Source organism: Sphingobium sp. AP50 (assembly GCF_900109095.1).
In the GTDB taxonomy this organism is placed as follows: domain Bacteria; phylum Pseudomonadota; class Alphaproteobacteria; order Sphingomonadales; family Sphingomonadaceae; genus Sphingobium.
The window spans coordinates 168,498-223,791 of record NZ_FNYZ01000005.1; the positions used below are offsets into that span (position 1 = coordinate 168,498).

61 protein-coding genes, 1 other RNA gene and 1 riboswitch (2 of these 63 only partly in view) are annotated in these 55,294 nt (G+C 63.7%); of the genes, 19 read left to right on the forward strand and 43 right to left on the reverse strand.

The annotated features are described in order from the left end of the window. Both BMY84_RS11450 and BMY84_RS11455 read left to right on the forward strand, forming a co-directional pair. Positions 1–297, forward strand: partial view of an ABC transporter substrate-binding protein gene (locus tag BMY84_RS11450; RefSeq protein WP_093083932.1) — the final stretch only. The gene continues 1,200 nt to the left of window position 1, outside the view; 297 of the gene's 1,497 nt are visible here — the last part of the coding sequence; the start codon falls outside the window, past its left edge; its stop codon occupies positions 295–297. A gap of 42 nt (positions 298–339) precedes the next feature. Next, complete coding sequence (locus BMY84_RS11455; protein ID WP_093083933.1) at positions 340–762, forward strand: DUF4112 domain-containing protein; 423 nt, start codon at positions 340–342, stop codon at positions 760–762. 119 nt (positions 763–881) lie between these two features. Here the strand turns inward: BMY84_RS11455 and BMY84_RS11460 are convergent, their stop codons facing one another. Both BMY84_RS11460 and nadC read right to left on the reverse strand, forming a co-directional pair. After that, the gene (locus BMY84_RS11460) at positions 882–1,700 is read right to left on the reverse strand and encodes a ribonuclease T2 family protein (RefSeq protein WP_093083935.1); all 819 of its coding nucleotides are present in this window, start codon (positions 1,698–1,700) and stop codon (positions 882–884) included. Further along, positions 1,693–2,556 (reverse strand): carboxylating nicotinate-nucleotide diphosphorylase, encoded by an 864-nt coding sequence (gene nadC / locus BMY84_RS11465; RefSeq protein WP_093083936.1) that lies wholly within the window; start codon positions 2,554–2,556, stop codon positions 1,693–1,695. The genes BMY84_RS11460 and nadC overlap by 8 nt, the downstream gene beginning before the upstream one ends. 82 nt (positions 2,557–2,638) lie before the next feature. Between nadC and BMY84_RS11470 the strand changes: the two genes are divergently transcribed. Beyond that, positions 2,639–2,890 (forward strand): type II toxin-antitoxin system Phd/YefM family antitoxin, encoded by a 252-nt coding sequence (locus BMY84_RS11470; RefSeq protein WP_093083938.1) that lies wholly within the window; start codon positions 2,639–2,641, stop codon positions 2,888–2,890. After that, positions 2,887–3,315 (forward strand): type II toxin-antitoxin system VapC family toxin, encoded by a 429-nt coding sequence (locus tag BMY84_RS11475; protein WP_093083940.1) that lies wholly within the window; start codon positions 2,887–2,889, stop codon positions 3,313–3,315. Before BMY84_RS11470 ends, BMY84_RS11475 begins: the two co-directional genes overlap by 4 nt. A 6-nt stretch (positions 3,316–3,321) precedes the next feature. Here BMY84_RS11475 and nadA read toward each other — a convergent pair whose 3' ends face one another. From nadA to BMY84_RS11505, 6 genes are all read right to left on the reverse strand, one after another. After that, positions 3,322–4,299, reverse strand: a complete 978-nt coding sequence (gene nadA / locus BMY84_RS11480; protein ID WP_093083941.1) for a quinolinate synthase NadA — start codon at positions 4,297–4,299, stop codon at positions 3,322–3,324. Positions 4,300–4,383: 84 nt separating this feature from the next. Then, positions 4,384–5,154, reverse strand: a complete 771-nt coding sequence (locus tag BMY84_RS11485; RefSeq protein ID WP_093083943.1) for a hypothetical protein — start codon at positions 5,152–5,154, stop codon at positions 4,384–4,386. Positions 5,155–5,229: 75 nt separating this feature from the next. Next, complete coding sequence (locus tag BMY84_RS11490) at positions 5,230–5,940, reverse strand: DUF4230 domain-containing protein (protein ID WP_093083944.1); 711 nt, start codon at positions 5,938–5,940, stop codon at positions 5,230–5,232. Further along, the gene (locus BMY84_RS11495) at positions 5,925–6,803 is read right to left on the reverse strand and encodes an MBL fold metallo-hydrolase (protein WP_093084078.1); all 879 of its coding nucleotides are present in this window, start codon (positions 6,801–6,803) and stop codon (positions 5,925–5,927) included. The genes BMY84_RS11490 and BMY84_RS11495 overlap by 16 nt, the downstream gene beginning before the upstream one ends. Before the next feature lie 218 nt (positions 6,804–7,021). Next, positions 7,022–7,441, reverse strand: a complete 420-nt coding sequence (locus BMY84_RS11500) for a hypothetical protein (protein ID WP_143075027.1) — start codon at positions 7,439–7,441, stop codon at positions 7,022–7,024. Positions 7,442–7,725: 284 nt separating this feature from the next. Further along, positions 7,726–8,556: a 23S rRNA (adenine(2030)-N(6))-methyltransferase RlmJ gene (locus tag BMY84_RS11505; RefSeq protein WP_093083947.1), complete on the reverse strand. Its 831-nt coding sequence runs from the start codon at positions 8,554–8,556 to the stop codon at positions 7,726–7,728. An 867-nt stretch (positions 8,557–9,423) separates the two neighbouring features. Between BMY84_RS11505 and BMY84_RS11515 the strand changes: the two genes are divergently transcribed. Continuing rightward, positions 9,424–10,314, forward strand: a complete 891-nt coding sequence (locus BMY84_RS11515) for a tyrosine recombinase XerC (protein ID WP_093083951.1) — start codon at positions 9,424–9,426, stop codon at positions 10,312–10,314. 4 nt (positions 10,315–10,318) lie between these two features. Here BMY84_RS11515 and BMY84_RS11520 read toward each other — a convergent pair whose 3' ends face one another. Continuing rightward, complete coding sequence (locus BMY84_RS11520; protein WP_177203988.1) at positions 10,319–10,678, reverse strand: BA14K family protein; 360 nt, start codon at positions 10,676–10,678, stop codon at positions 10,319–10,321. A gap of 66 nt (positions 10,679–10,744) precedes the next feature. Between BMY84_RS11520 and BMY84_RS11525 the strand changes: the two genes are divergently transcribed. Beyond that, entirely contained in the window at positions 10,745–11,131 is a 387-nt protein-coding gene (locus BMY84_RS11525) for a hypothetical protein (protein WP_256215218.1), read from the forward strand. Between the two features lie 7 nt (positions 11,132–11,138). Here BMY84_RS11525 and BMY84_RS11530 read toward each other — a convergent pair whose 3' ends face one another. The 4 genes from BMY84_RS11530 to rsmI form a co-directional block, all read right to left on the reverse strand. Further along, complete coding sequence (locus BMY84_RS11530; RefSeq protein WP_093083954.1) at positions 11,139–11,738, reverse strand: DedA family protein; 600 nt, start codon at positions 11,736–11,738, stop codon at positions 11,139–11,141. Between the two features lie 194 nt (positions 11,739–11,932). After that, entirely contained in the window at positions 11,933–12,907 is a 975-nt protein-coding gene (gene gshB, locus BMY84_RS11535; RefSeq protein WP_093083956.1) for a glutathione synthase, read from the reverse strand. 201 nt (positions 12,908–13,108) lie between these two features. Continuing rightward, complete coding sequence (locus BMY84_RS11540) at positions 13,109–13,462, reverse strand: YraN family protein (RefSeq protein ID WP_093083957.1); 354 nt, start codon at positions 13,460–13,462, stop codon at positions 13,109–13,111. After that, positions 13,459–14,316: a 16S rRNA (cytidine(1402)-2'-O)-methyltransferase gene (gene rsmI, locus BMY84_RS11545; RefSeq protein WP_093083959.1), complete on the reverse strand. Its 858-nt coding sequence runs from the start codon at positions 14,314–14,316 to the stop codon at positions 13,459–13,461. Before rsmI ends, BMY84_RS11540 begins: the two co-directional genes overlap by 4 nt. 11 nt (positions 14,317–14,327) lie before the next feature. Here rsmI and BMY84_RS11550 point away from each other — a divergent pair, with 11 nt between their 5' ends. After that, complete coding sequence (locus tag BMY84_RS11550) at positions 14,328–15,533, forward strand: penicillin-binding protein activator (protein WP_256215219.1); 1,206 nt, start codon at positions 14,328–14,330, stop codon at positions 15,531–15,533. A gap of 97 nt (positions 15,534–15,630) precedes the next feature. On the opposite strand, the gene BMY84_RS11555 is transcribed toward BMY84_RS11550, so the two are convergent. Further along, the gene (locus BMY84_RS11555) at positions 15,631–16,410 is read right to left on the reverse strand and encodes an ABC transporter ATP-binding protein (RefSeq protein WP_093083962.1); all 780 of its coding nucleotides are present in this window, start codon (positions 16,408–16,410) and stop codon (positions 15,631–15,633) included. Then, complete coding sequence (locus BMY84_RS11560; RefSeq protein WP_093083964.1) at positions 16,404–17,402, reverse strand: FecCD family ABC transporter permease; 999 nt, start codon at positions 17,400–17,402, stop codon at positions 16,404–16,406. Before BMY84_RS11560 ends, BMY84_RS11555 begins: the two co-directional genes overlap by 7 nt. Positions 17,403–17,440: 38 nt before the next feature. Here BMY84_RS11560 and BMY84_RS11565 point away from each other — a divergent pair, with 38 nt between their 5' ends. Beyond that, positions 17,441–18,250, forward strand: coding sequence for an ABC transporter substrate-binding protein (locus tag BMY84_RS11565; protein ID WP_093083966.1), 810 nt, complete (start codon positions 17,441–17,443; stop codon positions 18,248–18,250). Between the two features lie 156 nt (positions 18,251–18,406). Here BMY84_RS11565 and BMY84_RS11570 read toward each other — a convergent pair whose 3' ends face one another. The 7 genes from BMY84_RS11570 to BMY84_RS11600 form a co-directional block, all read right to left on the reverse strand. Then, entirely contained in the window at positions 18,407–20,245 is a 1,839-nt protein-coding gene (locus BMY84_RS11570) for a TonB-dependent receptor plug domain-containing protein (RefSeq protein WP_093083967.1), read from the reverse strand. Positions 20,246–20,413: 168 nt separating this feature from the next. Continuing rightward, positions 20,414–20,626, reverse strand: a riboswitch (cobalamin riboswitch). Between the two features lie 69 nt (positions 20,627–20,695). Continuing rightward, positions 20,696–21,493 carry a formate dehydrogenase accessory sulfurtransferase FdhD gene (fdhD, locus tag BMY84_RS11575; protein ID WP_093084081.1) on the reverse strand — a complete coding sequence of 266 codons (798 nt, stop codon included), beginning with the start codon at positions 21,491–21,493 and terminating at the stop codon, positions 20,696–20,698. Between the two features lie 13 nt (positions 21,494–21,506). After that, positions 21,507–21,812, reverse strand: a complete 306-nt coding sequence (locus BMY84_RS11580; protein WP_177203989.1) for a formate dehydrogenase subunit delta — start codon at positions 21,810–21,812, stop codon at positions 21,507–21,509. A gap of 9 nt (positions 21,813–21,821) precedes the next feature. Further along, the gene (fdhF, locus tag BMY84_RS11585) at positions 21,822–24,668 is read right to left on the reverse strand and encodes a formate dehydrogenase subunit alpha (protein WP_093083969.1); all 2,847 of its coding nucleotides are present in this window, start codon (positions 24,666–24,668) and stop codon (positions 21,822–21,824) included. After that, entirely contained in the window at positions 24,665–26,311 is a 1,647-nt protein-coding gene (locus BMY84_RS11590; RefSeq protein WP_093083970.1) for an NADH-ubiquinone oxidoreductase-F iron-sulfur binding region domain-containing protein, read from the reverse strand. Before BMY84_RS11590 ends, fdhF begins: the two co-directional genes overlap by 4 nt. Next, entirely contained in the window at positions 26,308–26,760 is a 453-nt protein-coding gene (locus BMY84_RS11595; RefSeq protein WP_093083972.1) for an NAD(P)H-dependent oxidoreductase subunit E, read from the reverse strand. Before BMY84_RS11595 ends, BMY84_RS11590 begins: the two co-directional genes overlap by 4 nt. Before the next feature lie 109 nt (positions 26,761–26,869). Beyond that, positions 26,870–27,772, reverse strand: a complete 903-nt coding sequence (locus BMY84_RS11600; RefSeq protein WP_093083973.1) for a LysR family transcriptional regulator — start codon at positions 27,770–27,772, stop codon at positions 26,870–26,872. 61 nt (positions 27,773–27,833) lie between these two features. Here BMY84_RS11600 and BMY84_RS11605 point away from each other — a divergent pair, with 61 nt between their 5' ends. Then, the gene (locus tag BMY84_RS11605; RefSeq protein ID WP_093083975.1) at positions 27,834–28,352 is read left to right on the forward strand and encodes a molybdenum cofactor guanylyltransferase; all 519 of its coding nucleotides are present in this window, start codon (positions 27,834–27,836) and stop codon (positions 28,350–28,352) included. On the opposite strand, the gene BMY84_RS11610 is transcribed toward BMY84_RS11605, so the two are convergent. Continuing rightward, positions 28,321–29,436 carry an AI-2E family transporter gene (locus tag BMY84_RS11610; RefSeq protein WP_093084084.1) on the reverse strand — a complete coding sequence of 372 codons (1,116 nt, stop codon included), beginning with the start codon at positions 29,434–29,436 and terminating at the stop codon, positions 28,321–28,323. The two genes, BMY84_RS11605 and BMY84_RS11610, sit on opposite strands and share 32 nt — an antisense overlap. A 129-nt stretch (positions 29,437–29,565) precedes the next feature. On the opposite strand from BMY84_RS11610, the gene BMY84_RS11615 reads away from it, so the two are divergent. Together BMY84_RS11615 and BMY84_RS11620 are read left to right on the forward strand one after the other, a co-directional pair. Next, a complete protein-coding gene (locus tag BMY84_RS11615) occupies positions 29,566–30,363 on the forward strand; it encodes a TrmH family RNA methyltransferase (protein ID WP_093083976.1) in 798 nt (265 codons plus the stop codon). A 63-nt stretch (positions 30,364–30,426) separates the two neighbouring features. Beyond that, the gene (locus tag BMY84_RS11620) at positions 30,427–31,746 is read left to right on the forward strand and encodes an MFS transporter (protein ID WP_177203990.1); all 1,320 of its coding nucleotides are present in this window, start codon (positions 30,427–30,429) and stop codon (positions 31,744–31,746) included. Positions 31,747–31,840: 94 nt separating this feature from the next. On the opposite strand, the gene BMY84_RS11625 is transcribed toward BMY84_RS11620, so the two are convergent. The 11 genes from BMY84_RS11625 to ffh all read right to left on the reverse strand — a co-directional run bounded on the left by BMY84_RS11625 (position 31,841) and on the right by ffh (position 41,432). Further along, positions 31,841–32,359 carry a GNAT family N-acetyltransferase gene (locus tag BMY84_RS11625; RefSeq protein WP_093084085.1) on the reverse strand — a complete coding sequence of 173 codons (519 nt, stop codon included), beginning with the start codon at positions 32,357–32,359 and terminating at the stop codon, positions 31,841–31,843. Between the two features lie 65 nt (positions 32,360–32,424). Further along, positions 32,425–34,848: a TonB-dependent receptor plug domain-containing protein gene (locus tag BMY84_RS11630; RefSeq protein ID WP_256215220.1), complete on the reverse strand. Its 2,424-nt coding sequence runs from the start codon at positions 34,846–34,848 to the stop codon at positions 32,425–32,427. A gap of 377 nt (positions 34,849–35,225) precedes the next feature. Continuing rightward, positions 35,226–35,591: a 50S ribosomal protein L19 gene (rplS, locus tag BMY84_RS11635; protein WP_093013731.1), complete on the reverse strand. Its 366-nt coding sequence runs from the start codon at positions 35,589–35,591 to the stop codon at positions 35,226–35,228. 6 nt (positions 35,592–35,597) lie between these two features. Beyond that, complete coding sequence (gene trmD / locus BMY84_RS11640; RefSeq protein WP_093083981.1) at positions 35,598–36,335, reverse strand: tRNA (guanosine(37)-N1)-methyltransferase TrmD; 738 nt, start codon at positions 36,333–36,335, stop codon at positions 35,598–35,600. Continuing rightward, on the reverse strand, positions 36,332–36,616 hold the full coding sequence (locus tag BMY84_RS11645; protein WP_093083983.1) for a hypothetical protein: 285 nt from the start codon (positions 36,614–36,616) through the stop codon (positions 36,332–36,334). The genes trmD and BMY84_RS11645 overlap by 4 nt, the downstream gene beginning before the upstream one ends. A 95-nt stretch (positions 36,617–36,711) precedes the next feature. Beyond that, a complete protein-coding gene (locus BMY84_RS11650; RefSeq protein WP_093083985.1) occupies positions 36,712–38,211 on the reverse strand; it encodes a serine hydrolase domain-containing protein in 1,500 nt (499 codons plus the stop codon). Next, the gene (locus BMY84_RS11655) at positions 38,208–38,594 is read right to left on the reverse strand and encodes a type II toxin-antitoxin system VapC family toxin (protein ID WP_093083986.1); all 387 of its coding nucleotides are present in this window, start codon (positions 38,592–38,594) and stop codon (positions 38,208–38,210) included. The genes BMY84_RS11650 and BMY84_RS11655 overlap by 4 nt, the downstream gene beginning before the upstream one ends. Continuing rightward, complete coding sequence (locus tag BMY84_RS11660; RefSeq protein WP_093083988.1) at positions 38,587–38,859, reverse strand: AbrB/MazE/SpoVT family DNA-binding domain-containing protein; 273 nt, start codon at positions 38,857–38,859, stop codon at positions 38,587–38,589. The genes BMY84_RS11655 and BMY84_RS11660 overlap by 8 nt, the downstream gene beginning before the upstream one ends. A gap of 32 nt (positions 38,860–38,891) precedes the next feature. Beyond that, complete coding sequence (gene rimM / locus BMY84_RS11665) at positions 38,892–39,386, reverse strand: ribosome maturation factor RimM (RefSeq protein WP_093083990.1); 495 nt, start codon at positions 39,384–39,386, stop codon at positions 38,892–38,894. 5 nt (positions 39,387–39,391) lie between these two features. Beyond that, the gene (gene rpsP, locus BMY84_RS11670; RefSeq protein WP_093083991.1) at positions 39,392–39,829 is read right to left on the reverse strand and encodes a 30S ribosomal protein S16; all 438 of its coding nucleotides are present in this window, start codon (positions 39,827–39,829) and stop codon (positions 39,392–39,394) included. Positions 39,830–39,947: 118 nt separating this feature from the next. Further along, positions 39,948–41,432 (reverse strand): signal recognition particle protein, encoded by a 1,485-nt coding sequence (gene ffh / locus BMY84_RS11675; RefSeq protein ID WP_177203992.1) that lies wholly within the window; start codon positions 41,430–41,432, stop codon positions 39,948–39,950. Between the two features lie 499 nt (positions 41,433–41,931). On the opposite strand from ffh, the gene BMY84_RS11680 reads away from it, so the two are divergent. The 6 genes from BMY84_RS11680 to ispZ are packed head-to-tail and all read left to right on the forward strand — an operon-like array spanning position 41,932 to position 47,645. After that, positions 41,932–43,326, forward strand: coding sequence for an amino acid permease (locus tag BMY84_RS11680; RefSeq protein ID WP_093083993.1), 1,395 nt, complete (start codon positions 41,932–41,934; stop codon positions 43,324–43,326). 29 nt (positions 43,327–43,355) lie between these two features. Beyond that, on the forward strand, positions 43,356–43,967 hold the full coding sequence (locus BMY84_RS11685; RefSeq protein ID WP_143075029.1) for an energy transducer TonB: 612 nt from the start codon (positions 43,356–43,358) through the stop codon (positions 43,965–43,967). Between the two features lie 43 nt (positions 43,968–44,010). Beyond that, a complete protein-coding gene (dapF, locus tag BMY84_RS11690) occupies positions 44,011–44,811 on the forward strand; it encodes a diaminopimelate epimerase (protein WP_093083996.1) in 801 nt (266 codons plus the stop codon). A gap of 5 nt (positions 44,812–44,816) precedes the next feature. Next, positions 44,817–46,061 (forward strand): tRNA (N(6)-L-threonylcarbamoyladenosine(37)-C(2))-methylthiotransferase MtaB, encoded by a 1,245-nt coding sequence (mtaB, locus tag BMY84_RS11695; protein ID WP_093083997.1) that lies wholly within the window; start codon positions 44,817–44,819, stop codon positions 46,059–46,061. Continuing rightward, positions 46,058–46,999 (forward strand): signal recognition particle-docking protein FtsY, encoded by a 942-nt coding sequence (ftsY, locus tag BMY84_RS11700; protein ID WP_093083999.1) that lies wholly within the window; start codon positions 46,058–46,060, stop codon positions 46,997–46,999. Before mtaB ends, ftsY begins: the two co-directional genes overlap by 4 nt. Beyond that, the gene (gene ispZ / locus BMY84_RS11705; RefSeq protein WP_093084001.1) at positions 46,989–47,645 is read left to right on the forward strand and encodes a septation protein IspZ; all 657 of its coding nucleotides are present in this window, start codon (positions 46,989–46,991) and stop codon (positions 47,643–47,645) included. The genes ftsY and ispZ overlap by 11 nt, the downstream gene beginning before the upstream one ends. 6 nt (positions 47,646–47,651) lie before the next feature. Here the strand turns inward: ispZ and rnk are convergent, their stop codons facing one another. Continuing rightward, positions 47,652–48,065, reverse strand: a complete 414-nt coding sequence (rnk, locus tag BMY84_RS11710; RefSeq protein WP_093084002.1) for a nucleoside diphosphate kinase regulator — start codon at positions 48,063–48,065, stop codon at positions 47,652–47,654. Between the two features lie 408 nt (positions 48,066–48,473). On the opposite strand from rnk, the gene BMY84_RS11715 reads away from it, so the two are divergent. Further along, positions 48,474–49,088 (forward strand): superoxide dismutase, encoded by a 615-nt coding sequence (locus BMY84_RS11715; RefSeq protein WP_093084004.1) that lies wholly within the window; start codon positions 48,474–48,476, stop codon positions 49,086–49,088. Positions 49,089–49,194: 106 nt separating this feature from the next. Further along, positions 49,195–49,629, forward strand: coding sequence for a hemerythrin domain-containing protein (locus tag BMY84_RS11720; protein ID WP_093084005.1), 435 nt, complete (start codon positions 49,195–49,197; stop codon positions 49,627–49,629). 3 nt (positions 49,630–49,632) lie between these two features. Here the strand turns inward: BMY84_RS11720 and BMY84_RS11725 are convergent, their stop codons facing one another. The 8 genes from BMY84_RS11725 to BMY84_RS11760 form a co-directional block, all read right to left on the reverse strand. Next, complete coding sequence (locus BMY84_RS11725; RefSeq protein ID WP_256215221.1) at positions 49,633–51,168, reverse strand: methyl-accepting chemotaxis protein; 1,536 nt, start codon at positions 51,166–51,168, stop codon at positions 49,633–49,635. Continuing rightward, positions 51,165–51,476 (reverse strand): hypothetical protein, encoded by a 312-nt coding sequence (locus BMY84_RS11730; RefSeq protein WP_093084007.1) that lies wholly within the window; start codon positions 51,474–51,476, stop codon positions 51,165–51,167. The genes BMY84_RS11725 and BMY84_RS11730 overlap by 4 nt, the downstream gene beginning before the upstream one ends. 34 nt (positions 51,477–51,510) lie before the next feature. After that, positions 51,511–51,846, reverse strand: a complete 336-nt coding sequence (locus BMY84_RS11735) for a hypothetical protein (RefSeq protein ID WP_093084008.1) — start codon at positions 51,844–51,846, stop codon at positions 51,511–51,513. Next, positions 51,819–52,367: a J domain-containing protein gene (locus BMY84_RS11740; protein WP_093084090.1), complete on the reverse strand. Its 549-nt coding sequence runs from the start codon at positions 52,365–52,367 to the stop codon at positions 51,819–51,821. The genes BMY84_RS11735 and BMY84_RS11740 overlap by 28 nt, the downstream gene beginning before the upstream one ends. Before the next feature lie 63 nt (positions 52,368–52,430). Further along, positions 52,431–52,833, reverse strand: an RNA gene (gene rnpB / locus BMY84_RS11745) — RNase P RNA component class A. Positions 52,834–52,863: 30 nt separating this feature from the next. Next, positions 52,864–53,562 carry an N-acetylmuramoyl-L-alanine amidase gene (locus BMY84_RS11750; RefSeq protein ID WP_093084010.1) on the reverse strand — a complete coding sequence of 233 codons (699 nt, stop codon included), beginning with the start codon at positions 53,560–53,562 and terminating at the stop codon, positions 52,864–52,866. 152 nt (positions 53,563–53,714) lie between these two features. Beyond that, the gene (locus BMY84_RS11755) at positions 53,715–54,590 is read right to left on the reverse strand and encodes a CheR family methyltransferase (RefSeq protein WP_093084011.1); all 876 of its coding nucleotides are present in this window, start codon (positions 54,588–54,590) and stop codon (positions 53,715–53,717) included. Beyond that, positions 54,590–55,294: the 3' portion of a chemotaxis protein CheB gene (locus BMY84_RS11760; RefSeq protein WP_093084091.1), read on the reverse strand. Its footprint extends 372 nt past the window's final position; the window shows 705 of its 1,077 coding nt (coding positions 373–1,077); the start codon falls outside the window, past its right edge — the gene reads right to left on this strand; it ends in the stop codon at positions 54,590–54,592. The genes BMY84_RS11755 and BMY84_RS11760 overlap by 1 nt, the downstream gene beginning before the upstream one ends.

Here is a 55,294-nt window from a genome sequence, read left to right on the forward strand (position 1 = left end):
GATGAAGTCGCCGCCTATGACAGCGCGCTCTGGTATCTTGGCCGGGTCGGCTGCGCTCGGAAAATCCATTGCAGCGATCAGGCCGATGCCCAGCTACAGGCGGCCAGCCTCGCCTCCTCGGCGGACGAGCGCGCCGCCCGCATCGCCGCCGCCGAAGCGCTGATGGTCGCCCATAATGGCTATATCGCGCTCGGCGCGCCGGTGCGCTGGTCGTTGGTGTCGAAACGGCTGACCGGCTTCCTCCCCTCGGCCCGTGCGCGTCATCCATTGAATCATCTCTTCCGCAGCACCAACTAAGGCTATGCGCCCGTCGGAAACGGGCTTCAGGAGAAGAGGCAGATGGCCGTTTCGCAGAATCAGTTCGACCGGATCGTCCGGGACATGCCCGGCTTCGGCAATGATCCCGCGTCAGTCCGCCGCCGGATCGAAACGATGGAGGCGTTGCTGGAGGGGCTGTTCGTCATCCCCGGCACCAAGCATCGCGTCGGCCTCGACAGCCTCGTCGGGCTGGTCCCGGTGGTAGGGGATATCGCCACGGCCGCGATGGGCGCGTGGATCGTCTGGGAAGCGCGCAACCTCGGCATGTCGAAATGGCAGATCACCCGCATGGCCGCCAATGTCGGGGTCGACACGCTGGTCGGTGCCATTCCGTTCGCTGGCGATATCTTCGACTTTCTCTACAAGTCGAACACGAAGAATCTGCGCATCATCCGCAAGCATCTCGATCGCCACCATCCCTCGACGGTGACGATCGACGCCTGATGCGGATCATTGGCGTATCATAGAATCTATGTGAATCGTCATTGCGAGCGCAGCGAAGCAATCCACTGGCGCACCCATGGATTGCTTCGCTGCGCTCGCAATGACGAAAGGCATACAGTCTAGCCGGCGCTATTACCCAACGGCTGGGTATTGGGGTCCAGATCCAGGATCAGCCCCGGCCGCTTGGTCGGATTGGCCGGCGGCGGCACCGGGCGGCGCGGGTTCAGGATATTCGGCCCCGGCGCGATCTTCACATAGGCGCTGTCGGCCGCGCCGCCCTGATGCGCGGGGCAGCGGGCGAATTCCAGCTGGCGATCCATGCACAGCCACACTTCGCTCAGCATATTGTCGCGCGTCGTCGTGACGCGCATCATGTTCGCCTTCATCCCCTTGTTCGCCCGCGCAAAAGCCTCGGCAAACTGGCCCGCGGTCAAATTCTTGCGCCGCGACAGCGTCGTCATGTCGGGATAGCGCAGCGATTCATAGAAAGCGCGCGACAGGTTGAAATAGAGTTCCGGCTTGGTCGCCATGCAGGTGCCATGCTTGGCCCATTCATGCTGGATCAGCTGGGCCGATGGCGTAGCGCACATATTCTGGCGGATCACCGCGCGCGGCACGATATCGGTCGCGCGGCAATATTGCGGCCATTCCTTGCCATAACCGTCGGGCCACAGGCCGTGCAGCGTGAAGCCGAACTTGCCGTTGCGGCCGCCGCACTGGACGCTGTTCTTCGGCCCCTTGGCCGTCGCGCAAAATTGCGGCGACCAGCTGATCGCCAGCGTATAGCTGCCGATCGGCAAGGCGCGCTTTGGCTCCTTGTCGCTGGGCAGTTCCGGCTCGGGCCGCGCGGGCTGGCTGGGCGCGCTGCAATAGGCGGCCTGCGCCAGCGCCGTACCGGGCATGGCGGCCAGAAGGAAGGCGAAAATCAGCTTATGCATAGGCAAAATCCAGTCCGATATCGGCGGCAGGGGCGGATTGGGTCAGGCGGCCGACGCTGATATAGGTGACGCCGGTTTCCGCCTTGGCGCGGATCGTCTCCAGCGTGACCCCGCCCGAACTTTCGGTCGGCACCCGCCCGCCGATCAGCGTTACGGCCCCGCGCAACGTGGGCGCATCCATATTGTCCAGCAGCAAATGCGTCGCCCCGGCGGCCAGCGCCGGTTCGATCTGGTCGACCCGGTCGACCTCCACGATGATGCGCTCCACCCCGGCGGCCACGGCGCGGCGCACCGCTTCCTCGACCGATCCGGCGACGGCGACATGATTGTCCTTGATCATCGCCGCATCCCACAGGCCCATGCGATGATTGGTCGCCCCGCCCATGCGCGTGGCATATTTCTCAAGGCAACGCAGGCCGGGGATCGTCTTGCGCGTATCCAGCAGCGTTGCCCCCGTGCCCAGGATCGCATCGACATAAGCGCGCGTCATGGTGGCGATGCCGGTCAGATGCTGCACCGTATTGAGCGCCGATCGCTCCGCCGTCAGCATCGCCCGCGCCTTGCCCCGGATGCGCATGATGTCGGTCCCCGCCGCCACCCGATCGCCATCCTGATGCAGCAATTCGATCTCCACATCGGGATCGAGCGCGCGAAAGAAAGCGACCGCAATCGGCAGCCCCGCCAGCGTCACCGCGTCGCGACTGTCCATCACCCCGTCGAACACCGCATCGGCCGGAATCACCGCCTCGCTGGTAACATCGCGCCCATCAGGGCCAAGATCTTCGGCAAGGGTGGCGGCGACGAAGGCGTCGAGGTCGAAACCGGGAAGATTGAAAGCGGGAAGGGAGAAAGTCATGGCCTCTCTCTAATCATATGTGGTCGGGTCGCAAGTCTCGATCGCACTTGACTTAGTCCATGGACTTAGTCCATATACTTTTATGACTGCGACCATCAACGTTCATGAGGCCAAGACGCATTTCTCCAAGCTCTTGGACCGCGCCCATGCCGGTGAGGAAATCATCCTTGCCAAGGCTGGAAAGCCCTATGCCAAGCTAGTGCCGATCAATCAGGTGGGGGAGCACCCCAAACGGCGGGGCGGACAGTTTGCAGGCCTGTTCACGATCGGTGACGAGATTTTCGATCCACTGCCGGAAGACGAATTGCGCCTGTGGGAGGGGCGTGGAGATTGAGGCTGCTGCTCGACACCCACGTCCTTATCTGGTGGTGGACGGACCGAAGCCTGCTGCCCGACGCGATCGATCGCATGATCGAAAGCGGGGCAGACCAGATTTTCGTAAGCAGTGTGAATGCCTGGGAGATCGCGACCAAGGCACGGATCGGCAAATTGCCGCAACTCCTGCCTCATCTCGATCGCTATGAGGCAGCGGTTGCGGATTCGGATTTCAAGTCGCTGAACCTGACGGCCGCCCACGGACTGCGCGCCGGTGCTTATGATATGGCACATCGCGACCCGTTCGACCGGATGCTGGCGGCGCAGGCGGAACTGGAAGGCTTGACCTTGCTGACGCGCGACCCGGCCTTCGCCGCATTTCCCTGCGAAACATTATGGCACCAGCCGCTGCTCAGCGAACAGCGGCTGGCCTATCGCGCCTGAAGCGCTTTAGCGCGCCCCGACATCCCCCTGCCCCACCGTGCCGCTGGCCATTTCCAGCATCCGGTCCAGGCTCTTCTTCGCGGCGACGCGCAGCGTCTCGTCCATCTCGATGCGCGGCTGCAAATCGCGCAGCGACAGATACAGCTTTTCCATCGTGTTGAGCGCCATATAAGGGCAGATATTGCAGTTGCAGTTGCCGTCAGCCCCCGGCGCGCCGATGAAATTCTTGTCCGGCACGCTTTTCTGCATCTGGTGGATGATATGCGGCTCGGTCGCCACGATCAGCGTGTCGCCGGGCATCGTCTTGGCAAAGTCCAGGATGCCGCTGGTCGACCCGACATAATCGGCATGGTCGACGATATAGGGCGGGCATTCGGGATGCGCGGCAATCGGTGCGTCGGGATGCACAGCCTTCAGCTTCAGCAATTCCGTCTCACTGAACGCCTCATGCACGATGCACACGCCCGGCCACAACAGCATGTCGCGGCCCAGCTTGCGCTTCAGATAGCCGCCCAGATGCTTGTCGGGGCCGAAGATGATCTTCTGATCCTTGGGGATCTGCGCCAATATCTTCTCGGCGGAAGAGGACGTCACGATGATGTCGGACAGCGCCTTCACCTCGGCCGAACAATTGATGTAGCTGAGCGCAATATGGTCCGGGTGTGCCTCCCGGAACGCCTTGAACTGGGCGGGCGGGCAACTGTCTTCGAGCGAACAGCCCGCATCCATGTCCGGCAGCACGACGATCTTCTGCGGCGACAGGATCTTGGCGGTTTCCGCCATGAAACGCACGCCGCAGAAAGCGATCACGTCCGCATCCGTCTCAGCCGCCTTGCGCGACAGTTCCAGACTGTCGCCGACGAAATCGGACAGGTCCTGAATCTCGGGCGACTGATAATAATGGCCCAGGATTACCGCATTGCGCTCCTTGCGCAGCCGATCAATCTCCGCCCGCAGGTCAAGCCCCTGCAAGCTGCCGCCCATGCCACCGCGTGCATCCACGTCGTCAGTCTCCGATTACTACCCTGCGGCGGCAGATAGTCGGGCAAGGGTCCGGGATCAAGGGAATCAGGGGCGCGAAGGCCATTGTGCCTGCATTGGCCGGGCCGCGCCGGGCGTTCCGGCGGTCACGGCCTCCGTCACGACATAGCCCATGGGGCTGTAGGCGATCGCCTGCGCCACCAATTGCCCCCCGACCAGCAGCCCCAGCCCCCACCAATAGGCCGGATGCACCCGGCCCAGACGGCGCCGGTCGGCGACCATGCCCGCCACGATGAAGAAAGCCGGAAACAGCACCCCCGATATCCACCAGGCCCATGGCATCATCAGCGGCAGGGGCAGCAACCGGCCAAAGCCCGGCCCGGTAAGCCCCGCCATCGCGCCCAGCATCAGCCGCCGGTGCCAGTCCGTCCGCCTCCGCAAGCCGATCGCCCAAAGGACCGTCCCGGCAAAGGTCGCCAGCCCCGTCAGATTGCCGAACAGAAATTCATTCTTCGCAAAGAAGAAGGGACCACCGGTGCTGCGCAATATGGTCAGCAATATCACCGTGCCCAGGATCAGCATCGCCGGCACCCAGCCCAGCGCCAGCCAGCCCAGCCGCCGATGCAATGCCAGGGAGCCGGTCGCGACCAGCCCGGTCTGCGCCAGATAGAGGACCACCCATCCGAAGAAGACAAAGGCATGAAGATGAAAGACCGGCGGCACCGCAAAGGTCGACCGGCCAAGCGCAAGATTGGTGGAAAATCCCGCCACCAGCACCAGCGCCATCAGGCAGGCGGTGATAAAGAAGAAACGATGCTCCCGCTCGAAGACAGTCGCCGCCTGCACCTGCGTCGCCATAATACCCCCCGAATTTTTGCCATGGCCGAAAATATATTTTCGGCAGGAAAGCGTCAATTCAGGCAGGATTTTCTATCAGCGATACTTTTCAAGCACTTGGTTGATCGGTGTCGTCACGTCCCATCTCTCGCGACTATTATTCTTCCGCTCCGGCGGGAAGGTCACGATCACCCGCGCATCGCCAAAGCCCATGGCGGCAAGCGGCGCGCCCATGACCTTGGCCACCGCCGTGCGCCCATATTCGCGCGCCTGCGCCATGCGTTCGGGCGACCGCGCCGATGCCTCCGCCCGCGCCTGCGCATGGGCGGAAGCCTTACGGCTCAATTCCTCGCCCGCCTCCCGCGTCACGAACAACCCGCTGGTCTTTACGAGCGTGCGGCGCGCCTCATCGACATTGGGCTTGTCCGGCTTCACGTCCGGCGCGTTGACGATCAGCGTGCGCGCCTTCTCATCCCATTCCAGATCGTCGGCAGACAGGCCCGACAGGTCGATAAAATAATCGACCGAATAGGGCATCTTCACCACCTGATCGGATTTCAGCCAGCCAAAGCCGCGCACATCGCGCGCCGTACTCTGGATCGTACCGTTCAGCCGCGACACGCGCAGGTCGCTGGTCCCGCCGATCTTTTCCGCGATGATCTTCGTCACCGCCGACCCGTCATCCTCCACCGTGACGACATAGTCGCGATTATAGCGCTGCCAGCCGACCAGCATCGCCGCGCCGACGGACAGGATAAGCAACGCCGCGCCAATCGGCCCGGCATAGCGTCTCAACGCATCCGCCATTGCCCGTCCCCGGCCGGCGCCGCGATGCCCCGGCCATCCAGATCGATGAGATGCGCCAGCACCGATCGGCCGGCCGCCCCATAAAGGCGTGGGTCGACGCCCTTGTACATTTCGGCCACCATATCCGGAATGGCGCTCTGGCCGTTGCGCTCCAGAAAGCGGAGTATCTGCCCCTCACGCTGCTTGCGATGGCCCATCATGCCGCGCACCAGCCGCTGCGGATTGTCGATCGGCTCGCCATGCGCGGGATAATAGACCGTGTCGTCCCGCCCCAGCAGCAACTGCATCGACCGCATATAGGCGCTCATGTCGCCATCGGGCGGGGATATGACGCTGGTGGACCAGCCCATGACATGATCGCCGCTGAACAGCGCCTTTTCTTCCAGCAGCGCGAAGCACAGATGGTTGGACGTATGGCCCGGCGTCGCCACCGCCTCCAGCGTCCAGCCCGGCCCGCTGACCTGCTCGCCATCGCCCAGCACGCGATCGGGGCGATAGTCTGCATCGAACGCCGCATCGGCGCGCGGCCCGTCATCGTCCAGCGTCAGCGGCGCGCAACCGATCACCGGCGCGCCGGTCAAGGCGCTCAGCGGCCGCGCGGCGGGGCTATGGTCGCGATGCGTATGGGTACACAGGATCGCCACCACCGGCCGCCCGCCAATCGCCGCGATCAGCGCCGCCAGATGATCGGCATCGTCCGGCCCCGGATCGATCACCGCCACTGCATCGATGCCGACGATATAGGTCTGCGTGCCCGTATAGGTGAAAGGCGACGGATTGGGCGCCAGCACGCGATGAACCAGAGGGCTGAGCGCCATCAACAGGCCGGTCGGCAGGTCGGCCGGATCGAAAGGAGGTGCCATATCCCCCATGTGCCCATTTATGGGCGGATTTCAAGGGTAGTGGGCGTTGGCGGGCGTTAGGGAGTGCTTCGCAGGGCTCGTAAAGCGAACCTCTCCATCATCATCACCCTGAACTTGGTTCAGCATGACGGAATGAGGAAGCCGACGTTAGCGACCATTTCTTGCCTCTCCGGCGAAAGCTAGACGCTCCCGAAAGCCGCCAGATACTGTGTTCACCATCAATCCGTTTTGACGCCGTTGAAGGCTGTAACAAAAAGTAAATACATCTGCCCAAACATCGCAGCTATCCAGATGTAATATCCCGGTCCAACCGTAACGGGTAGGCGACCTATATCGGTGGAAACATCGCGCCACATCAAAGCCTGTAAGGTTGGTAAAATAAGGGCAGCGAACAGGATCATACCTGTTCCGCCCGAAGGCCTTTTAGCGCGTAAATTTAAAATTCCTGACCAAAGGAAAGCGACATTTGCGAGCCACCCGAACTGCATGCTTGCAATACCGATCCAGCCAAACAATAGAATACCCCAACCGGGCATAATTTGGGGATTCTTTCCCCAACCGGCGGCAGGAACAGCGAGAGATAGGCACCAAAGCATAAACGGTGCCCAAATAATCAGCTTCGTGAAGCGTTCGTTCATGCCTTGGCACATACAAGGCACAGATTAGAAAATCGTAACGTGATTATTACTATTGAAGGCATGATGGAGTTACGGTCCATCGACTTCCATCAATGGCAGCTAATCGGCATGGACAAGCTGACAGCGGACTGTCCGCTAACCACCCTTCTCCGTCATTCCCGCGAACGCGGGAACCCATCTCCCGCCCTGTCAGCACGATGGAAAGACAAGAGATGGATAGCAGGGATTGGCGGTGCGAGAATGCTACGAACGCCCCCATTGGAGAAGGGGAGTGCGCGCCTACCTCAATCCCCCAACCAATCAGCTATAATCTCACCCTCATGCCCGTCGGGCGCCAGCGCTGCGCGCAACGCTTCCAGCATAGGCGGCAGCGCCTGCGTGAAAGCATAAGGCGGGTTCACGATAAACAGGCCCGCGCCGTTATAGATGCCCGGCTGCTCGCTATCATAAAGCCAATGCTCCACCAGCAGCATTTTGGGGATGCCCAGCTTGCGCAACTGCTTCTTCCAATGCCATTGCGTGGCGCCGTCTTTCAGCGGATGCCAGATTACCGTCACGCCATGCGCCCATTTGCGGTGCGCGGCGGCTAGGGTCGCGGTGATGCGCGCGCGTTCGTCCGTCTGCTCATAGGGCGGATCGACCACCACCACGCCGCGCGCGGTGCGGGGCGGCACCATGGCCAGCCACAGCTCATAGGCGTCGCGTTCATGCACGGCCGCGCCGCTGCCTCGCATCACGCCGCGCAGGGTATAAGCGTCTTCCGGATGTTTTTCGTTGAGGATCAGCCCATCCTGCGGCCGCAAAAGCTGCGCCAGACAGCGCGGCGAGCCGGGGTAAAGCTGCGGCTCATCCCCCGCATTCACCGCCCGCACGGCAGCGCGATAATCGTCCAGCAAGGGGTTCGTATCGGCAAAGGCCCGCAGCACGCCTCCCGTCGCCTCGCCGGTGCGTAGCGCTGCGTCGCCGCCCAGATCGTACAGCCCGCAACCGGCATGGGTGTCGATCAGGGTCAGCGCGCCCGGCTTTTGCTGCAAGGCCTGCACCAGAGCGATGAGGAGGCTGTGCTTCACGACATCGGCGCTGTTGCCGGCATGGAAGGAATGGCGATAATTCATGGTGGTTCAAAATCCTGACGACCGGCCCTTAGACGAACTGCCGGACCTTCTGCAAAGCGAAGTTATGTCCTCGTCGCTATCGCCGGGCGCGAGGTCGCCAGAAAGCAGCCTCTCATTTTCGTCACCCAGCGACCCGCAAGGCGGCGTAGCCAACGCTGGGGTCGCAGGCAGTTACAGGATAGACTTGGATCAAGCGCAAAGCTCGACAACCTCGCGCCTCCACTTGAGATGTCGTTGAGAGACACGGGCCTCTCAACGTCCTTCGCTGGCGTGACGAGTACGACCATTCTTGGTCACTCCCCCAGATTATCTTTATCCTTGAAACCGGTCACCCATTCAGATGGTCTGCCTGACGCCAAATTACGAAATCCGGTGGCAGGCGGAGGCTGCCATCACTTGTGCGCGAACTCTCTGAAAAGGAAAGTTGCTACAGCGATCGTCGCATATAATGCCGCATAGCGTTCACTGTGCGGCTTTACGTCTCGATCTGCCCGTCTCGTGATGGCTAATGACCCTATAATGAAGAGAAACATCCACATCACTGCCGCCAAGAAAATCGAGTTCATCTGATCTTCGTTCATACTCGCAGGCTATCCCGGCTAGCGGAATGACTGCAAGTGGGCGATTGTTGTCGAACGATTTTTACCACGCAGCGTCGGCTATCGCCGACCGCCTTGCCAAAGCGAGGGTCCCCAATCCCCCAAATCCCCCACCCATCTGTCCTACCCCGCCCCCCTCTGCTAGTCTCCGCCCCATGCTCGCCCTGCCCCCCACGCCACGCCAACCCTCGCAACAATATTTCCAACATCTGTTCCGAAATATCAAAACTTGCGGGACATATGCGAAGTTAAGCGCGGGATTTCCAACATGAGCGCCGCCTTGCCCGAACGCTGGCGCCAGCATCTGGCGCTCGACCGGCGCCGCTCCATCCATACGGTGCGCGCCTATGTCGCCACGGCCGAGCGGCTGATCGCCTTTCTGGAAGAGCATCGCGGCGAAAGCATCGAGGCGTCCACGCTCGCCACTCTGGATCAGGCGGACCTGCGCGCCTTCCTCACCAGTCGGCGAATGGACGGAATCGGCAATTTGTCGGCCGCCCGCGAACTCTCCGCCATACGCGGCTTCCTGAAATATGTGGGCGGTGAGGAGGGCCGCGTGCCCCTGCTCAAGGGGCCACGGGTCAAGCGCGGCCTGCCCCGCCCCATCTCCCCGGACGAAGCCGTGGCACTGGCCCAGGACATTGCCGAAACTGCGCGGGAGGGCTGGATCGGCGCGCGCGACTGGGCGGTGCTGCTGCTGCTCTATGGCGCGGGCCTGCGCATCGGGGAAGCGATGGGGCTGCAAGGCGACATAATGCCGCTGGGCGACACATTGCGCGTTACCGGCAAGCGTAACAAGACGCGGATCGTGCCGCTCTTGCCACAGGTGCGGCAGGCGATCGAAACCTATCTGGACCAATGCCCCTATCCCCCGGCGCGGGACGAACCGCTGTTCCGGGGCGCACGCGGCGGGCAGCTGTCCGCCGCGCTGATCCGCCGCGCGGTGCAGGGCGCGCGCGGCCGGCTGGGCCTGTCGGACCGAACCACGCCGCACGCGCTGCGCCACAGTTTCGCGACCCATTTGCTGGGGCGCGGCGCCGACCTGCGCAGCCTGCAAGAGTTGCTGGGCCATGCCAGCCTGTCCTCCACACAAGTCTATACCCAGGTCGACGCCGCGCACCTGCTCGACATCTATCGCAACGCCCATCCCAGGGCGTAGGGATTTACAGCGTGCAGCGGCGGCTCTGGCCCGGACGCATCACGAACATGTCGGTCCGCGAATTATAGCTGCGATAGCGCTGCTGACAGGCGCGGACATGGCGATACCAGTCGCCCTTCTTGGTCCAGTGGCTGGGCGGATTGCCCGGACGGGCGCCCCAGCGATTATCCCAATTGCCAAAGCCCTGATTGGTGCCGGGCTTGGCAGCCATGGGCTTGCCGGGCGCTGGCTTGTTGGCCGAAGGCCGCCCCTGTTGCTGCTGCGCCGGGCCATGATTGCCCTGATGTGCGGGCTGGGCCGCCAGCGAGAGCGGTGCGATCGCCAGCACCATGGCGCCCGCTACGCCAAGCAATTTCAAAGACATGAAAACTCCTAACCGAATGCGACCACTCCCACGGCCGAAACGGTAACGCTTGCGTAAGGTTCCGCAATGGTCGGCAATAGCCCTATTGGCCGCCGCCACGAATCCGCCGCATTCCCCGGCCAGACTGGCGCCCGACTCCATGATGGTGAGAGGCTCGCGATGATGCTGCGTCTGATCCTGGCCCTGCAAAGCATCGGCGCGGGCGACATCCCGCCCGATTTCGACCTGAAGAAGGTGCAGCCCTCCCCGGACAGCAACGCCATCGTCGTGACCGCCCGGCGCGAAAGCCAGCGCATCGAACGCGAACCCGCAGGCGAGGAGGAACCGCCGCTCGGCCGCGCCGAATTCGGCCTGTTCGGCAAGGTGAAGGGCAATGTCCATGTCGAAAGCCAGGCGATGGCCAACGGCACTACGTCGCAGCGCGTGATGGTGGGGATCAAGCTGCCTTTTTAGGCGCCCCTCACCCCTTCGGCCGCCATGTCGCCAGCCGCCACAGATAGATCACCACCGCGCCCACCACACAGGCGGTCGCGGCCGGCCCGACATAATGGTCGATATGGCGGAAATTCTGGCCCAGCAAATAACCAGCATAGGCCAGGATCAGGTTCCACACCAAAGCCCCGCCCGTGGTCCACAGCAGGAAGCGGACATGGCCCATGCGAAACAGCCCGGCGGGCAGCGATATCATCGTGCGGAAGGCCGGCATGAAGCGGAAGACGAAGACGACGATCTGGCCGTATTTGCCGAACAGATGGTCCAGCGCCTCGACATCCCGCCATTCCAGCGTCGCCCAGCGGCCATAGCGGTCGACCAGCGGCTTCAGGCGCTTGAACCCCAATATATGGCCGACCAGATACCAGAAATAATTGCCGATCGTGGTGCCGATGGTCCCGGCCAGCAGCAGCCACTCCATATCCATCCGCCCCTGCCCGACGCGGATGCCACCAATGCCCATGATCAGTTCGGACGGGATCGGCGGAAAGACATTTTCGAGGATCATCAGAAAGAAGATGCCCCAATATCCCCCCGCATCGATCAGGCGGAGAACCCAGTCGGTCATGAACCAATATCCGTTCGTGCTGAGTAGAGGCTGAGCCCTTCGACTGCCTGCTTGCAGCAGGCGCTCAGGATAAACTTCACCAGAGGTGAAGTCGAAGCCTCGTATCGAAGCATCATGCGTGAGGTCCTTCGATAGGCCATTTCGACAAGCTCAATGGCTACTCAGAACGAACGGTCGGGTGGAGTGCATCAGGATCAGGCCGCAGCCCGCGCCGCGAGCCGGGCGTCGATCGCGTCCCAGATCATGCCGCCGGTGTCGGTCCCGTCGAACGCATCGATCGACACGATCCCCGTCGGCGACGTCACGTTGATTTCCGTCAGCCATTCGCCGCCGATCACGTCGATCCCCACGAACAGCAGGCCGCGCGCCTTCAATTCCGGTCCCATGGCAGCGCAGATTTCGCGCTCCTTGTCGGTCAGCTGCGTCTTGGCCGCCGATCCGCCCACCGCCAGATTGGACCGGATCTCGCCCGCGCCGGGGATGCGATTGACCGCGCCCGCGACCTCGCCGTCGACCAGCACGATACGCTTGTCGCCCTCCGCGACGCCGGGGATGAAGGCCTGCACCATGAAAGGCTCGACCCATGAGGCCTTGAACAGTTCCACCAGCGACGACAGGTTCGCGCCATTCCTGCCGACATGGAACACCGCCACGCCGCCATTGCCATAGAGCGGCTTCACCACGATCTCGCCATGCTGGGCCAGAAAGCTCTTCACCTCAGCCAGATCGCGGGTGATCATCGTCGGCGGCATGAAGCGGGCGTAATCGAGCACGAACAGCTTTTCGGGCGCGTTGCGGACGCTGGCGGGATCATTCACCACCAGAGTTTCGGCCTGCACACGCTCCAGCAAATGGGTGGCGGTGATGTAGCTCAGGTCAAAGGGCGGGTCCTGCCGCATCCACACGACATCGACGTCGCGGCCCAGATCGAGCATCTCTTCGGGGCCAAAGGCGAAATGATCGCCCTGCACCTTTTGCACATTCACCGGCCGCGCCTTGGCCAGCACGCGGCCGTCGCGGAAGGTCAGGTCGGGCGCCAGATAATGATAGAGCCGGTGCCCCCGCGCCTGCGCCGCCAGCATGATGTGAAAGGTCGAATCGCCCCCGATCTTGATCCCTTCCATCGGGTCCATCTGCATAGCGACGGTCAGGGGGTTGAGTTGGGTCATGCGCGCGACTTCCTTCCATATCCGTTCGTGCTGAGTAGGGACTGAGCGAAGTCGAAGTCCCGTATCGAAGCATCATGCGGCACGATCCTTCGATACACCGCTTCGACTTCACCTTTGGTGAAGTCTACCCAGAGCGCCTGCTGCAAGCAGGCAGTCGAAGGGCTCAGCGGCTACTCAGGACGAACGGAGGAAGAGACAAGCTCACCCCCCATGCCAGACATTGGCCAGATGGCGTGGCGCGCGGCCGGGCGCAAGGAGGATGACGTCGATTCGCATATCGTCACCGGGTTTTGCGAGGTCGTGCCACAATATTTCCGCCGCCTTCGCCACCCGCGCCAGCCGCCTTTCATCGATGGCGACGTCCAGTTCCGCCGCGCTCCCCCGCGCCTTCACCTCGACAAAGGCGATCATGGACCCGCGCCGCGCGACCAGATCGACCTCGCCTGCCGGAGTTCGCATCCGCCGACCGACAATCTGCCAGCCTTTCAGGCGCAGCCACCAGGCGGCGATGCGTTCGGCCTGCCGGCCGCGCTTCTCCGCCTGCTGTCTGTTCATTCTTCGGATTCCACGGCCTTCAATTCCATCGCCCGGTCGTAGAGCGTCCGGCGGTCCAGCCCCAGTTTCTTCGCCACCTCCCCCGCCGCCTTGGACACCGGCAGGCGCGTCATCGCTTCCAGCAGGGCAGCGTCGGCATCTTCGGCGCTGGCGGGCGGCGCCTCACCCGGCGGCCCCACGATGACGACGATCTCGCCCTTGGGCGGCGCATCGGCATAGCGGGCGGACAGTTCGGACAGCGTGCCCGTCGCCGTCTCCTCATAGGCCTTGCTGATTTCCCGGCTGACCGCCGCGTCCCGATCACCCAGATGGGCCGCCATGGCCGACAGGCTTTCCGACAGGCGCGGCCCGCTTTCATAGAAAACCAGAGTCGCCCGCAGCGCCGCCACTTCGTCCAGCGCATCGCCCCGCGCCTTCGCCTTGTTCGGCAAAAAGCCCATGAACAGGAAGCGGTCGGTCGGCAGGCCCGACAAAGTCAGCGCCGCGATCGCCGCGCTGGGTCCGGGCAGGGTCGTGATCTTCCGCCCCGCCGCCCGCGCATCGCGCACCAGCTTGTAGCCGGGATCGGAAATCAGCGGCGTCCCCGCATCCGACAGCAAAGCCACCGATTCGCTCGCCATCCGCTCGATCAGGCGGATGCGCACATGATCGGCGCTATGATCATGATAGGGCAGCATCGGCCGATCGGACCCGGCATGGCGCAACAGACGCGCGCTCACCCGTGTATCTTCCACGGCGACCACATCGGCCAGCCGCAGGACTTCCGCCCCGCGCGGCGTAAGGTCACCAAGGTTGCCGATTGGCCCAGCCACGATATAAAGCCCGGGTTCAAGCCCTGAAGGTTCAGTTTCCATAAGGACGCCAGATGACAGAGACGGATGCCCCCCGGCAAGCAAACATGTTCGCCGCCGTAAAAAGGGGCGCGCGGATCGCCTTCATGGGAACGGCCCTGTTCCTGGCCGCCTGTTCCTCGATCGTGCCCAAGGGGCCTGCCCCCACCACGCCGACCGGCCCGGCCCAGCCGACCGGCCCCGAAGTGGTACAGGGCCTGCCGACCGACACGGCGCGCCATCGCGTCGCGCTGCTGGTGCCGATGACCGGCACCAATGCTGGCGTGGGCCAGTCGATCGCCAACGCCACCACGCTGGCGCTGCTGGATACCAAGACGGACCGGGTCCGCATCACCACCTACGACACCGCGCTGGGCGCGGCGGCCGCCGTCAACAAGGCGCTGGCCGATGGCAACCGCCTGATCCTTGGCCCACTGCTGGCGGAGGATGCCCGCGTGATCGGGCCGATCGCGGCAAAGGCCAATGTGCCGGTCATCAGCTTCTCCAACGACGCCAGCATTGCTGGCGGCGGCGTCTATGTGCTGGGCTACAACACCGCCCAGTCGATCGACCGCGTGGTCGATTTCGCCAAGGACAAGGGGTTGACCCGCTTCGGCGCGCTGGTGCCGCGCGGCACCTATGGCGAGCGGGCGGGCAACGCCCTGTTGCGCGCGGTGGAGCAAGCCGGCGGGACCGTGGTATCGATGCAGAGCTTCGACCGGTCGCCCGCCTCGATCACCGCAGCGGTCAAGAAATTGCAGGCATCCTCCAGCTATGACGCGCTGCTGATCGCCGACAGCGGCCGGGTCGCGCTCCAGGTTGCACCAATCGTGCGCAAGAATGGCGGCGCCACCGCCCGCCTGCTGGGCACGGAACTGTGGAATACCGACACGTCGCTGGCCGCCAGCCCGGTGCTGCGCGGCGCATGGTTCGCCAGCGTTTCCGACACGCTCTACCGGCAGCTCGCGACCAAATATCGCGCCCGCTATGGCGCCGCGCCCTTCCGCCTGTCCTCGCTCGGCTATGATTCGGTGCTGCTGACGGTGCGGATCGCGCAGGACTGGAAGCCCGGATCACCCTTCCCCGCCGCGCGCTTGCGCGATGCGGGCGGCTTCTCCGGCATCGACGGCGCCTTCCGCTTCAACCGGCAGGGCATCGCCGAACGCGCGCTGGAGGTGAATGAAGTGGCCGCTGGTACATCGACGGTAGTCGATCCCGCACCACGCGGCTTCGGCGAATAAAGAGTTCCTAACCCCTAACCCGTTCGCTTCGAGCGAAGTCGAGAAGCGTCTAAAACAACGCTCATGTTTCTCGACTACGCTCGAAACGAACGGATGTTTATGTCTTGACCCGCCCCACCGGCAGAATCATCGGCCAATCGCCCGCCTGCTCGATCCGCGCGGTCACGCCATAGACCTGCGCCAGAGCCTCCGGCGTCAGAACCTCCATCGGCGCGCCGTCAGCCACCAGCGCGCCGCCCTCCATCAGCAGCAGCCTGTCGCAATAACGCGCCGCCATGCTGAGATCATGCAGCACCGTCACCACCAGCGCCCCGCCGCGCGCCTCCTCCCGCAACAGGTCCATCACGTCGATCTGATGCCCCGGATCGAGCGCAGCCAGTGGCTCATCGGCGATCAGCGCCCGTGCGCCCACCGCCAGCGCCCGCGCCAGCAACACCCGCGCCCGCTCCCCGCCCGACAATTCGGTCGCGACCCGGCCTTTCAGATGCAGCACATCGGCGCGCGCCATCGCCGCTTCGATCATCGCCTCATCCTCGCCCGTCAGGCGGGAGAGCGGCCCCAGATGCGGCAGCCGCCCCAGCGCCACCAGCCGCTCGACACTCAGCGGCCAGTGCAAAGTCTGACCCTGCGGCAAATAGGCGACGGCCCGCGCGATCGCCTGACGGTCCAGCCGCGCCACATCCTGCCCGTCGATCGTCACCTGCCCCGCCTGCGGCCTGGTGAGGCCCAGCAGCGCGCGGATCAGCGTAGATTTGCCCGCGCCATTAGGGCCGATAATGCCGACCAGTTGGCCCGGCGTCAGCGTCACATGCACATCGCGCACCGCCGCATGGCGACCAAGGCGGACGGACAGATTTTCCCCGCACAACGTCACCACAGCCTTTTCTCCCGCATCAGATGGATCAGGAAGACCGGCACACCCAGCAGCGCCGTCACCACGCCCAGCTTGAGTTCGCTGCTGGTCGGGATCAGCCGCACGCCGATATCCGCCAGCGTCAGCAGCGCCGCCCCCCCCAGCAGCGACGGCAGCAACACCGCCGAGGGCGACCGATCCGTCAGCGGCCGCACCAGATGCGGCACGATCAGCCCGACAAAGCCGATCGCGCCCGACACCGCGACCGCGCCGCCCACGCCGATCGCCACGCCCAGCATCATCCGCAACTGCGCCGCCGACAGGTTGACGCCCAGCGCCTGCGCGCCCTCCTCCCCCAAGGTCAGCGCATCCAGCGTCCGCCCGTCCGCGATCAGCAGGGTCGCGCCGATCGCGACACAGGGCAAAGCGATCCAGACATGGTCATAGCTGCGATTTTCCAGGCTCCCCATCAGCCAGCTCATAATCTCCATCGCGGCAAAGGGATTGGGGGACAGGTTCAGCGACAGGCTGATCCCCGCCCCCGCCAGTGTCGCCACCGCGATGCCGGCCAGGATCAGCGTCAGCGGGCTTTCCGCCGATCCCGACAACAGGAACAGCGCGCCGATCGCAATCAGCGCGGAGCTGATGCCCAGCACCGGCAGTGCCAGCGGATGCAGTTGCGCCAGCCCGAAATAGAGCGCGCACACCGCCCCCAGCGCGGCCGCATTGGATGCGCCCAGCACAGACGGTTCGGCAAGCGGATTGCGCAAATAGCCCTGTAGAGCCGCGCCCGACACACCCAGCATCGCGCCCACGATCAGCCCCAGCAGCATGCGCGGCAGGCGCAGGTCGATGATGATGGCACGGGCGACATCATCGCCACCGCCTGTCAGCACGGCGGCGATCCGCGCCGGACTGAGCGACACCGCACCGAGCAGGATCGATCCGAAGGCGGCAAGGATGACCAGGAGCAACAGGCCCGGAATAAGCAGAGGATGATAACGGCGCGCGGTCATGACTTGCCTCCGCCCATGGGCTTGCTAAGCCGCTGGCGATGATCCGGCCATTGACCTTCGCGGCGACCGCCCTCTGCCTGCTGACCGGCGCAGCCGCGCCCCAGCCGCCGCGCAAGATCGTGTCGCTCAATGTCTGTGCCGACCAATATCTGCTGGCGCTGGCCGATCCGGGGCAGATTGCGGCGCTCAGCAGCAATGCCCGCGATCCCGAACTCTCGGCCGCGGCGGACAAGGCGCGCGGCTATCGCACGCTGCGCCGTCCGTCGGAAGAAGTGCTGGCGATCCGGCCCGACCTGCTGGTCGGCTTCCCGCTGGGTCCGGTCGCGGTCGCCGGCGCGCCGCCGGGCCGGTGGCGCACGCTGGGCGTCGCCAGCGCCGACAGCTATGGCGCGATCCTCGACCAGATCCGCCAGGTCGCCCGCGCAGTCGGCCATGCCGATCGCGGCGAAAAGCTGATTGCGCAAATGAACCGCGACCTTGCCACCCTGCCAAAGGCCCGGCGCAGCGGCGTTGCGGCCTATTATCAGCGGCGCGGCTATATGACCGGCACGGGCACGTTGATCGATGACCTGATGCATCGGGTCGGCCTCACCAATCTCGCCGCCAAACTCGGCAAGCCCGCGCTGGCGCAGGTTTCGCTGGAGGAGATGGTGGCCACCCGGCCCGACTGGTTGATCGTGGAAAGCGCCACCGATCATGTGGTCGATCAGGGAACGGAAATGCTGCACCACCCCGCCCTCGCCCGCATCCCGCGCATCAGCCTGCCGCAAAGCTGGACCGTGTGCGGCGGCCCCGCCTATGTGCAGGCCGCGCGCGCGATCACGGCGCGCCTCGACGCAAGGCAGTAGTGGCAACCGAACGCGCCCTTTCGTTCGAAAACTCTTTCTATAGCCCCTCCCCTTTAGGGGAGGGGTTGGGGTGGGGCAGCGCGACAGCATCAGAGTTAGCCCTTGTGGCACGCCCCCACCCCCATCCCCTCCCCTGAAGGGGAGGGGCTTTCAAATTCAGAAACGGACACGCACCCCGCCATAAGCGGCGCGGCCGAAGGTGTTATAGCCATAGGCGGTGGCGTATCCTTCATCGAACAGATTGTCGATGCGGCCATAGACTTCCAGATGATCGCCGACCGGCAGGGACGCCCGCAGCCCGACCAGCGCATAGCCGTCCAGCCGCCGCGTGTTCGCCGCATCGTCGAAACTGTCGCCGACCATGGTGACGGTCGCGCCGGTCGACAGGCCGAAGAACCAGTCATAATCGGCCGACAGGCTGACCGCATTGGCCGCGCGACGGGCAAGGCGATTGCCATAGGTAGCGGCGCCAGCCGAACGATCGCGCGCATCGACATAGCTGTAGCTGCCCGTCACGGTCAGCGCGTCCACCGGCTTCAGTGCGATCGAGGCTTCCACGCCCTTGGCGCGGGTGCGATCCAGATTGCCATAGGTGAAGGTGGCGTAGTCATAATTGATCTGGTTGCGGGTATCGCGCTGGAACGCCGTCAGCGACAGGGTCGCGCGGCCACCGTCCAGGCTCTGGTCCAAGCCGATATCATAGCTTTTCGACCGTTCGGGCGTCAGCGCGCGGTTGCCGCTGTAAGTGTCGTACAACTGATAGAGCGAGGGCGCCTTGAACCCTTCGCCATAGCTCAGGCGAATATTGGTCGCGCCGCCATTGGGCGTATAATTGGCGTTCGCGCCAAAAGTGGTCGCGCCGCCGAACTGGCTATGATCGTCGTGGCGCAGGCCGCCGGTGACGGCGAGGCCGTTGAAGGGCTTCACGATCGCCAGACCATAGACGCTGTCGATATTGATCTTCGCGCTCGCCGTGTCGCCAAAGCCGAAATAATCATAATCCGGCCGTTCATGCTCATAGCCGAAGACCAGCTTCGCCTGATCGACCGGGGCATAGACGCCCTCATATTCGAAGCGCAGATTGGTGCCCGAATAGCCATAATCCGGGTCGGTGCCGCGCACGAAATAATAGTCGCGGTCGTTGCGCATCCAGGTGACGGCCGCCCGGTTGGTCAGCTTGCCGTCCAGCAGCGCCAGATTGACGCCGGCATAGCCGACATATTGGTCGACCTTCGACACGTCGCTGCTGTCGGCAGGCGCGCCGAAGAAGCTGTCATAGTCCAGATCGGCATGGATATAATAGCCGCGCAGGTCGAGGCTGAGAGTATCGGTGAAAGCCAGCTTCAGCCGGGCGTTGGTGGCGATATTCTCATAGCCGTCCCGTTCGGTGCCGCCCGCGGCCGAAGATATGCCGTCGGTGCGATAATAGGCCGCGCCGATCCCGCCGGACGCGATACCGGCGGTGCCGGACACATCCGCCTTGGCATTGAGGGTATCGGCATAGCCATAATCGATCGAAGCGTTACCCGCGAAGCCTTCGGCCGGCGTGCCGGTCATCAGGTTGACGACGCCGCCAATCGCCTGACTGCCATAGACCACCGAGTTGGAGCCGCGCAGCACTTCGACCCGGCGGATATTGGCGGTCAGCAGATGGCCGAAATCATAGCCGTCGCCGATGCCGCTGGGATCATTCACCTTCACCCCGTCGATCAGCACCAGAGTCTGCGTCGTTTCCGCCCCGCGCAGCGACACGCTGGTCACGCCACCGGTCGATCCGTTGCGGTTGAAACGCACGCCGGGCGTGGTTGCCAGCAGATCGACGATGTCGGTCGCCTGCCGCTGCTCGATCGTCTTCGCATCGATGACGGTGATCGCCTGTCCCACTTCGTCGCGCGACTGTTCGATGCCGGTCGCGGTGACGATGATCTCGTCCTCCTGCGCCAATGCCGGTGTAGCAGCCAGCAAGGCCGCGAGCGATATTCCCATTTTCAACATGATAAGCCCCTATGGCGTCGCATTGCGACTGTCAGGGTCGGGGCGTCCGCACATGCGGTCGGATGTTGGAGGGATGACGCCATGCCCCGCCGCAACCCGATGCGGCCCCGGCCGCACGGCGTCGCTCGACGGAAAACCCACCGTGCCCCGGCCATCCCCTGGACCAAAGCAGAGCGACCAAGCGCCGGCAGGTCTCCTGGCTCGCGGGTCGTTGCACGATGCATCAGCCTTCCCGGATAACTCCAGTGGCCGGTCTTTCGACCCCCATGCATCGCGCTATCCGCTTACAGTTGCAGGGACAGCCACGGAATTGGGCGCTCACGCACCCGCACCGCATTCCCGTTTTCAGCCCTTTCGGGCACCGGCGCGATCTGTTTGCAGGGAAAGAACAGCCCCTCCCCACGCGCGGCCCTGTACGGGAAAGCCGGGGCGAATCCAAGCAGGGCGCGATTAAAGCGTCACAGCGTTGCCCCGCAGCAACAGCGCGTCCGATCGGGCGAGCGCGACCAGCGGCAGTCCCGCCGCCGCCGCGCGTTCCGTCGCCAGCCGGGTCGGCGCGGAAATGGTGACGAGCAGCGGGCAATCGGCCAACGCCGCCTTCTCCACCAGCTCATAGGAACAGCGCGAGGATAGCAGCGCAAAACCGCCCTCCCAGCCCGCGCCCTGCCGCGCCATCGCCCCGATCAGCTTGTCGAACGCATTGTGCCGCCCGACATCCTCCCGCACCAGCCGGATCGTACCGTCCGCGCCGACCAGCGCGGCGGCATGGGCGGCGCCGGTGGCCGCGTTCAACGGCTGATGATCGCGCAAGGCCTTCAGCGCGTGGAAGATGGCGGCGCGGTCTGCCAGGCTCTTCGTCGCGACATGGGGCAGCGGCCGGATCGCCTGCTCCAGATTCTCTATACCGCACAGGCCGCAACTACTGTCCGACGCCCGATGCCGCACCCGATCGAGCAGCCCGTCGGTCCGATGCGGCGGCAATGTCGCGCGGGCGATAATACCGCTGTCGGTGTGATGCACATCGACGTCCAGCAGCGCATCCGCGCGCGTCACCAGCCGCTCGGCCAGGCTGAACCCCTGCACCAGATCCCCGATATCGGTCGGCGTCGCCATCAGCACGGCATAGCCTGCGCCATTATATTCGATCGCGACCGGCACTTCCTCCGCCAGCGCGCGGATGATCGCGTCTGTCCCGCCATCGGGCGTCAGCCGGTCGAAGGACAGGCTGCTCAGACTCTCCCCGTTCATCAGCGGCAAGCGCTCAACCAGCGTCGCAATGGCCGGCCTCATCCACCCGATTGAACTGCGTGGCGTCGACCTGCGGCGCCGGCCGCCCCTGCGCCATCCGGGCCACGGCAGCGGCCACCACCGGCGACAATCGTTCGGACTGATCCTGCGCAATGGCGATGATCTGCGCCTTCATCCGCGGATCCCAAAAGCGGGTCAAATGTTCGGCGAGCGCTTCCGTCGCCTTCGCCTCGCCCATCATCGCCATGTTGCGGGCAATCTGATGCGCCATATAGACCAGCCGATCGGTCGTGGACATGACATGGGTGTCGTCGCTCATGGGCCGATCCTATTCCGCCGCTTCCAGTGGCGCAATGCGTCGACTGTTGCGGGCTTGGCTTGCATAATCCTGCTGCCAGTCGCTCGGCCCGTTGCTGGCCATCACCTGCACCGCCGTCACCTTATATTCGGGGCAATTGGTGGCCCAGTCCGAATAATCGGTGGTGATGACATTGGCCTGCGTCTCGGGATGGTGGAAGGTCGTATAGACCACACCGGGCGCCACCCGCTCGGTAATCAGCGCCCGCAACGTCGTCTCCCCCGCACGACTGCGCAGCGTCACCCAGTCGCCATCCTTCAGACCCCGGTTCTCGGCATCGCTGGGATGCATTTCCAGCCGATCCTCCGGATGCCAGGCAGTGTTGGCCGTCCGCCGCGTCTGCGCGCCGACATTATAGTGGGACAATATCCGCCCGGTCGTCAGCAGCAACGGGAAGCGCGGCCCGGTCTTTTCATCGGTCGGCACATAGTCGGTGACGACGAACTTGCCCTTCCCGCGCACAAAGCCTTCGACATGCATGGTCGGCGTGCCATCGGGCGCGGCATCATTGGCCGGCCATTGCAACGATCCTTCCGCCTCCAGCCGGTCATAATGGACGCCAGCAAAGGTCGGGGTCAGCGCCGCTATCTCGTCCATGATTTCGGACGGGTGGCCATAGGTCCAGCCCAAGCCCATGGCGTTGGCCACCAACTGCACAATCTCCCAATCGGCATAACCGTTGAGCGGCGCCATCACCTTGCGCACGCGCTGGATGCGCCGCTCGGCATTGGTGAAGGTGCCGTCCTTCTCCAGAAATGTCGATCCGGGCAGGAAGACATGCGCATAATTGGCGGTTTCGTTGAGGAACAGATCCTGCACCACCACGCATTCCATCGCCGCCAGCCCCGCCGCGACATGATGGGTATTGGGATCGGACTGGAGAATATCCTCACCCTGCACGAACAGCCCCTTGAACGTCCCGTCGGTCGCCGCGTCCAGCATGTTGGGGATGCGCAGCCCAGGCTCGGCATCCAGCGCAACGCCCCATGTCCGCTCGAACAGGCTGCGCGTGGCGGCATCCGACACATGGCGATAGCCGGAAAATTCATGCGGGAAGCTGCCCATGTCGCAGGCGCCCTGCACATTATTCTGCCCCCGCAGCGGGTTCACGCCCACGCCCTCGCGCCCGACATTGCCGGTCGCCATGGCCAGGTTCGCGATCGCCATAACGGTCGAACTACCCTGCGAATGTTCGGTGACGCCCAGCCCATAATAGATCGCGCCATTACCCCCCGTGGCATAGAGCCGCGCGGCCGCGCGCACATCCTGCGCCTTCACGCCCGTCAGCGGCTCGATCGCCTCGGGCGAGCGCGCCGCCTCCGACACGAACTCCGCCCAGTCCACAAACTCGTCCCAGTCGCACCGTTCGCGGATGAAGGCTTCGTCATACAGCTTCTCGGTCACGACCACATGGGCGATCGCGGTCAGCATCGCGACATTGGTACCGGGCCGCAGGGGGAGGTGATGCTCCGCCGCGATATGGGGCGACTGGACCAGATCGGTGCGGCGCGGATCGATGACGATCAGCTTCGCGCCCTGCCGCAGCCTTTTCTTCATGCGGCTGGCAAACACCGGATGCCCGTCGGTCGGATTGGCACCGATGACGAGGATGACATCCGCCTGCATCACGCTGTCGAAATCCTGCGTCCCCGCCGATGTGCCGAAGGTCTGGCTCAGGCCATAGCCGGTCGGCGAGTGGCAGACGCGCGCGCAGGTATCGACATTATTATTGCCAAACCCCTGCCGGATCAATTTTTGGACGAGGAAGGTTTCTTCATTGGTGCAGCGGCTGGAGGTAATGCCGCCAATCGAGCGGGTGCCATATTTCGCCTGTATCCGGCGAAACTCGTTCGCCGTATGCGCAATCGCCTCCTCCCATGACACTTCGCGCCATGGCTGGTCCACCGATGCGCGGATCATGGGGTTCAATATGCGGTCCTGATGCTGGGCATAGCCCCAGGCGAAGCGCCCCTTGACGCAACTATGGCCGCGATTGGCCTTGCCGTCCTTCCACGGCACCATCCGCACCAGTTCCTCGCCCCGCATTTCCGCGCGGAAGGTGCAGCCCACACCGCAATAGGCGCAGGTGGTGACGACGGCGCGGTCGGGCGTACCGCTTTCCACCACCTTCTTCTCGATGAGGGACGCGGTCGGACACGCCTGCACGCACGCCCCGCAGGACACGCATTCCGACCCCAGAAAATCCTCGCCCTGCGACGGCGAAACCTTGGACTCGAACCCCTTATTCTCGATCGTCAGCGCGAATGTGCCCTGCACTTCCTCACAGGCGCGCACGCAGCGCGAACAGACGATGCACTTGCTGGGATCGAAATCGAAATAGGGGTTCGACTGGTCCTTCGCCTGCCCCATATTGGTCGCGCCATCATAGCCATAGCGCACATCGCGCAGGCCCACCGCGCCAGCCTGATCCTGCAATTCACAGTCGCCGTTCGCGCCGCAGGTCAGGCAATCGAGCGGATGATCGGAAATATAGAGTTCCATCACCCCGCGCCGCAATTGCTTCAGCCGGTCGGTCTGGGTGCGCACCACCATACCCTCGGCAACGGGCGTCGTGCAGGATGCCGGATAGCCGTTGCGCCCCTCTACCTCGACCAGACAGAGGCGGCAGGAACCGAAACTCTCCACGCTGTCGGTCGCGCAGAGTTTCGGGATGGAACCGCCCAGCAAGGACGCGGCGCGCATGATGCTGGTGCCTTCGGGCAGGGTCACGCTCTGCCCATCGATGGTCAGGGTGACGCTCTTGCCGGTCGCCAGCGCGGGCGGCGTGCCATGGTCGGTTTCGCGGGAAAAGCTCATTCCGCGGCCTCCTTCACGGGCGCAGATGCGCCGAAATCCTCGGGGAAATAATCAAGCGCGCTCAGCACCGGATAAGGCGTGAAGCCCCCCAGCGCGCAGAGTGACCCATATTTCATCGTATCGGCCAGATCGCGCAGCAGCGTAGTTTGCGCTTCGATCGACACATCGATCCGGTCGGGTGCGCGGGAATAAAGCGCCTTCCTCAATCCCCCGTCATCCCAGCGAAGGCTGGGATCTCTCTTTTCTTCGGTCACTCCAGCAGGCAGTGAGATGCCAGCCTTCGCTGGCATGACGGAAGGGGTAGGACGCGCCCCGATAATCCGATCCATGATCTCCACCCCGCGCGTCGATCCGATCCGGCAGGGCGTGCATTTGCCGCAGCTTTCCGCCGCGCAAAACTCCATGGCGAAGCGCGCCATATGCGCCATGTCGACACTATCATCGAACACCGTAATGCCCGCATGACCAATCAGCCCGCCCGCCTGAGCAAAGGCTTCATAATCAAAGGGCAGATGGAACATGCTCGGCGGGAAATAGGCGCCCAGCGGCCCGCCCACCTGCACCGCGCGCACCGGCCGCCCGCTCGCCGTGCCGCCGCCAATCTCGGTCACCAGCTCGCCCAGCGTGATGCCGAAGCCGATCTCATACAGTCCGCCATGCCGCACATTGCCCGCCAGCTGCACCGGCATCGTCCCGCGCGACCGGCCAAAGCCGACCGCAGCATAGGCCTCCGCCCCCTCGGCCATGATGAACGGCACGGCCGCCAGCGACAGCACATTGTTGATGACGGTCGGCTGGCCGAACAGCCCCTTAAGCGCTGGCAGCGGCGGCTTGGCGCGCACCTGCCCACGCTTGCCCTCGATGCTATCGAGCAGCGCCGTCTCCTCCCCGCAGACATAGGCGCCCGCGCCCTCGCGCACCTCCAGCACGAACGGCGCGACCAGATGCGCCGACGCCTCGATCGCTGCGCGCATGGTCGCGATACAGAACGGATATTCGGACCGGATATAGATATAACCACGCCCCGCGCCGACCGCATGGGCCGCGATCGCCATGCCCTCGATCAGGCAATAGGGATCGCCTTCCATCAACATCCGGTCAGCGAAGGTGCCGCTGTCGCCCTCGTCCGCATTACAGACGATATATTTGTCGCCAGCGGGCGCATCCAGCACCGTCTGCCATTTGATCCCGGTGGGGAAGCCCGCCCCGCCCCGCCCGCGCAGGCCCGACGCCTTGACCGCATCGACCACCTGCTGCGGCGCCAATGCCCGCGCCTTCTCCAGCCCCAGCCAGCCGCCATGCGCGGCATAGTCGGTCAGGTCGACCGGATCGATGATGCCGCAACGGGCAAAGGTGAAACGCTGCTGTCCGGCAAAGAAGGGCAGATCCTCGATCCGCCCCAGACGGCTCGCATGGCTGCCATCCAGCACCGCCGCCACATCATCCGGCCCGACCGGCCCCCAAAGCGGACCAAAGCCGATCCGCCCTTCCTCCATCTCCACCTCGACCAGCGGCTCGATGCTGAACAGCCCGCGCGATCCGGTCCGCACCACCGCGCACCCGGCCTTGGCAAAGGCGCGCGCCACCTCGTCAGCGCCCAGCGCCACCGACGCCATGTCGCGGCTGATGAAGACCCGACTCATGCCGCCACGTCCAGCGCGATCCGCTCCAGCGCGGCGGCATCGATCCGCGCCACCGGCCGCCCGTCGACCAGCGCATTGGGGCCGATCGCACACAGACCCAGACAATAGACCGGCTCCAGCGCCACCTGCCCGTCCGCCCGCGTCTCGCCCATCGCCACGCCCAGCCGCTTGGCCGCCGCCGCCTCGATCGCCGCGCCGCCACGCGCCTGACAACTCTCCGCCCGGCACAGCTTCACGACATGCCGCCCCGGCGCAATGCGACGAAAATCATGGTAGAAAGTGATGACGCCATGCACATCGGCCCGGCTGAGGTTCAGCGCCCGCGCGATCACCGGAACCAGCGCATCGTCGATATAGCCTGCCTCTTCCTGCATCGCATGGAGCAACGGCAACAGCCGGTCGCGCGTCGCGCCATGGCGCGCGGTCCACTCCGTGACAAAATCTTCCATCTCTACCCTGCCTTCTGGCCTGCCTTTTGCGGCTGATTTTGCGCTAATCCTGCGCGCGCGCCGGATCAGCGTCAAATCGAAGCCCGCAATGGCTGATAGGAAAATTCTATCAGAAACTCCGGAAGCCCGGCGGCAGGCGCAGGGATCGCGCCACGGCCAGCACCGCCTGCGCCAGCGGCCCCATCGGCGCACTGTCCGACACGATCACGCCCACCCGGCTGCCCTCGTCCGCATCCGGCATGGCGTGCGTCCGCGCCCAGTTCAGCCCGTTGAGCAAGGTCGCATGGCTATCGGGTATGATCGAACAGAGCCGCCCCTGCTGCACCAGCCCCAGCAGCGCGACATAGCTATCCGCTGTCACCAGCGGCCGCAGCGCCAGCCCCCGTTCCGCCAGCCGCGCATCCAATATCCGGCGATTCTGCATCCCCTGATGCAGCAGGCACAGCGGCAGTCGCGCCAGATCGGCCCAGTCGATCATATCGGGCACCGCCACGCCCCCCACCGCACTTACCAGCATCGTCCGCTCGACATAGAGCGGCACCGACAGCGCATGGGCAGGCGGCTCGAAATCCAGATAGGTCAGCCCCGCATCCAGTTCGAACGCCGCCAGTTCCCGCTCGATCTGCCGCGATGTCAGCGCCCGTACCGAGATATTCAGCCCCGGATACCGCGCCAGCATCGCTTCGGCCAGACAGCCGATCGCCGGCATCGCGGCCGGAATCGCGCCCAGCCGGAGCTCGCCCTTCAACGGCCCCCGCGCCGTTTCCGCCGCCTGCCCCAGCGCTTCTGCCGCCGCCACCAGTTGCCGCGCCCAGGGCAGGATCGCCTCCCCCTCCGCTGTCAGCCCGGCATATTTGCGATCGCGCCGGATCAGTCGCTTGCCCAGTTGCGCCTCCAGCGTGGCGATGCCTGCCGACAGGGTCGGTTGCGACACGTTGCAATGCGCCGCAGCCCGCGCGAAATGGCCTTCACGCTCCAGCGCCAGAAAATATTCGACAAGCCGTGTCTGCATAAAGCTGCTATAATCACAGCCTGCCCTCCTTGATAGAGGAGAGCTATGACGGGAGGCGCAGATGCGCAACGGACCGATATTGGGCGCAGTGCTGGCCGGCGGACGCTCCAGCCGCTTCGGCAGCGATAAGGCGATGGCCCTGCTGAACGGCAAGACACTGATCGATCATGCCAGCGCCAGCCTCGCCCCCCATGTCGCCGAACTGGTGATCTGCGGCCGGGCGGATGGCCTTGCGGACCGGCCGCATCCCGACATGGGGCCATTGGGCGGCCTCAATGCAGCGCTGCACCATGCACTCAGCCATGGCTTTGTCGGCGTGCTGACCACTGGTTGCGACATGCCGCTTTATCCCGACACGCTGCCCGCAGCCCTGATCGGCGATCGACCCACAATTCTGAAGAACCAGCAACTGCTCGGCTGGTGGCCTGCAACTCTGGCGTTCGAACTGGACGCGCATCTGAATGAAGAAAATAACCGATCCATCTATGGCTGGCTGGACCGCATTCACGCCCGCGAGGTCGACATCCCCGGACTGATCCTGCCCAATATCAACCGGCCGGAAGATCTGGCGCGCCTGTGACAGCCTCCCCATCGGGGCTCCGCATCTTGGTGAAGATATTCCAGGTCGCAATGAACAAAGCCGCGATCACCGGGCCAATGATGATGCCGTTGAACCCGAACAGTTCGATCCCGCCCAGCGTGGAGATCAGCACCACATAATCGGGAATGCGCGTGTCGCGGCCGACCAGTATCGGGCGCAGCACATTGTCGACCATGCCGATCACCAGCACGCCGCACGCCACCAATATGATCGCTTTCCAGATCGCGCCGGTCGCAAACAGATAGATGGCGACCGGCACCCAGATCAGACCCGTCCCCACCGCCGGCAGCAGGGAGAAAGCGCCCATCAGCACGCCCCACAGCAAGGCGCCCTGAATGCCCAGCCCCCAGAAGACCAGACCGCCGATCAGCCCCTGCACGATGGCCACGACAATGCTGCCCTTTATCGTCGCGCGGATGACGATGACGAATTGCTCGATCAGCGCCTGCCGCTGGCCCGGCCGCAACGGCGCGGCGGCGGCGATCCGCTGCGACAGCGCCTCGCCATCGCGCAGCAGGAAATAGGTGAGGTAGAGCATCACGCCCAGCCCCACCATGAAGCTGAAGGCGCTCTGCCCGATCTGGAAAGCTTGCGCCGCCAGCGTACGGAAACTGCTGGTCACACCCTTCGTCACCAGTTCCTGCGCCGCATAGAAATTACCCAGCCCCAGCCGCCGCAAATAAGGACGCAGCCAGTCCGGCATGCTGGCGACCGTTTCGGAAAACAGTCGGACGAAGTTGATCTCCCCCGATTGAATCTTGCCATAGAAATAGGCCGCTTCCTGCAACAGCGCGCCCCCCAGCACAAAGGCAGGAACGATGACCACCGCCAATATCAGGAACAGGGTGATCAGCGCCGCGCCGTTCCGGTGCTTTGGCATCGCCAGCAATATCTGCCGGTTGAGCGGCGCGAACACGATCGCCGCGATCACCCCCCACAGCACGGCCGCAAAAAACGGCTCGATCACCATGGCGAAGGCGATCGACACGACCAGCACGACGCCAAGGAAGAAGCCATCCTCGATCTTGGGCGAGACGTTCAGCGGGGGCGGTGGAGTGTCCATATCCGTGTCTTTGCAAAATTTATGATCCAAATCCATCGCCGAACGATCCTCAACGGCTTTCCCCTGTCCTTTTCCCGATTCGCCCGGTAGAGAGGCCGCTTCCTCCGCTCTTTGGGACCAGCAGACATAGTGGCACGCGAAATCACCGGATTTTCCAACCCGCTGGTGAAGCGCGTCCGATCGCTGCGGGAAAAGAAATATCGCAAGGCCGAAGGGCTGTTTCTGGCCGAGGGGCTGCGCATCCTCACCGAAGCGCGCGAAGAGGGCGTGCTGCCCGAAATGCTGTTCCACGCCGGGTCCACCCACCCGCTGGCGCTGGACCTGATCGACGCGATCGAGGCGGATGGCGGCGACGTGATCGAAACCACGCCCGACATCCTGAGCAAGATCAGCGGCAAGGATAATGCGCAGGCCGTGGTCGGAGTCTATCGCGACCGGCTGACCCCGCTGGCGAAGCTGGACCGCAGCACCGCCAATATCTGGATCGTCGCGCAATCGCTGCGCGATCCCGGCAATCTGGGCACGATCCTGCGCACCGGCGATGCCGTGGGTGCGGGCGGCCTCATCCTGATCGACGATTGCGTCGACCCCTTCTCGGTCGAATCGGTGCGCGCCTCCATGGGCGCGCTCTTCACCCAGTCAATCACGCAGGCGCGCTGGGGCGAATTCATGCACTGGCTGCGCGAAGGGCCGGGCGAACTGATCGGCACCAGCCTGAAAGCGACACAGGATTATCAGGAACCGCGCTACGCCAGCCCCAGCTTCCTGCTGGTCGGCAATGAAGCGCAGGGCCTGCCCGAATCCTACGAGGCCGAATGCGACCAGCTGGTGAAGATGCCGATGCTGGGCAAGGCGGACAGCCTGAACGCCGCCGTGGCGACGGCGGTCATGGCCTATGAACTGCTGAATCAGAAGCGACGAGCATAAACACCGTCACCCCAGCGAAAGCTGGGATCTCCCTTTTCTTCTGGCGCGGTCGGAAGAAGAGAGATGCCAGCCTGCGCTGGCATGACGAATTTCGGGGGTGAGACTGAAGTGACACAAACTAACGGCGTCGGCGAAATGTGGCGGCACAAGCGCGTGCTCGCAGCCAGCCTGATCGGCACGGCAGTCGAATTTTACGACTTCTATATCTATGCCACCGCCGCCAGCCTGATCTTCCCCTTCCTCTTCTTCCCCGCCTCCTCCCCCACGGCGCAGTTGATGGCCTCCTATGGCAGCCTCGCCCTCGCCTTCTTCGCGCGTCCCGTCGGAGCGGCAGTGTTCGGCCATTATGGCGACCGTATCGGGCGGAAGGCGACGCTGGTCGCCTCGCTGATGCTGATGGGCGGCTGCACGCTGCTGATCGGCTTTCTGCCCACCTATCAGATGATCGGCTATTGGGCGCCGGCCATATTGTGCCTGCTGCGTTTCGGTCAGGGCTTTGGCCTTGGCGGCGAATGGGGCGGCGCAGCGCTGCTGGCGGTGGAAAATGCCCCGCCCGGCTGGCGCGCCCGCTTCGGCATGTTCCCGCAACTTGGCGCCCCGGTCGGCTTCATCGCCGCCAATGGCCTGTTTCTGATCCTGGGCGCCTTCCTGACCGACGAAGCCTTTTTCGAATGGGGCTGGCGCCTGCCCTTCATCGGCAGCGCGGTGCTGGTAATCCTGGGCCTGTGGGTCCGCCTGAAACTCGCCGAAACGCCCGAATTCGCCGCCGCACAGAAGGAAACGCCGCCCCCCGCCGTGCCGCTGGCGACGCTCCTGTCCTCGCATCTGGGCGCAGCGATCGCGGGGACCTTCGCCTGCGCCGCCTGTTTCGCCGTCTATTATATCGCGACCGCCTTTGCGCTGGGCTATGGCACCACCGCGCTCAAGATCGACCGCGAAATCTTCCTCGCCATCCAGCTTGGCGCGATCCTGTTCATGGCGCTCAGTATCGTGCTGGCCGGCTGGTGGTCGGATCGCACCACGCCCACCAATGCGCTGGCATGGGGCTGCGCCGGCACCGTGCTGATGGGTCTCGTCTTCGGCCCGCTGATCGGCACGGCGGCGCTGCTGCCGATCTTCATCGCGCTCGGCCTCGCTTTGTTCGTCATGGGCTTCATCTATGGCCCGCTCGGCGCCTATCTGCCCGCGCTCTTCCCGATCCAGCTGCGCTATACCGGTGCGTCCTTCGCCTTCAATCTGGGCGGGATCGTGGGTGGCGCACTGGCCCCGATCGTCGCCACCTGGCTGATCGGCGCGCAGGGCGTGGGCTTGGTCGGCCTCTATATGTCGGCAGCGGCGCTTATCAGTCTCGCCGGCCTGTGGTGGACCAGCCGCAAAGCTTGAAGCCCTTTCTTCTCGGCGTCCTCTGCGCCTCTGCGCGAACCAGATTTGCGCGCAGAGGCGCAGAGGACGCCAAGATTTCTGTTAGCCTGCGGCGCTATCCGATGATCTTGCGCATCAGCAGCATCGGCACGCCCTGATCCTCAAATTCGCGCACCCCATCAAAGCCGAAGCTGCGATAAAGCGGCACGCCCGCCATCGTGCCAGACAATTCCAGCGCGGCAAAACCTTCCGCCTTCGCCGCCGCTTCGCAGAGCGACAGGATCAGCGTGCCCACGCCCTTCCGGACATGATCGGGATGGGTATACATCGCCCGCACCCGCGCCGGCTCGCTCGCCGGATCAATCAGCCGGTCGTCCCGCCCCGCGCTGTGATTGCCGCCATAGGCCGTGGCCCGCCGGCTCCAGCCGCCACAGCCAGCGATCGCATCGCCATCCTGAATCAGGAAATAGGTGCCGTCCACGATCAGGCGACTGTCCAGCCCCATGAAGGCATGGCTGGCCTTCACCTGATCGGGCGTCAGATAGGTGGATTGCAGCCGGTCGATGGCGAGCGTCATGACAGCGGACAGGGCCGGTTCGTCGGTCAAAGTGGCAAGGCGGTGGGTCAACATGATCATGCCGCTAAAACAGCAAAGGCCGGCCCCTGGCAAGGAACCGGCCTTCGTTCACTACATCCGTATCAGAATTTGAAGCCGATGCGGCTATACCAGTACCCGCCATTGATGCCGTAGGGCGAGAAGGTGACAGGCGCATTCAGCACCGCACCACCGTCGATCGGCAGTCCATCCGCGTCGTTCGGCACCGTATCGGTCTTCTTGTTCAGCAGGTTGTTGGCGCCCACCGTCAGCGTCAGGCCCTTCGTCAGTTCATAGCTGATGTCCAGATCGGTGATCGCCGCGGCGCCGACCTTCACCGTCGGGGTCGTGTCGCCATAGATCACGACCTGCGACGACTTGCCATAGAAGGTTTCACGCAGGTTGACGCTGAAACCACCCAGGTTGAACAGCGCGCCGGCAATAACCTTATATTTGGGCGAGGCGTCTTCCAACACGCTGCGCGCATCGGCCGCATACAGGCTTTCCGCAATCCGCAGCTTGGTGATCTTCGTCTCATTATAGTTGGCCGACAGCGACCACAGGATGCTGCCCCCGCCCACGGGCGTCGGATAGCTGGCGGTCAGGTCCACGCCGCGCGTCCGGGTGTCGGCGCCGTTGGTGAACAGGCTGACGCCCGCATCGCCGACTTCCAGAACATAGGGGTCCAGCACATTGCCATGGGCAGCGATGGCATCCAGCACGGACTGGTCGACGACGGTGCCGCTCGACAGGCCCTGGATCGATCCGGTGCCGACGATGCGGTTCTTCATCTTCACCTGATAGGCGTCGAGCGTGATGTTCAGCTTGGGGATCGGGCGCAGCACCAGACCCAGGCTGAGATTCTTCGACGTTTCCGGCTTCAGATCGTCATAGCCCAGCAGCTTGGCCGCATCCGAGTTGGGCGGGAGTTGCACATAGGCGCTGGTCGGGCCGACATTGGTGGAGCTGTAATAGGATTCGAGCAGCGAAGGCGCCCGGAAACCGGTGCTGACGGTGCCACGAACGGCGAATTGTTCGGACAGGTCGACGCGGCTGGTCACCTTCCACGTCCATTTGGTGCCGAAATCGCTATAATTTTCATAGCGGACGGCGCCATCCACCTTCCACATCTCGACCGGGTTGAGCGCGATATCCAGATAGGCCGCCTTGTTGTCGCGCTTATGCTTGCCAGCGTCGGTGGCCAGGAAGCCCGGATAGGACTGGCCGCCTTCGAAATAGGTCGACGCAAAGTCGCCCTGGCCGATCTGGAAGCTGTTCTCGCGATATTCACCACCGAACGCGACGTTCACCGGCGACGCCAGACCGACCTCAACCTCCTTGGCGATGTCGATATTGTTGGTCCACTCGGTCGCCTTCAGGAAACCGTCATAGAAGTTGGACGGGGTGTAGCCGGTGTTGATGAACAGGGTGCGGTTGGCCGAATCCAGCGTGTAAAGCTTGGAATAATCCTGGCCATAGGTGGTGCTGATATCCCAACGGAAGCCGCCGCTTTCGCCCTTGATCCCGCCGGTGTTGGAGAAATCATCTTCCTTGATCGCTTCGCGCGGGTTGAAGCCAGTGTCGCTGATCAGAATATCTTCGCCCGCTTCACCCAGCACGGTCGACCGGCTGACGCGCCACGGCTGGCGGTAATTTTCGTAGGCGCTCGCTTCGCGACGGCCATAGCTGCCGAAAGCATAGATTTCGACGCCGCCGAAATCATGCCCTGCATTGTACATGACGGTGCTGAGCGTCGAACGCGAATCGCCGACGATGCGGTTGGTATAGGGCGCGTTGGGCAGGCCGATCGCCGCCATTGCTTCATGCGCTTCACCCAGATCGTCGCGCAGGCTGCCATCTTCATTATAGATGCGCGAATCCACGCCACCGCGCTGCGAGAAGCCATGATAGCGATGGAACATGGTGAAGTTGAGATAGGTGTCCGGCCCCATGTCCGGCGCGAAGGTCACGCTGCCGCCAAAGGTCGTACCATCGCCCTTATAATATTGCCCGCCGGTCAGATTGCCGGAGATCGAGCCCTTCTCATCCTTCAGGATGATGTTGATCACGCCGGCGATCGCATCGGAACCATATTGGGCGGCCGCGCCGTCCTCCAGCACTTCGATGCGCGCGATTGCGCTGGGCGGGATCATGTCGAGATCGGGCGCGGCGCCGCCCTGATAGGGGCCGCTCAGGACGTGCAGGTTGGACGTGCCATGGCGGCGCTTGCCGTTGACCAGAACCAGCGCATGGTTGGGGCTGAGGCCGCGCAGACGCGCCGACAAGGTCAGGTTGGCGGTATCGCCGCCAAAGGCTTCGGCCGTGAAGGACGGCACGAGCTGCGTCAGTACCTGATTGAGGTTGGGCTGGCCCACTTTTTCCAGCGTCGCGCTGTCGAGAACCTTGATAGGTGCGGCGCTTTCGGCGGCCGTAACGCCCGTTGCGCGGGTACCAGTAACGATGATGGCTGCGCCTTCATCCGCCTGCGGTGCACTGTCCTGTGCAAAAGCAGGAATAGAATACGTCATCGCGATGACAAGTGCTGCGCGAGAAACAAGACCCTTATACTGCATTATCAGCCCCCTAATATTTTTATTAGATCGAGGCCTCTCCCAAGATTTTATCGTTCTTCAGCATCCATATCTTCCGAACATGCATGATCCCCTTCGCCTGATCATGGAAATCAGTCGTTCAGACATGTTCAGTAACATCTGGAAACGGAAGGCTGACATAAATCCACCAAGGGCGAAATGGCCCTTTTTTGCAGTGCCGCAAAATCTCTTGCGACTGCGAAGCCCGGACACCCGTCCGAATTTGTCAAATCCTTGTAACACAAAGAAAAAGGCGGCACCCCCTGGGGGTACCGCCTGTTTCTTTTTTACAACTGTCAAGCCCGTTTGGGCTATCAGCCCTCGCGGTTGTCGCGGCGCTCGGCAATACGGGCGCGCTTGCCGGTGCGGCCGCGCAGATAGTAGAGCTTGGCACGACGCACGACGCCACGACGGACGACAGTGATCGAATCGAGGTTGGGCGAATAGAGCGGGAACACACGCTCCACGCCTTCGCCGAACGAAATCTTGCGCACGGTGAAGTTGGAGCCCATGCCCTTGTTCGAACGGGCAATGCACACGCCTTCATAGTTCTGAACGCGGCTACGCTCGCCTTCGATGACCTTCACGCCGACGCGCAGGGTGTCACCGGGACGGAAATCGGGGATATCCTTGGCGAGGGCGGCAATGCTTTCCGCCTCGATCTGCTGGATGATGTTCATGTAACGTCAGTCCTTGGTCTTTTGCTGCGCACCAGAGGGCGAACGGTCCCGAACGCCGATATGACGTTCCCAAAGGTCCGGCCGCCTTAGCCGTGTATCTGCCTCCGCCTGTTGTTTCCGCCAGGCGGCGATCTTCGCATGATCCCCCGATCGCAACACTTGCGGGATCGTACGACCCTCCCATTCCACCGGGCGGGTATAATGCGGATATTCGAGCAGCCCCGTTTCAAAGGACTCCTCGACTCCGCTGGAAGCCGCGCCCATTACACCGGGAAGCAGGCGAACACAAGCATCCAGCAGCAGCAAAGCCGCCATTTCCCCGCCCGACAATATGATGTCGCCCATGCTGACCTGCTCGATCGGGCGGGCGTCGAAGATTCGCTCGTCAAACCCCTCGAACCGGCCGCACAATATCGTCGCACCCGGCCCCATTGCCAGTTCGCGCACGCGCGCCTGCGTGATCGGCTTGCCGCGCGGCGTCATCGCCAGCACCGGCAGATCTGGTCGCTTGTCCAGCCCATGGTCGACCGCCTGCGCCAATATGTCCGCGCGCAGCACCATGCCCGCGCCGCCGCCCGCGGGCGTATCGTCCACGGTGCGATGTCGGTCGGCCGCGAAGTCCCGAATATGGATCGGGTCGCAGGTCCATTTGCCGTCGGCCAGCGCCCGACCGGCCAGCGACACGCCCAACGGCCCGGGAAACATTTCCGGATAAAGGGTCAGGATTTGCGCCGTGAAGCTCATTTGCGCCGCCGCGCCCGCAGTCGCGCCGCCGAAAAGCCACCCGCCACGCAGATGATGCCGCAAACCAGCAGCGTCAGCCCCAGTTGCAGCAGCAGATCGGACCATGGATCGCCCCGATGCTGCATCGCCGGCAGGATGAACAGCAAAGGCATGGGCAGGACCAGCGCCAGCGCGGTCACGGCCTTGATCCGCACGGACCATGCCACGGTCCACAGCCGCCACCCCGCCGCGACAAGGAACAGCAGATAGGCGCCAAGGACGATTTGCGGAATGATAGGCATGCCCGGCGCTTAGAGCGATTTCCAGTCAGATGGAACATCTGACGATCAGAAATCGCGGAAATCAAAGATCATGTATGCGAAGCGCAGCGTCCAGATCAGGGCGCCTTGATCGCGATCTTGAATTCCTGAATCTGCGCCGTCGTGGTGGGCGCCAGCAGGATGGTGCCAGCCACCCTCCCTTTCTCGCACGACCAGGTGAAGCTGCCGGACAGATTGCCCGTCGCCGTGACGGGCGCGTCAGTCTTGCACGCACCAACCTCCCCCTTCAGCGTCGCCAGTTTCTTCGCCCAGCTGTCCACATCGCCGTCCATCAGGAAGTTCATCGCCAGATGATCGCGCGCCACGCCGACCGTGCCCGCCGCATAGATACGCCCGGCCGCCGCATAGCCATCGGCCAGCAACGGCGTGACCGGCACGGTCCGGGCGATCAGCGCCCCGGCCTGCTTCAACGCCACGGCGGCATCCCAGACAGGCCCCGCACCACCATTATAGGTCCGGTTGGTGAAGACGAAGATGCCCACGCCATAGTCGGGCATCAGCATCACATGGCTGCCATAGCCCGGATAACCCCCGCCATGCGCCAGCGTCAGGCCCAGGTCGCAATCCTGCGCGATCCGCATCGCAAAGCCATAGGCCGCCGCCTGCTTGCACGCCGTCGCCCCGCTCTTGCCATTGCGCGCCGCCACGGTCAGGAAATTGCTCCCCTCCGCCAGCATCCGCACCGCTGACCGCGACACCGGCCCGCCATCGGCATCGTCGCGCGCCGGCCAGGCCGACAGCAGGAAGGCGACCCAGCGCGCATAATCATTGGCGCTGGTCTGTAGCCCCCCCATCGCCCCGAAGGCGCCATCGGCCATGTCCGGTTCGGGCGTCCACCGCCCCTCTTCCCAGCGATAGCCCAGCGCGCGGCGCTCCATCGGCCATTCGCCGACCGCATACCCGCTAGACGTCATGCCCAGCGGCGTCAGCAAAGTGCGCTCCACATAATGGCGATAGGGCATGCCACTGACATTGGCGATGATCCGCCCCAGCAGCGCATAACCGAAATTGCTATATTCATAGCGGCTGCCCGGCGCGGTGCTGAACGGTACGCCAGCGGCCAGCATCTTCGTGAAATCGGCCTGCGGCAAAGGCGTCTGCCGGTCGCCCCAGGGATTATCGTCGACAAAGCCCGCACTGTGGGTCAGCAAGTCACGGATGCGAATATGCGGACTATCCTTGGTGGGATAGGTCCATCCCCGCATTTCCGGCACATAGGTTTCCGCCAGATCGTCGAGCGACAATTTGCCTTCATCGCGCAGCTTCAGGATCGACAGCGCCGTGAACGCCTTGGTCATGGAAGCGATGCGGAACAGGCTGTCAGCCGTCACCGGCCGCTTCTTCGCCAGATCCTGCACGCCAAAACCCTTTGCGTGGATCAGGCGACCATTGGCAACGATGCCATAGACCAGCCCCGGCGCATGACTGTCGACCTGATAATCGGCAAACAGCTTGTCGATGTCGGGCAGCGCGGCAGCGATCTTCTTCTCATCGGCCTGCGCGATCGCCTGACCCGGCAGGCAGAACAGGAACAATGCAGCGAGCCAGCTTTTCATGCGACCGTCCAATTCTCAATGCGCAACCCTGCCACATCGGCAAAGTCGGCTTCATTGTTGGTGACGAGTGTCAGGCCGGCGGACAAAGCATGGGCGGCGATCAGCCGGTCCAGCCGCCCCCGCCGGAATGGCAATCGGGCATAGGCCGCTGCGGCCGTCGCATCATATGGCAGCACGGCGATCAGTTCAAAAAATTGTTCGACCTGATGCGCCCGCTGTGGTTCGTGCGCCACAATGCCACGCATGACTTCGCCATAGACGATGGCGGACGTCACCACCGTGCCGACCGGGCAACTCTGGATGCGACGTGACGCCACGCAATCGCTGCCCTGAAGGACATAGATCAGAATGTTGGAATCGAGCAGGAAGAGCGGCTCAGTCACGCCGTAGCAGCTTCCCTTCCCAATCGAGTTCCCGCTCCTCGAACTCCCGATCCTCCCGGGGAATTTCCTTGAGCCAGGGCATAGACCCGGCAATGCCGGTCAGGTCGATCAGGCGTGGCGGCGCATCCACGGGCTCGAACGTGAATTTGCCATGCTCTTCGCGCACGACCATTTCGGCGCCTTCCTCAAGGCCCAGAGCCTTGGGCAGGCGCAAAGCCAGGCTGTTGCCCGACTTGAAGACCTTGGCTTTATATTCTTCGCCCATGGCGCAGACTCCGTATATACGGAGTGTATATACTATTCCGCGAACGCCGCGTCAATCACGGCCCCGTCCTCGCTCAGTGTCACGACATGCATCGGCGCCATGAAGCGCTTGCCGGGCTTGTCGCCCATGGAGGGCCTCTGAACCTCGATAATGTCGCCCGCGCCGAAATTCTCGACCGCGACGATTTCGCCCAGCGCTTCGCCGGTGCTGGAGGTGCAGGGCAGGCCGATCAGGTCGGCATGATAATATTCGCCCTCGCCCAGTTCAGGAAGAGCGGAACGGGGCACGGTCAATTCCGTGCCGCGCATGGCCTCGGCCGCGCTCCGGTCGCCAATCTCGGCGAAACGGGCAACCGCGCCATTGGAGCCGGGGCGCAGCGACTTCAACGTCAGCATGCGCCCCGCCACATCGAAGCCCTTGTAGCTTTTGAGGCTTTCCACCCCTTCGCCAAAGAGCTTCAGACGGACTTCGCCCGCCACGCCATGCGCGCCGATGATGACGGCCAGAGTGACGGGCTTGTCGGTCAAGATGATCAGCCCTCGGCCGATTCTTCAGCAGGCGCTTCTTCAGCGGCCGGGGCAGCGGCGGCCTCGGCAGCAGCAGCCTTGGCGGCTTCGGCCGCTTCAGCAGCTTCGGCAGCCTTGGCGGCGCGGTCTTCAGCGCGATCCTTGGCCTTCTGGCCCGGCTCAGCCTTGTTCGGGTTGTTGCGCGCCTTGCGCTCCTTCACGCCGGCGGCGTCCAGGAAACGGGCAACGCGGTCGGTCGGCTGCGCGCCGGCTTCGACCCAGTGCTTCGCACGCTCGGTGTCCAGAACGACGCGCTTCTCGTCACCCTTGGGCAGGACGGGGTTGTAGCTGCCGATGCGCTCGATGAACTTGCCGTCACGCGGCGCGCGGCTGTCGGCCACGACGATGCGGTAATAGGGGCGCTTCTTGGAGCCGCCGCGCGACAGACGGATGGAGGTTGCCATGGAAATAGACCTTTCTAACTAACTGCTTTGTTTGGGGTCGTCATCCCAGCGATAGCTGGCGCCTCTCCTCCCTTTGGGGGAAGCGAAGCCCCAGCTTTCGCTGGGATGACGGGTTACTTCACTTCTTCATGAAATTCTGAAAGCCGGGCGGCAGCTTGGGCATATTGCCGCCCAATCCGCCAAGGCCGCCCAGCCCCGACAGGTCGGGCGGACCGCCCGCGCCACCATCGGGACCGCCAAGGCCACCCAGACCGCCCATGCCACCGCCACCGGTGAACATCTTGGCCAGCCCTTTCAGGCCGCCCATCTTGCGGATCTTCTTCATCGCCGTTTCCATTTCCTGATGCATTTTCAGGAGACGGTTGACGTCCTGCACGGTGCGGCCGGCGCCCTTGGCGATACGGATCTTGCGCTTGGCGTTGATCAAAGCGGGCTTCTCCCGCTCCTTGGGCGTCATCGAACCGATCATCGCGTCCAGATGGATCAGCGTCTTGTCGTTCGCGCCGCTATTGGCCATCGCCGCCTGCGCCTTCTTCAGGCCCGGCAGCATGCCCGCCAGCGCGCCGAGACCGCCCATGCGGCGCATCTGGTTCAGCTGGCTACGCAGGTCGTTCATGTCGAACTGACCCTTGGCCATCTTCTTGGCCAGCTTGTCGGCTTCTTCCGCGTCGATCGTCTCGGCGGCGCGTTCGACCAGCGACACGACGTCGCCCATGCCCAATATGCGCTGCGCAACCCGCTGCGGATGGAAAGGCTCCAGCGCCTCCAGCTTTTCGCCAGTGCCCGCAAATTTGATCGGACGGCCCGTGACGGCGCGCATCGACAGCGCCGCACCACCACGCGCATCGCCGTCCATACGGGTCAGCACGACGCCGGTCAGCGGCACCTGGCTCGTGAAGCTGGTCGCCACATTCACAGCGTCCTGACCGGTCAGCGAGTCGACCACCAGCAGGATTTCCGCCGGGTTCGCCACATCGGCGACCGCCTTCATCTCGTCCATCAGCGCCTGATCGACATGCAGACGACCGGCGGTGTCGAGCATCACCACGTCGAAGCCCTGAAGCTTCGCCGCCTGCAACGCGCGCTTGGCGATGTCGACCGGCTGCTGACCCGCGATGATCGGCAGGGTCGCGACATCGGTCTGCGTGCCGAGAACGGCAAGCTGCTCCTGCGCGGCCGGGCGCTGGACGTCGAGTGACGCCATCAGCACCTTCTTGCGATCCCGCTCCTTCAGGCGCTTGGCGATCTTGGCGGTGGAAGTGGTCTTGCCCGAACCCTGAAGGCCGACCATCATGATGACGGCAGGCGGGGTCACGTCGATCATCAGATCGGACGTATCCGAACCCAGCGTCTCGGTCAGCGTGTCGGAGACGATCTTGACGACCATCTGCCCCGGCGTGACCGACCGCAGCACATCGCTGCCCACGGCCTTTTCGGTGGCCTGATCGACGAACTGGCGGACGACGGGCAGCGCCACGTCGGCTTCGAGAAGTGCGATTCGCACCTCGCGCATCGCGGCGCGGACATCGTCCTCCGTAAGCGCACCGCGCCCACGCAGCTTGTCGAATACCCCACCGAGACGATCGCTTAGCGAATCGAACATCACCACCTCATTTGGGCCAAAAGGCCCGCAAAATCTTGCCTACCCATCAAACGACAAAATCGCCGGCGGGCGAAACCTCGCCGGCCAGCGTCCATCCGATGCCCCTCTTGGGCATCCTGGAGTCGTCAGGGTACCGGACGGAAACCGACCGATTGCAGGCGCGCCTTTACGGGAAAGAGGCAGGAAGTGCAAGCGGGCGCATGAACGCCCATAATGCGCCTCCCTCTCCTACATCACCCCTCTCTGCTAGAGTGAGCAGAGGCTGGGGTAACCCGCGCCGTCATTGCGAGCGAAGCGAAGCAATCCATGGGCGCATCAGTGGATTGCTTCGCTTCGCTCGCAATGACGATTCAACATTAGGCTATCCCGTTCCGAACCCGGAAGGCGCAGACCAGCGATCACCTGACACTTTCCGATAGGATCAACGCAGTGTAACTTTATTTCGCTTTTTGCGGGAAATATGCGAAGCTAAGGCGAAGACAGAGGGGAGCCTACAATCATGAGTTGGACACGCCGTAAGCCGATGGAGGCGATGACGCCGAAGGACGCGGGCCATCAGATGGCGCGCACCCTGTCATGGCCGCACCTGCTGGCGCTGGGCGTCGGCGCGATCGTGGGCACCGGCATCCTGACCCTGATCGGCGTCGGCGCCGACCGGGCTGGCCCGGCGGTGCTGCTCTCCTTCGCCATAGCCGGCGCGATCTGCGCCTGCGCCGCGCTGGCCTATGCCGAACTCTCGACCATGATGCCGGCGGCAGGCAGCGCCTATAGCTACTCCTATGTCGTGCTGGGTGAAGGCATCGCCTGGATCGTGGGCTGGTCGCTGATCCTGGAATATAGTCTGGTCGTATCGACCGTGGCGGTCGGCTGGTCGGGCTATGCCGCGCCGCTGCTGACGCCGCTGGGCTTCCCCGAATGGCTGACCAAGGGGCCTGAACTGGGCGGCGCGATTAACCTGCCCGCCATCTTCATCATCGCGGTGGTCGCGGGCCTGCTGATGTTCGGCACGCGCGAAAGCGCCCGCCTCAACACCATCCTCGTCCTTATCAAGATCGTGACGCTCAGCCTGTTCGTCGCCTATGCCCTGCCCGCCTTCGACGCGCAGAATCTCGAACCCTTCATGCCCTTCGGCTTTGCCAAACATATGGGGCCGGACGGCGTGGAGCGCGGCGTGATGGCCGCCGCCGCGATCATCTTCTTCGCCTTCTACGGCTTCGACGCCATCTCAACGGCTGCGGAGGAAGCCAAGAACCCGGATCGCGACCTTGCCATCGGCATCGTCGGATCGCTGATCGTCTGCACGATCATTTACGTCCTCGTCGCCGCCGCCGCGATCGGCGCCCTGCCCTTCACCCGCTTCGCCGACAGCCCGGAGCCGCTGGCGCTGATCCTGCGTGAAATGGGTCAGGGCGGCATCGCCCGCATCGTCGCCATCGCCGCCGTGATCGCCCTGCCGACCGTGCTGCTCGGTTTCCTCTACGGCCAGAGCCGCATCTTCCTCGTCATGGCGCGCGACGGCTTCCTGCCGCAATCGCTGGCCCGCATTTCGAAGCGCGGCACCCCCGCCCGCATCACGCTGGTCACGGCAGTGCTCGTATCGATCATCGCCGGCGTCCTGCCGATCGATGAAATCGCCGCGCTGGCCAATGCCGGCACGCTGATCGCCTTCACCGCCGTGGGCCTGTGCCTCCTCGTCCTGCGCAAGCGTGCACCGGACCTCAAACGCCCCTTCCGCACCCCTGCGGCATGGATCGTGGGCATCGGCGCGGTCGCCGGCTGCGCCTATCTCTTCCTCAGCCTGCCGATGAAGACCATCATCGCCTGCGCCATCTGGAATGCGATTGGGTTGGGCGTGTACTTCCTCTATGGGCAGAGACGGGCGACTGTCGCGTAGGGGGAATAGAAGTGGGCGTTTCATCGGGCTTGGTCATCGCGGCCGGAATGATCGCTGCAACGCCTATCGATCCTGTCCACTGGCTGACTTGGGATGATTATCCGCGCGAGGCAAAAATACTCGCCAATGGCGGCGTGATTAATGCGTCGATTATGGTTTCACCGCAAGGCAAGCCCATTCGATGCGAGGTCAAGCATTCGACCGATTCCAGCAAAATGGGCATGATCCTGTGCAGGACACTGATGAGCAAGGCGAAGTTCGAACCGGCACGTAATATGCGCGGAGAGCCGGCATATATGGCCTATAATATGGGCGTTACGTTTCAGCGCGCCCTCGACTATCGCTCGAAGCAAGGGCCAGCACCCCTGCAAATTATCACACCCGTCGATATTGCGCTGGATGTCGCCCATTTGCCGGACGGCATGAAACAGAAGATCATCAGGATCGTCGCGCAAACCGACGAGAGCGGAAACATCATCGAGTGCATACCCTCCACGCCCGACCCCGCCTCCGCAAAATTCGAGGCGGTTGCCTGCGCTCAGGCTAAGGGGCTTGTTGCCGATCCCGCGCTGGACGAGAATGGAAAGCCGGTTACGGCCTTGAGAAGCTGGGCTGCCGTTTTCCGAACAGCGGCAAAATAGGTCAGACTCGCCTTTTCCCTCCACCCCCACTACATGGCCGCCCATGGGACGTTTTTCGAAGATGCATGGCCTGGGCAACGACTTCGTGGTGATCGACGCGCGCGAAAGCGCGATCGACATGACGGAGGCGCGCGCCCGCGCCATTGCCGATCGCCATGCCGGGATCGGCTGCGACCAGTTGATCCTGATCGGGCAGAGCGACGACGCCGATGTGTCGATGCAGATTTTCAACGCCGATGGCAGCGAAGTGGAAGCCTGCGGCAACGCGACCCGCTGCGTCCCCCTGTTCGTCGGCCGCGACGTACTGATCCGCACAAAGGCCGGCCTGCTCGACGCCAAATCGGTCGATGGCGGCGCCAGCGTCGACATGGGCGCGCCCCGTTTCGACTGGGACGCGATCCCGCTCGCATACCCCATGGACACGCTGACCATGGGCGCCAGTTGGGAAGACCTGCCCGCGCCCGCCGCCGTCAATGTCGGCAACCCGCATGTCATTTTCTTCGTGGACGATCTGGACGCCGTTGATTTCGATCGCCTCGGCCCGCTGATCGAGAACGACCCGCTCTTCCCGCAGCGCGTGAACGTGAACTTCGCGCAGGTCGTGGGCGACGATCATATCCGCCTCGTCGTGTGGGAACGCGGCGCGGGCCTCACCCGTGCCTGCGGCACCGGCGCCTGCGCCACCGCCGTCGCCGCCATCCGGCGCAAGCTGATGACCGGCCCCGTCACCGTCAGCCTGCCCGGCGGCGACCTCGTCATCGCATGGGCGCCGGGCGGCACGATCCAGATGACCGGCCCCGCCACCCATGTCTTCGATGGCGAGGCCGACTGGTCGCGTTTCTGACCGCCATGGCCGGTCCTGACATCATCACCATGGGCTGTCGCCTCAACATCGCGGAAAGCGAGGCGATCCGCGACATGGCGGCAGGGCAAGACGACCTGATCGTCGTCAACAGCTGCGCCGTGACCGCCGAAGCGGTCCGCCAGACCCGGCAGGCGATCCGCCGCGCCAAACGGGAGCGCCCCGACGCCCGCATCCTCGTCACCGGCTGCGCCGCCCAGACCGAACCCCAGACCTTCGCCGCCATGGCCGAAGTCGACGGCGTGATCGGCAACCGGGAAAAGATGGAGGCGAGCGCTTTCGCCCCCGTGGCGGAGAAGGTGCGCGTCTCCGACATCATGGCCGTGCGTGACACCGCGCCGCATATGGCGTCCGCCTTCGCCGACCATGCCCGCGCCTTCCTCGAAGTTCAGAATGGCTGCGACCATCGCTGCACCTTCTGCATCATCCCCTATGGCCGGGGGAACAGCCGCTCCGTCCCCGCTGGCGCAGTTATCGACAAGGCCAGGCAGCTGGTCGATGCGGGCTATAGCGAAATCGTACTGACTGGCGTGGACGTCACCAGCTACGGCCCCGACCTTCCCGGCAGCCCCTCACTCGGCCTGCTGATCGAACGCATATTGAAGGGCGTGCCCGACCTCCCCCGCCTGCGCCTGTCCTCCATCGACAGCGTGGAGATAGACGAGCGCCTGTTCGACCTGGTCGCCCACGAACCGCGCATGATGCCGCACCTCCATTTGTCCTTGCAGGCGGGCGACGACATGATCCTCAAGCGCATGAAGCGCCGCCACGGCCGCGCCGACGCCATTGCCATCGTGCAGCGCGTGAAGGAAGCCCGCCCGAATATCAGCATCGGCGCCGACATGATCGCCGGCTTCCCGACCGAAGACGACGCCATGTTCGACAACAGCCTGCGGCTGGTCGACGAATGCGACATCGTCCACGGCCATATCTTTCCTTACTCGCCGCGCACCGGCACCCCCGCAGCTCGCATGCCGCAGGTCGACCGCGCCATGATCAAGGCCCGCGCAGCCCGCCTGCGCGATGCCTGCGCCACCCGTCGCGACGACTGGCTGCGCAGTCTAATCGGCACCAGCCAATCCGTGCTGGTCGAACGCAGCGGCATGACCGGCCACGCCGAAAATTTCGCCCCGGTGCGCTTCGCATCGGCGCAAGCCCCCTCCTCCATCGTCCGCGCCACCATCACGGCGCTTGAGAATGGCGCCCTTATCGCGCAAGAGGCTCCGCAATGACTGATAATACCGGCACCAGCTGGCGCGACCGCCTCTTCGGCGGACTGAAGCGCACGTCCGACAGGCTCGGCGACAATCTCACCGGCCTTTTCACCAAGGCCGCGCTCGACGCACAGACCCTCGACGAGATCGAGGAAGCGCTGATCATGTCCGACCTTGGCCCCGCCATGGCCGCGCGCGTGCGCGATCGTCTGGCCGAGGGACGCTTCAACAAGGAACTGACCGAGGACTATCTGCGCGAGATCATCGCGGAGGAAATCGAGAAGACTCTCGCCCCCGTCGCCCGCCCCCTGGAGATCGAAGCCTTCCCGCGCCCGCAGGTCATCCTGGTGATCGGCGTCAACGGTTCGGGCAAGACCACCACCATCGCCAAGCTGGCCAATAATTTCCTGGAACAGGATTATGGCGTGATGCTGGCCGCGGGCGACACGTTCCGCGCGGCGGCGATCGGCCAGCTCAAGGTCTGGGCCGAACGGCTCGGCATCCCCATCGTCGCAGGCAAGGAAGGCGGCGACGCGGCTGGCATCGTGTTCGACGCGGTCAAGCAGGCGACCGAAACCGGCATCGACGTGCTGATCGTCGACACTGCGGGGCGGCTCCAGAACAAGACCGAACTGATGGACGAACTGGCCAAGGTGCGCCGTGTGCTGGGCCGATTGAACCCGGCCGCCCCGCATGACGTTGTGCTGGTTCTGGATGCCACCACGGGACAGAATGCGTTGAACCAGATCGAAGTCTTCAAGGAAACCGCGCAGGTCACGGGCCTCGTCATGACCAAGCTCGATGGCACTGCGCGCGGTGGCGTGCTGGTCGCAGCGGCCGAGAAGTTCCGCCTGCCCATCCATGCCATCGGCGTGGGTGAAAAGATCGAGGATCTGCGCCCCTTCGATCCGGGCGACATGGCCCGCGCCATTGCGGGGACGGCCTATGCCCGCTGATAGCAATAAGAAACCCGCCCATAACGGCACCCTGTCGCTCGCGCTCGATTTCGGGCCGCTGCTGGTCTTCTTCCTGACCTACAAGGGTGCAGGCTGGATCTGGGGATCGGGCAACCCGATCACCGCCATGACCTTCGGCACCGCCGCCTTCATGGCGGCGATCGTGATCGCGGTCATCATATCGAAGGTGAAGCTGGGTCGCGTATCCCCCATGCTCTGGCTGTCGGCGCTGCTGATTCTCTTCTTCGGCGGCCTGACCATCTATTTCCATGATCAGAGCTTCATCCAGATCAAGCCGACCATCATCTACGCCTTCTTCGCGCTGATGCTGTTCGCCGGGCTGCTGCGTGGCAAGCCTCTGCTCCAATATCTGCTTCAGGCGGCCTATGATGGCCTGACCCATGAAGGCTGGATGAAATTGTCACGCAACTGGGCGCTCTTCTTCGTCGGCATGGCAATCGCCAATGAAGCGATGCGCCGGTCGATGAGTTTCGACACCTGGCTGGCGGTCAAGGTCTGGGGCGTCACGATCGTGTCGGTGATCTTCGCCGGCGCCAATATCCCGATGCTCATGCGCCATGGCCTGACGCTGGACGATGGCCTGGACAGCGACGAGGTGGGCGAAACCACCCCGCCGCAGGGTTAGAAATGGTCAGGTCGCGGGGGCCTGCACGACCGCATCGATGATGATGTCACGCAAATGCCCGTTGCGATCAGGCCAGAGAATCGACGCCCCCACCCGCATCCCGATCAATGCAGCGCCGATCGGGGTAAAAATGGAAATATGGCCCAGCGCAACGTCCGCATGGCTGGGATAGACCAGCCGCACGCGCCGCGCGACGCCGTCCTTGGTATCGCGATAGGTGACGTCCGATCCAATGGTGACGACATCATCCGGCAATTTCCCCGGCGCGTACAGGCTGGCGCGGCCAACCTCTTCCAGCAGCAACTGGCATATGTCGGGAAAGCGATCGCGCGCCGCCCAGGCCAGATCGGAAATTATATCGGCTTCTGATTCGACGAGATGGATGGGCGGAACTGCCGCCCACTTGTGATGCAGGGTCATGGAAAGGCTTCCTGATAGAGAGGCATGGCCCATAATGCGGGCCTTCTGACGTCAACGAAGCTGCCCCGGACCCTGCCGGCAGAGCGCCTGTCAGGTCCGGGGCGAATTGCCCGCGAGAAGTTGGCCCCCGTGATGACGGAAGCGCGGAAAGGCTGCGCCATGCTGCATGACCCGATCCTGTTCGAGCCAGTAGACGCTGTCAAGCGACCCCGTCATAACTCACTTCAGGTCAGCTTTTGATACGATTTTCTGCGATCGTTTCGCAATAGGCACATATCTGTTTTCTTGGGCGTTGGGTGCGCATATGGGAAGCGACGGAGGCGTCCACGCCCCGCATGGACCATAGAATCAACCGGCCGCGCCAGTCTTGCGCACGGCCGCCCCATAACGAACCCGAGGAGTTCCGCCATGGCCTTTGTTCTGCCCGATCTTCCCTACGCCAAGGACGCCTTTGGCGACATCCTGTCGGTCGAAACCTTCGATTTCCACCATGGCAAGCATCACAATGCCTATGTCGTGAAGGCCAATGAACTGGTCGCCGCCGACGAAAGCCTTCAGGGCAAGTCGCTGGTGGAACTGATCAAGTCGTCCAAGGGCGGCCTGTTCAACCAGGTCGGCCAGATCTGGAACCACACCTTCTACTGGAACTCGCTGTCGCCGGTGAAGACCGCCCCGACCGGCGAACTGCTCGCCAAGATCGAGGAAGCCTTCGGTTCGGTGGACGCGCTGATCGAAAAGCTCAAGGCAGAGGCCGTCGGCCACTTCGCCAGCGGCTGGGCCGCGCTGATCCTGAAGGACGGCAAGCTGGAAGTGACCAGCTATCATGACGCGGACACCCCCGTCGCGCATGAAGGCCACGCCCCGCTGCTGATCCTCGATGTGTGGGAACATGCTTATTATATCGACTATCGCAACCTGCGCCCGGCCTATGCCGAAAAGCTGCTGAAGGAAGCGATCAACTGGGACTTCGCTGCCCAGAACCTGGACGGCGAAGGCGCCAGCCGCGCCGACCAACCGGCCTGATAGAGCGACGGGCCGACACTATGCCGGCCCGTCGGCCCTTTGCTATAAAGACTTTCTTAAGCCAAGCGCGCCATCATCACCACTCCGGGGGACGGAGAGCCAGGCGATGGACATTGGCGAACTGCGACGGCAACATGCGGAAATCGGGCGAACGGCCGAACGGCTCGCCGATCTGACCGCCAGACAGGATCGTCCCGAAGGCGTGGGCGCCATACGCTGGCAACTTGCGCGCCTGTTGATGACCCATCTGGCCCTTGAGGATCGCATCCTCTATCCCGCCCTGCTTCAGGCCATCGATGCCGACGTCCGGGCCGCCACCACCACATTGCAACTGGAAACAGGGACGCTGGCGGAACGCTTCTCCCTCTATATGACAAGCTGGAGCGATGATCGCATCACCCGCGAATGGGCCAGTTTCTGCGGGGATACGGATCGCGTGCTCAGTGCCCTGCGCAACCGGATCGACCGGGAGGAAGACACGCTCTATCCCCTTGCCGAACAACTCAAACCTGATACCCAGCGCATCAGCCGATCCGCCTGACTCTCAGGCCGCTTCCAGTTGCGCGACGAACAGATCAGCGGCGCGCTGCAATTCCTGCGCGGTGCGAGACAGGCCCGACGCCGCACTGGACACACGGCTGGACAAATTCTCATTGTCTCGCGCTACGTCCGCCACATCCTCCATCTGCCGCGTCATGACAGCAGCATCGCGCGCCGTATCCCGCGCCGACTGGCCGATCGCCTCCGTGGCATCCCGCTGATCGGCAACCGCGCTCTGGATAGCATCGGCTGCCTCGGCAAGCTGCTGGACAGCACTTGCGACGTCCGACAGCGCATTCTGCGCCACCCCTGCCCCCTGCTGCGCTGACGAAGCCAAAGCCTGAATTTCTCCGGTCGCATTGGCCGCCTGACCCGCCAATTGCTTCACTTCCCCCGCCACCACGGCAAAGCCGCGTCCAACCTCTCCTGCTCGCGCAGCCTCAATCGTGGCGTTGAGTGCCAGCAGGTTGGTCCGTGCGGCGATCTGGGTAATCGAATCGGCAAAGCCGGTGATCGACGTCGTGCGCCCCTCCATGTCCCGCATGGCCTGATGGCCCGTAGTCGACATGCGCTGCGCCTCCCCGCCCAGCGTCGCCTGCTGATGCGCGGCGGCGGCGATAGCGGAAATGGATTCGGACAATTGCTCGATCCGCTGCGCCAGCATGGTCGCATTCGCGGATGATTGCCCGGCAATGGCAACCGTTTCCTCGGTCCCGACGCTGGCCCGCTGCGCCAGTTGATTGAGTTCGCGCGCTGAATCATCCAGTTCCCGGCTCGCGGCGCCAACGGCGCCGACAATCTCCGCCATCGATCGGCGGAAATTACGCGCCAGCGCCAGCGTCGTCGCCTGCCGCTCCGCCGCCATGCGCGCCTTATCGGCGTCCTGCTGCTGGCGTAACTGAGCCGCACGGGCGTCGGCTTCCCGGCTGGCCGTCATCGCCGTCTCTGCGGCAGCCCGCCCCTGTTCGGCCTGCTCAGCCAGTCGGCCCGACTGGGTGACATGGTCATCAAGCGCCAGCAGCAACGTGCGTAGCTGATAAGTCAGATAACAAAGGACAGCCGCTTCCGCGACCACCGCCACGCCATGAATCGCCACTCGCCCAACATTCGCACTGTCCGGAAAGACCCAGCCCGGCGCGACGAAATTCAGCAGTAGATGGTGAAGCGCCGTCAGGCCGGCGCCCAACAGGATCGGCCGCCAGTCATAGAGCAGTGCCAGCCCCGCCAGCGCCACGAAGAAGAACATATGGCCGTCCATCTGCAAATGATGGTCGGACAGAAGGTAAAGGCCAATCGCTGGCTGGGCCGCCGCCAGCATGCCCATGGCCAGCCGCACGTCCAGATCACGACGATGATAGAGGACCTGTATCGTCGGCAATATATTGATCAGCGCAGACAGCATGAAGGCGCGCCCGACATGGGCGACCCCCAACGACAGTCCGCCGATCCCCAATGTCATTGTCCACAGCCAGTTGGCGCACAGCAGGATTTGCAGCCCCTGCAGCCGCAACCGATCCAGACTTGTCGCAGCGTTCATCATGCCAACCCCGCACAGCCACCGGCCTGCGCCGAAAGCAATAAAATGCCGCGCTGCAACAGTGGGCGAGCGAGGGCATCCCGTTCGCCATCCACCAGCAGCGACCCCTTCCATGGTCCGGCCGACACCAGTCGCGCCCCATGGGCGATCGCCACGGGGGCAAGCGCTGTCCGCGCCTGATCCGTCATCGGCACCAGCAGGATACGCCCCTGTGCCGGCGGCGCGGCATAGAGAAACGCCAGACCGAAAACGATCAGCGCACATTGTCCGACAAGGGGCAGGCTTCGCCAGGAGGACGCACGATAAGTCATTGCGCCCGTTTAAGAAGCATTGGTAAGGATAGAATTAAGGGTCTGGCTGATTGAGGTGCAGCGCCTGCGCCAGTTCATCCAGATCGGCGCCGGCACGCACCAGCAGCCATTCCTTGCTGTCCGCGCCATCGACCACCGTCACCGCGCCGCGCGGGCAGACGCCCAGACAGTTGACCTCGACGATCCCGGCATCCGCCTTGCGCCCTTTCTTGAGCGACAGATGCTTGCGCAGCGCCTTGGCCAGCCGCTCATCGCCCTCCGGACCAAAGCCGCCATCCAGCTTTTTTGAGCATTTGCGGCAGATCAGAACCACATTGCGCCAGTTGGTCCGGACATGGTCCTTCAATCGGTGGCGCCTCGCGGCTTCCATGTCCGCCGCTCTTCCGCCGTGCGCAACACCTCATAGGCCGCCTGGATCGTCTGGAAACGGACGGCTGCGTCCGCATCGCCCGGCTTCACATCAGGATGATATTCCTTGGCAAGGCGGCGCCAGCTCTTCTTCACCGCCTCGAAATCGGCATCATCCTCCAGTTCCAGGGCCTGGAGCGCATGCATTTCATCACGGGATCGGCTGCCGTCACCCGGACCGCCCCAGCCATGATAAGCGCTGGACTGGAAACCACCGGCATCCCGCCGCTCGGCATGTTCGCGCTGCTCCCGCTCTTCGCGGTCCAGACCCTGAAAATAGTCCCAGTTGCGGTTATATTCGGCCGCATGGTCGCTACAGAAATACCAGCGTTCGCGGCTATTGGGGGATTTGGGCGCGGGGCAGGCGCCCGGCTTGTCGCACCCATGCCGATCGCACAGCCGCACCTGTTGCGCCTCACGCGATGCGCCATAGGCACGCCAGCGGGGAAATCCCCAGTCATTGGATCGGCTCTGTCTTGCCATCCAGCCAGAATAGGGTTTCAGGCGCGAAAACGCCACCCCACTGCACCGCAGCATGTCGGAAAATTCGCCAGAGGGCCTGTAAGCCGGGTTCTGTCCACTCCTTACGGAGATGGGCGACCATTCCTCTAGGGAACGGATTGCTCCGTTCCTCAAGCAACCAACCCGGGCGATCTCAGTCGAAACAGACCTAGCAATCTTGCGATTGCGCGCCGCCCCTATTCGGTCTTGCTCCCGGTGGGGTTTACCGTGCCGCCTTGCGTTGCCGCAGACGCGGTGCGCTCTTACCGCACCCTTTCAATTTCACCCGACCGAAGTCTTAGGGCCGAAGCCCTGGGCGACCTGCTTTCTGTTGCACTGTCCCTTGGATCACTCCAGCCGGTCGTTAACCGGCACCGTCATTTCGTGGAGCCCGGACTTTCCTCGCCGTGGAAGTTACCCGCCACGCCGCGGCCGCCCGGCCCTCTGGCGAAGCAGGCCCTTAGACCGATTCGGCGCGTTAGTCATCCCCTCTGGGCTTGGGCAGCAGCAGAGCGAGCAGGATGGCGCGACATTCGCCATCGATCACCCCGTCAATCAGTTCGGGACGAAAGCGGCGCTGAAACGCGAGTACGGCCGGTTGCGGTTCGGCAATGTCATAGCCGAAACGCTCCAGCGCCAACATGAAGCCGCCATCGGTCCAGTGCGGGTCCATCAGATTCTTGGTCGGACGCGGCAGCGCCAGACGAAGCCGAGCCAATTGCCCCCATGGAAAAAGCTCACCGGGGTCCTGTTTGCGCGCGGGCGCGATATCGCTGTGGCCGACGATATTGCCCCGCGTAATCCGGTGCCGCTGGATGATGTCATGCACCAGCGGTATCAGCGATCCCATCTGCGCTTCGGGAAAGGGACGATAGCCCCATTCATGGCCGGGATTGACGATCTCTATGCCGATGCTGGCGGAATTGATGTCATCCATGCCGCGCCAGTGGGATCGCCCCGCATGCCATGCTCGCTTGCCTTCATCGACCATGCGGATGATCTGTCCGTCTTCGGTCACGACATAATGGGCAGATACCTTCGATTCCGGATTGGCCAGCCAGTCGATCGCGCTCTGCGCATCCGGCATCCCGGTATAATGCAGCACCAGCATCGTGATGGGCAGGCGGCGCTCGTCGAAATTGGGGGACGGCGTTTCGATCATGGGGATGTCGGTCATCGGGAAAGGCCAGTCACTTCCAGCTGTTCGGTCATCGCGCCCTTCCGACCTGCCTTCTTTCTACCGGCGGTCTGGAACCGACAATGGCAGCGAGAAGCGCAGCAATCAAGCAGGGTTAATGACCGACAAAAAGATGGGCACTGTGAATGGATTCAGCAAACCCGCCGGATGGCCCCGCCAGCGCAATCGGGCTGCAACGCTTTGCAGGCATAACCACCACGAAACTCGGCATGGGGCACGAAATCATCGCCCTGCCCTATCACCGTTTCGCCCGCCCCCAACAACAACACGCTGTTCGCATGACTGTGTCGCGCCAGCAGATGCAACACCGCCTGGCGCCGCTCCGGCGTGAAATAGAGCAGGACATTGCGGCACAACAGCAGATCATATTCGCCCGAAGGGGCCCGCGGATCGAACAGATTGTCGCGGCGAAAATCGATCATCCGGCGCAGTTCGGCGCTGGCCCGCCAATCATCCCCATGGGGTTCGAACCATTTCAGCAGGTCGCCGACAGACAGCCCGCGCTGCACGTCCATCTGCGAAAAGACGCCAGACCGCGCCTGATCGATCGCGGCGGTAGAAATGTCCGTCGCCAATATCTCGATCCGCCACCCCTGCCAGCGGGCCGCGTCATTGCGCATGCGGATCGCCAGCGAATAGGCTTCTTGCCCCGTCGAGCAGCCCGCGCTCCAGATGCGCAGCGTCCGGTCGGATCGCTCCTGCTGGATATGCGGCAAAATCTGGCGATGAACCATGTCGAAGACCTGAAGATCGCGGAAGAAACTGCTCTCATTGTTGAGCAGCGCGTTGACCACATCCTCTTCCAGCGCAGCATTGCGCTTGCCGACCACCTGCGCCGCCAGATCATCGATGTCGCGCAGGTTATGGGTGCGTATCACCGGCCGCAGCGCGGTTTCCATGCGCCAAGCCCGGCCTTCCGACAATATCTGCCCCGTGCGCGCCTCCAGCAAGCCCGACAGGATGCGCGCGGCCCCCTGCCATGCGACGCCGTCGGGAAGCGGCGCCATCAGGCGGCCACCCGCCCGCGCCGGGCCACGAAGGTCATGATCGCCTGCGGCTCCATGATCGCGCAGGTCAGCCCTGCGCCCGCTACGGAACCGGGCATACCCCAGACCACGCTGCTCGCCTCGTCCTGTGCGACGATCCAGCCGCCCGCCGCGACGATATCCCGCGCACCGGCCGTGCCGTCCCGGCCCATGCCGGTCAGGACGACACCCGCCGCCCCCGCGCCATAAACCTCGGCCATACTGGCAAACATCGGATCGACACCGGGCAGATTACCGGCCGGAGTCCGTTCCGGGTTCAGGATGATGTTGACCCGGCCATGCAAGCCCCGCCTTATCTGGAGATTGGCATCCCCCGGCGCGACATAGACGGTATCCGGCATCAACAGATCGCCGGTTTCGGCCACCTTCACCCGCAGGCTGGTCATGCGCGACAATTGCTGGGCGAAATAGCCGGTGAAGCTGACGGGCAGATGCTGCGTCAGCAGGACGGGCACGCCCAATGGCGCAACCAGCCCCTGGAATAATTGCCCCAGAGCATGAATGCCCCCTGTCGAAGCACCGATGCCAAGGCACCCCAGCGGCGCGTCGGCCGGCACGGCGGCGACCGGCGTTGGCGCGCGGGAAAAGGCCACCGGGCGATCGCCGAACAGCCGGTTCAGCCGCTCGATCAACGCCTGCGGAAATTGCTCGCCAAAGCTGCCACT

Coding starts and splice junctions, on each gene's coding strand:
- BMY84_RS11455 (WP_093083933.1), top strand. CDS start 340: ATGGCCGTTTCGCAGAATCAGTTCGACCGGATCGTCCGGGACATGCCC.
- BMY84_RS11460 (WP_093083935.1), bottom strand. CDS start 1,700: ATGCATAAGCTGATTTTCGCCTTCCTTCTGGCCGCCATGCCCGGTACG.
- nadC (WP_093083936.1), bottom strand. CDS start 2,556: ATGACTTTCTCCCTTCCCGCTTTCAATCTTCCCGGTTTCGACCTCGAC.
- BMY84_RS11470 (WP_093083938.1), top strand. CDS start 2,639: ATGACTGCGACCATCAACGTTCATGAGGCCAAGACGCATTTCTCCAAG.
- nadA (WP_093083941.1), bottom strand. CDS start 4,299: ATGGGCGGCAGCTTGCAGGGGCTTGACCTGCGGGCGGAGATTGATCGG.
- BMY84_RS11485 (WP_093083943.1), bottom strand. CDS start 5,154: ATGGCGACGCAGGTGCAGGCGGCGACTGTCTTCGAGCGGGAGCATCGT.
- BMY84_RS11490 (WP_093083944.1), bottom strand. CDS start 5,940: ATGGCGGATGCGTTGAGACGCTATGCCGGGCCGATTGGCGCGGCGTTG.
- BMY84_RS11495 (WP_093084078.1), bottom strand. CDS start 6,803: ATGGCACCTCCTTTCGATCCGGCCGACCTGCCGACCGGCCTGTTGATG.
- BMY84_RS11500 (WP_143075027.1), bottom strand. CDS start 7,441: ATGAACGAACGCTTCACGAAGCTGATTATTTGGGCACCGTTTATGCTT.
- BMY84_RS11505 (WP_093083947.1), bottom strand. CDS start 8,556: ATGAATTATCGCCATTCCTTCCATGCCGGCAACAGCGCCGATGTCGTG.
- BMY84_RS11515 (WP_093083951.1), top strand. CDS start 9,424: ATGAGCGCCGCCTTGCCCGAACGCTGGCGCCAGCATCTGGCGCTCGAC.
- BMY84_RS11520 (WP_177203988.1), bottom strand. CDS start 10,678: ATGTCTTTGAAATTGCTTGGCGTAGCGGGCGCCATGGTGCTGGCGATC.
- BMY84_RS11525 (WP_256215218.1), top strand. CDS start 10,745: ATGGTCGGCAATAGCCCTATTGGCCGCCGCCACGAATCCGCCGCATTC.
- BMY84_RS11530 (WP_093083954.1), bottom strand. CDS start 11,738: ATGACCGACTGGGTTCTCCGCCTGATCGATGCGGGGGGATATTGGGGC.
- gshB (WP_093083956.1), bottom strand. CDS start 12,907: ATGACCCAACTCAACCCCCTGACCGTCGCTATGCAGATGGACCCGATG.
- BMY84_RS11540 (WP_093083957.1), bottom strand. CDS start 13,462: ATGAACAGACAGCAGGCGGAGAAGCGCGGCCGGCAGGCCGAACGCATC.
- rsmI (WP_093083959.1), bottom strand. CDS start 14,316: ATGGAAACTGAACCTTCAGGGCTTGAACCCGGGCTTTATATCGTGGCT.
- BMY84_RS11550 (WP_256215219.1), top strand. CDS start 14,328: ATGACAGAGACGGATGCCCCCCGGCAAGCAAACATGTTCGCCGCCGTA.
- BMY84_RS11560 (WP_093083964.1), bottom strand. CDS start 17,402: ATGACCGCGCGCCGTTATCATCCTCTGCTTATTCCGGGCCTGTTGCTC.
- BMY84_RS11565 (WP_093083966.1), top strand. CDS start 17,441: ATGATCCGGCCATTGACCTTCGCGGCGACCGCCCTCTGCCTGCTGACC.
- BMY84_RS11570 (WP_093083967.1), bottom strand. CDS start 20,245: ATGTTGAAAATGGGAATATCGCTCGCGGCCTTGCTGGCTGCTACACCG.
- fdhD (WP_093084081.1), bottom strand. CDS start 21,493: ATGAACGGGGAGAGTCTGAGCAGCCTGTCCTTCGACCGGCTGACGCCC.
- BMY84_RS11580 (WP_177203989.1), bottom strand. CDS start 21,812: ATGAGCGACGACACCCATGTCATGTCCACGACCGATCGGCTGGTCTAT.
- fdhF (WP_093083969.1), bottom strand. CDS start 24,668: ATGAGCTTTTCCCGCGAAACCGACCATGGCACGCCGCCCGCGCTGGCG.
- BMY84_RS11590 (WP_093083970.1), bottom strand. CDS start 26,311: ATGAGTCGGGTCTTCATCAGCCGCGACATGGCGTCGGTGGCGCTGGGC.
- BMY84_RS11595 (WP_093083972.1), bottom strand. CDS start 26,760: ATGGAAGATTTTGTCACGGAGTGGACCGCGCGCCATGGCGCGACGCGC.
- BMY84_RS11600 (WP_093083973.1), bottom strand. CDS start 27,772: ATGCAGACACGGCTTGTCGAATATTTTCTGGCGCTGGAGCGTGAAGGC.
- BMY84_RS11605 (WP_093083975.1), top strand. CDS start 27,834: ATGCGCAACGGACCGATATTGGGCGCAGTGCTGGCCGGCGGACGCTCC.
- BMY84_RS11610 (WP_093084084.1), bottom strand. CDS start 29,436: ATGGACACTCCACCGCCCCCGCTGAACGTCTCGCCCAAGATCGAGGAT.
- BMY84_RS11620 (WP_177203990.1), top strand. CDS start 30,427: ATGCCAGCCTGCGCTGGCATGACGAATTTCGGGGGTGAGACTGAAGTG.
- BMY84_RS11630 (WP_256215220.1), bottom strand. CDS start 34,848: ATGACGTATTCTATTCCTGCTTTTGCACAGGACAGTGCACCGCAGGCG.
- rplS (WP_093013731.1), bottom strand. CDS start 35,591: ATGAACATCATCCAGCAGATCGAGGCGGAAAGCATTGCCGCCCTCGCC.
- trmD (WP_093083981.1), bottom strand. CDS start 36,335: ATGAGCTTCACGGCGCAAATCCTGACCCTTTATCCGGAAATGTTTCCC.
- BMY84_RS11645 (WP_093083983.1), bottom strand. CDS start 36,616: ATGCCTATCATTCCGCAAATCGTCCTTGGCGCCTATCTGCTGTTCCTT.
- BMY84_RS11650 (WP_093083985.1), bottom strand. CDS start 38,211: ATGAAAAGCTGGCTCGCTGCATTGTTCCTGTTCTGCCTGCCGGGTCAG.
- BMY84_RS11660 (WP_093083988.1), bottom strand. CDS start 38,859: ATGGGCGAAGAATATAAAGCCAAGGTCTTCAAGTCGGGCAACAGCCTG.
- rpsP (WP_093083991.1), bottom strand. CDS start 39,829: ATGGCAACCTCCATCCGTCTGTCGCGCGGCGGCTCCAAGAAGCGCCCC.
- ffh (WP_177203992.1), bottom strand. CDS start 41,432: ATGTTCGATTCGCTAAGCGATCGTCTCGGTGGGGTATTCGACAAGCTG.
- BMY84_RS11680 (WP_093083993.1), top strand. CDS start 41,932: ATGAGTTGGACACGCCGTAAGCCGATGGAGGCGATGACGCCGAAGGAC.
- dapF (WP_093083996.1), top strand. CDS start 44,011: ATGGGACGTTTTTCGAAGATGCATGGCCTGGGCAACGACTTCGTGGTG.
- mtaB (WP_093083997.1), top strand. CDS start 44,817: ATGGCCGGTCCTGACATCATCACCATGGGCTGTCGCCTCAACATCGCG.
- ftsY (WP_093083999.1), top strand. CDS start 46,058: ATGACTGATAATACCGGCACCAGCTGGCGCGACCGCCTCTTCGGCGGA.
- ispZ (WP_093084001.1), top strand. CDS start 46,989: ATGCCCGCTGATAGCAATAAGAAACCCGCCCATAACGGCACCCTGTCG.
- rnk (WP_093084002.1), bottom strand. CDS start 48,065: ATGACCCTGCATCACAAGTGGGCGGCAGTTCCGCCCATCCATCTCGTC.
- BMY84_RS11715 (WP_093084004.1), top strand. CDS start 48,474: ATGGCCTTTGTTCTGCCCGATCTTCCCTACGCCAAGGACGCCTTTGGC.
- BMY84_RS11720 (WP_093084005.1), top strand. CDS start 49,195: ATGGACATTGGCGAACTGCGACGGCAACATGCGGAAATCGGGCGAACG.
- BMY84_RS11725 (WP_256215221.1), bottom strand. CDS start 51,168: ATGATGAACGCTGCGACAAGTCTGGATCGGTTGCGGCTGCAGGGGCTG.
- BMY84_RS11730 (WP_093084007.1), bottom strand. CDS start 51,476: ATGACTTATCGTGCGTCCTCCTGGCGAAGCCTGCCCCTTGTCGGACAA.
- BMY84_RS11735 (WP_093084008.1), bottom strand. CDS start 51,846: ATGGAAGCCGCGAGGCGCCACCGATTGAAGGACCATGTCCGGACCAAC.
- BMY84_RS11740 (WP_093084090.1), bottom strand. CDS start 52,367: ATGGCAAGACAGAGCCGATCCAATGACTGGGGATTTCCCCGCTGGCGT.
- BMY84_RS11750 (WP_093084010.1), bottom strand. CDS start 53,562: ATGACCGACATCCCCATGATCGAAACGCCGTCCCCCAATTTCGACGAG.
- BMY84_RS11755 (WP_093084011.1), bottom strand. CDS start 54,590: ATGGCGCCGCTTCCCGACGGCGTCGCATGGCAGGGGGCCGCGCGCATC.